Raw genomic sequence first — 54,951 nt, forward strand, 5'->3', positions numbered from 1 at the left:
GGCTGTGGCATGGGGTGCGGCGCTGGGTGTCCGCCAGTGTGCGGCAGCACAAAAGTCCGTGCGCCGCCACCACCGCGCAGTTGCCAGGCCAGGGCGACAGAGGTGTGCAGCAGGCAGGCGCTGAGCACGCCACAGAACAGCCAGTGCAGACGCTTCATGGTTGCGCCTCCAGGCTGTATTTGCTCGGGGCCCACTGCAACGGCACTTCCTGGGCACCTGCGGGCGGATCAAAATCAAAGCTGTGGGCGCTGATTGCCGGTTTGAGCTGCCAGGTAAAGTCGACGCTGTGACGCGGCTGCTCGGGTATGTCGCGACGGGTGATGGTCAGGCGGCACGGCAGGCGCTGTTCGCCGTCACGCAGCCACAGCTGCCAGTCGATAGCATCCTGACGCAAGGCGTAATGAACACAGCGCTGGCCGTCCAGCGTCTCACTGCCAATCAGCACGGCCGAACGCAAACCGGCCTGTCTGACGGTGTTGGCGTTCCAGCGAAACAGGTCGGCCAGCGGCAACTCGATGCCATAGCGACTATTGAGCAGGTCGATCAGTGCGTTGATGTTCGCCGGGGCGGGGGCGCTTGCGTAGTAGGGGCTGGGGCTCTGGTAGAGGGTGAAGCGCTTGCCGTTGTAATAGAGGGTGCGGTGTATGCCCTGATTGTCCACCGAGACCAGCAGCTTGTCCGGCTGTTGGGCCAGCAGTCGGGTGGTGTGCCGAAATTCGACGGTCTGGCCGTTATCCAGTACCTGGTCTGTCTGGCTGCGGGCCTCGACGCCAAACTGCCTGAGGCTGCGCAGGTAACTGCCCATCTGCTCCAGGGCCTGCACAGCCGCAGGCTCGATGGCGGACGGGTCGCCGGCGTGGGCGTGCAAGGCCAGGGCCAGTAACAGGCCTGGCACTACGCGACGTACCCGAGGCATGGTCACGACGCTTACCAGACGTACTGCATGCGCAGCGTCCAGGTGGCGATATCCGGTGAGCCTTTACGCTCGCTCACGGTGTCGGTATAGGCCAGCAGGCCGCCGAATTGGGGGGTGAGCATAAAGCCCATGCTGGCGCCTGCCAGGGTACTTTCCTGTTTGTTGTCCTGCCAGTCGCCGTCAATTTTTGTCTCGCCGCCCCGGCTATAGGTGGCGTCCAGCGAAGCCCAAAGGGCGCGGTTGAAGTTGTAGCTGTAATGGCCTTCGATGGCATACAGGGGTTTTTGTTCGAGCTTGCTGTTGCCCTGGTATTCATCGTTGGACCCGAACAACGACACCATGGTGTTGATCTCCAGCCAGGTGGGGCCTATGGGGGTGCCGAAACCCAGCTCGGGTTTGTACACCCAGCGATTGGCACCGATATTGATCACCCGGTTCTTGTCATAGTCGCCGGTGGGGGTGGTGACTGTCAGGGCTGCCGTGAGAAAGGTCTCGGGAGTCCATTTGGCGAACTCCTCCTTGCTCAGGGCGGGGCCGCCAAAGATGTTGTGTGCGAACACCAATTGGGTGTCACCCATGCCACCGTTGTGTTTGGTACCGGTGAAATAGCGGGCGTTGTCGAATGATGCGGATAGATCGGCGTAAGGCTGCAGGATCTCGAAGGCACTGTTGCGCCCGTCGATACCGAAGCTACGGGCATAACGCAGGATATACAGGTCGGCATTGAGGGACAGACCGTCGATGGGTAGCGAGGTGTCGATGGGGGTATTGGAGTCGACGCGGTTGTAATAGCCGAACAGCATGTTCAGGTCGGTGGGGGTGTTTTGCCAGTCACGGGCGTTGTCGGCCCAGCCTGCCAGCGGCGTCAGGATCAGGGTGAGGGCGGTAAAGCTGGCCTTGCGAGCGGTACTTGCTCCCATCGTAGTGCTCCTTCAATCGCTCTTTGGCGGTTTATCGTCCGATGCCCGGCGTGTTTATTTGTTTACTGAAGCTAGCAGCAACCGCGAAATTCGCTGGCTGGAGACGCAAATGCTGCTGATTCTGTGGGCTGGGTCTCTTTTAAATGACGAGCGGTTATAGGTGTTGCGCTCGGGGAGCAGGGTTGGTGTTGTTCAAATTTTTGCTTTTGCTGTAGCCACCCCCAGGAATGGATTTGTCCCCGGTGGTTTTAACTGCAATACCGGCGACATATTTTCTCTGTGGGACCAAGCCCATTCAGCGGACTACTGGTTATTTAGCCACCTATGGGCACTGGCTGCGTGATATCGTATTGACCTTTATCCAGAGGTTATCCAATGCGAATGCTGATTAGCGTCATGAGTCTGGCCATGCTGGCCGGTTGTGTGTCTCCTGCGATGGACACTGCCCGTAACCAAGCCCCGACCCGGGTGCTGGCTTCGGAAAAAGCCACGGCGCTGGTCGCCGAATGCATCAAGTTTTCCTGGCAGGATGAAAGCGTGTTCGGGGTCGATGCCAGTGCCTATATCAATAACGACAAGGCTGGCAAACAGACCGTCTACACCCGTGGCGCCGAGTCCTTTGCCGATCTGACGCCCCAGGGCACCGGCACGGCAGTGAGCTACTACGCCCAACAGCCGGGTGATGCTGCTGCCATGCGCCGCCTGGCGATGCTGGCGACATGCCTGTAACCGCGTAATGGACTTGAGGCAGGGCTTTGTCCTGACCCGGCACTGGCGTGATACGCCGTCGGGTATCGAGGTCGACTTCTGGTTGGCCACCGATGACGGGCCGCAGCAGGTGCGCCTGCCTTACCAAACCTGCACCGCGTTTATCCCCAAGATTCAGCTTGGCCAGGCCCAGGCTCTGCTGCAGAACGAGCGCGATATCGAATGGCGTGAGCTGGCGCTGTGTGATTTCCAGTCGCGCCCGGTGATCGGCCTCTACTGCCGCCAGCATGCCCAGTTGATGGACATCGCCCAGCGCCTGCGCCGCGCCGGGGTCGATGTGTACGAGGCCGATATACGCCCGCCGGAGCGGTTCCTGATGGAGCGTTTTATCACTGCGCCGGTGAGCTTTGGCGGCCGTGTACAGGGCGATGGCCCGCTGCTGGACGCCCGGATCAAGCCGCATCCCGACTATCGACCCCGTTTGAAACTGGTGTCCCTGGATATTGAAACCAGCGAGCAGGGCGATCTGTATTCCATTGCCCTCGAGGGCTGCGGTCAGCGTCAGGTGTATATGCTGGGCAAGGCCACCGCGGCCGATACCCCGGTGGATTTCGACCTGGAGTTCTGCTCCAGCCGCGGCGACCTGTTACTGCGTCTTAACCAGTGGATGGCCCGGCATGACCCCGACGCGATCATCGGCTGGAATGTGGTGCAGTTCGACATGCGGGTGTTGCACGAGCATGCCCGGCGCCTTGGTATCCCGTTGCTGCTGGGGCGTGGCAGCAGTGAAATGCAGTGGCGCGAACACGGCACGCGCAAAAACCATTTTTTCGCCAGTGCTGCGGGCCGCTTGATCATTGACGGCATCGAGTCGTTGCGCTCAGCGACTTGGTCGTTCCCGTCTTTCAGCCTGGAAAACGTCGCCCAGACCCTGCTTGGCGAAGGCAAGGACATCAGCACGCCGTATCAGCGCATGGACGAAATCAACCGCATGTTCGCCCACGACAAACCTGCGTTGGCGCGCTACAACCTCAAAGACTGCGAACTGGTCACGCGGATTTTCGCGAAAACCGAGCTGCTGACCTTTTTGCTGGAGCGCGCCTCGGTCACGGGGCTGGAGGCCGATCGCAGCGGTGGCTCGGTGGCGGCCTTTTATCACCTGTATATGCCGTTGATGCACCGTCAGGGCTTTGTCGCCCCCAATCTGGGGGACAAACCGCCCCAGGCCAGCCCCGGCGGCTTTGTCATGGAGTCCGAGCCGGGGTTGTATGAGTCGGTGCTGGTGCTCGATTACAAAAGCCTGTACCCGTCGATTATCCGCACTTTTTTGATTGACCCGCTGGGGCTGGTTGAAGGCTTGCGCGAGCCTGGCGATGAAACCTCGGTACCGGGCTTTCGCGGTGCGCGTTTCTCTCGCACCCGGCACTGCTTGCCGGCCATTATCGAGCGCGTGGCCAAGGGGCGCGAAGTGGCCAAGCGGGACAAAAACGCGCCCCTGTCACAGGCCCTGAAAATCATCATGAATGCGTTTTACGGGGTGCTGGGCTCCAGCGGTTGCCGGTTTTTTGATACGCGGCTGGCATCCTCGATCACCCTGCGCGGGCATGAAATCATGCTCAAGACCCGCGCACTGATCGAGGCCCGGGGCTATAGCGTGATCTATGGCGACACGGACTCCACCTTTGTCTGGCTGCGCAGTCAGCACAGTGAGGAGGACGCGGCGAGTATCGGCCGTGAGCTGGTGCAGTACGTCAACGACTGGTGGCAGGCCCATGTGCGTGACGAGTATGGGCTGACCAGCGCACTGGAGCTGCAATTCGAGACCCACTACAGCCGCTTTTTCATGCCCACCATTCGTGGCGCCGAAGAGGGCAGCAAAAAGCGCTATGCGGGGTTGGTGGTGCACGCCGACGGCCGTCGGGAGATGGTCTACAAGGGGCTTGAGACCGTGCGCAGCGACTGGTCACCGCTGGCCCGGCAGTTCCAGCAGGCGTTGTACCTGCGCATCTTCAATCGTCAGCCCTGGCAGGCCTACGTGCGTGACTTTGTGCGTGCCACCCTGGCGGGTGAGCATGATGAACTGCTGATCTACCGCAAGCGCCTGCGCCGCCCGCTCAGTGATTACGAGCGCAATGTGCCGCCCCATGTGCGGGCGGCGCGGCTGGCCGATGAATTTAACGACCGGCAGGGGCGGCCCCGGCAGTACCAGAATGGCGGGACGATCAGCTACGTGATCACCGTGGCCGGCCCCCAGCCGTTGGAGAACCGTACCGCAGAAGTGGATTACGAGCACTATCTGTCGCGTCAGCTGCAACCGGTGGCCGACGCGATTCTGGTGTTTGTCGATGACAATTTCAGCGCCCTGGTGGGCGGGCAACTGGGGTTGTTCTAAGCGTCGCTGGCAGGGCTGGCGGCGGCCTTGGAGCGGGCACGATCCTTGGCGGCCTTGGCTTCGGCGGCCAGGCATTCCAGGCAGAACTGCTCGGCATAGCTCATCAGGATTTCGGTGGTGTCGCCCTTGATCGTGCGGGACCCAGCGAGGATATAGCGCATGCGTTTTTCCGTGACCCCGAGGCGCAGGGCAATCCAGGCCGGGGTCTGGCCGATGCGGTCGACCAGTTTGTTGGCGTATTCGGTGGAGTGGTTGTAGCGTTCAGCGTTGGGAAACATAGGGGTTCCATGGGGCGGTAGGATGAAGCCGGAGGGCATGGTACTCCTTTTCACCCGCGCCTATGATTTTGCCTGCCCCGACGGTCACGACTTGACCGGCTTGATCAGACTCTCTGTCGGGATGCCAAACATCTCATGCAGCTTCCAGATCATGGGCAGGGTCAGGGAGCGCTTGCCGTTGAGCACTTCATACACCCGGTTCTGCCGGCCGATCGCAGGCACCAGGTCAGCCGCTGACAACCCGGACTGCTCCATCCTGAAGCGGATGGCATCCACCGGGTTGGGCAGGTCGACGGGAAAGTGCTTGGCTTCGTAGGCTTCGATCAGGGTGATCATGACCTCCAGGTAATCGCCCTCAGGTGTCCCGGGCTGCGGTTCATTGTCGAACAGCGGCGAAACCGACTTCAGTGCGTCTTTGTAGTCCTGCTCGGTGCGAATTGGACGAATATTCATGGCTTACTCCATTTCCACGGTGTTGGCATCGATGGCGTCGTACTGCTGGTGAGTGCCTGCGAATTTGATATAGATGGCGCTGAAGCGGCAGGCCACAGCTACCACGAGCCGATAGTCGTTACCTTTGATGTTGAACACGACCCGGTTGCTCTTGAGAATGCTGGCATGGCGAAACGGCGCCTTGATGTCGGCCGGCGTTTGCCAGTTTGCCTTTTTCGCTTCATCTATCCAGCAGAGGAAGGATTGCTCTGAGCCTGGGTGCTGTTGCCAAAAAATCTTGAGCTGACTGACTGCGATGATTCTCATAAAACGATCCTGGTCCCATGATGGGACTTTTGCAAGTTGGCTTTACGTCCTGTGCTGCTCAAATACCCTGCAACTCTCAGGAGCGCCAGTTTGAAAGCTTGAGCAAATATGAGCTGCGCCATTCAGGCCTCACTGCCCCCGGCATGGACTCTTCTGTAACAGCGAAAGACCCGGCCCAAGTCATGCCCGCCCGCTGTTTTATGAACTAGAGTTTCCCCCACTCACCAACAGACACGAGAGGGACTTTCATGACAGCGCTGGATGTTTTCTGGGTCGGGCTGAGGGGCGGGCTGGGCTCGCTGTTGCGCTGGTGGATCGGTTTGCGGGTAGGGCAGTTCTATAAGGGGCCGTTTCCGCTGGGTACATTTTTGATCAACGTCAGCGGCGCCTTTGTAATCGGTTACCTGAGCATCCTGTTTACCGTGGACTGGCGCGACCGCTACGGCGACTTCCTCAGCGCCGCGGTGCTCACCGGTATCCTGGGCGGTTACACCACATTCAGCAGCATGCAGCTGGATGCCTCGAAACTGGCCAAGGCCAGGGATCGTGCATGGGCCGCAGGTTATCTGATCATCTCGGTACTGGTCGGCCTGGCCGCCGCCGCTTTCGGCGCCTGGCTGGCGCGCTGACTCAGGAGTCACACCATGCTCAACATGATTATTCTGATTTTCGTCGGTGGTGCGTTCGGCGCCATGTGCCGCGAGTTCGTCATGCTCTCGGTGCCGCGCCTGGCCGATGGTTTTCCCATGGATATCTTTGTCGCCAATATCGTCGCCGCGTTCCTGCTGGGCGTGGCCACGTCGCTGTTCAAGAGCAACCGCATCAACCAGTACGTGCACGTGATGGTCGGCACCGGGATCATGGGCGGGTTATCCACGTTCTCCAGTTTCGTGTTTGGCGCAGTCGAGATGATGCAAGACCCGGGCAGTGTTTTTGTCTCCATCTGCTATCTGGTGATCAGCCTGGTAATCGGTTTTGCTGCCGTCGAACTGGGTCTGATTGCCGGGGCCAAGGTTACGCCGCTGCCTGCATCCGATACCCAGCAATAGGCCCTTGCAGCACCCATGAAAAAGCCCTCGTCAGAGGGCTTTTTTATCCTGCCAAGTCTCAGGCCAAAGACGTACGCTTGCCGAAGAACATCTCGGTGATCAGATCATTGTTGATTTGATCGCCCTGCAGGGTACGCACCAGCAACTCACTGCCCAGCAACGGCAACGACAGCACCATGGTCGGGTTGACGCATTTGACCTTGGGCATGTTCCGCGTTTCGTTGACCAGTGCGATGATCTGGGTTTCGTCGCCTGCCACTTCCTTGGCCGCGAGAATGGTGAACACGTTTTCGGCGTCGCTGTCGCACAGGGTGACGATGTACTTGGCGTCCGCTGCACCGGCCAGTTTCAGGGTCGACGCGGCCGACGGGTCACCTTCAATGATATCGGCCTTTTCCGGCAGGTCATGCTGGCTGCCGGCCGCGCATACCACCGTGACGTGTTCGCCGCGATCGGTCAGACCTTTGTAGACGTTTTGTGCCAGGGAACCAACGCCAACGAGGATGTAGTGATTTTTACGCGCCATATGGGTAATCCTGCCTTTAACAATACGTTGGATGTTGTTGCTGATCAGCGGGCCGGCAATGGACGCCACCGAAATCGCGAAGATGGTGATGCCCAGGATGATCACTGTCAGGGTGAAAAAACGCGCATCGGTGGTATGCGGGACGATGTCACCAAAGCCTACGGTGGACATCACCACGATGGCGAAGTAGAACGCCGATGGCAGGTCCGTCACCGGCGGTGCAAAGCCATCACCGATGTAGAGCGTGCCCAGCGTGCTGTAGACGATCAGTGAGGCGATGCTGACCACCGCAAAGAAGCTGCCCGAGGCCAGGCTGTAGTGGTCAAAACGGCGCCAATAGAAGGCCAGCACGGCAATGGTGACCAGCGAGAAGAAGGTCACGCCGTCAGGTTTTTTCAGAATGAAAAAATCCACGCAGACCGTGGCCACCAGCAGCAGCAGGGAAAAAAACCAGCTGATGCGTGACTTGATCAACAGCCCCAGTGACATCAGCAGGAGTACAAGCCCCACCACAAACCCGGGGATTTCCAGCAAGGCTAAAAAGCTTAATGCCTCCTTCCAGGTATCAAAGGAGCCGGATTTGGCATTGGCATGGGCAACGCCACGTTCCAGCACCGGCAGAAACAAAAGAAAGCCGTTGATCGCAACCAGCAAGGCGACCCCATAGGCAAAGGAGATCCGATTTTTTACGTCCTGTAATAAAGTCATGGCACCTACGACGCGTCAGTTAAGGGGTGAGGGGAGTGTAGGTCAGGTTTATCGGGCTGCCACCAGCAGCCCGTGTGCTTGAGCCTCTGATCAGGCGTTGGCAGGCAGTTGGTCATAGCCGCGGATGTAGTAATTGAGGGCCGAAATCAGCCAGCACAGGACAAACATCCCGATGATCCAGTAGCCAATCTCGCCGAAGTTTTCACTGATGGCATTGATCGGCGTCCATATCCCGCCGGTGAGTTGCAGTTTTTCGGCAATCAACCCCAGCGCTTCGACACCACCAATAAACAGGGCCACCACCACCGAGGCGGCAGTGATGGTGATGTTGTAGTAGAGCTTGCGCACCGGTTTGGAAAACGCCCAGCCGTAGGCACCGATCATCACGAAGTTGTCCAGTGAATCGATCAGGGCCATGCCCACCGCAAACAGCACCGGGAACACCATGATTGACCACAGGCTGATGCCGTGGGAGGCGCTGGTGGCGCTGATGCCCAGCAAGCCGATTTCGGTGGCAGTGTCAAAGCCCAGGCCAAACAGAAAGCCCACCGGGTACATGTGCCAGCTTTTGTTAACCAGGTTGAACACCCGACCAAAAATTCGCGCCATCAGGCCACCCTGGTGGGTGGTGATCAGGTCCAGTTCTTCGGGGGGCAGGGTGTGGCCGGCCTTGACCTGTGTGAACTTCTTGTACACCGAGATCAGGATGACCAGGTTGAGCACGCCGAACAGCAGCAGGAATACCGAGGACACCAGGGTGCCGATCAGGCCGCCGGTTTCATGGAACCACTCCATATCGTCCTTGAACGCCATTGCCGTGGCCGCAATCGCGAAAGACGCCAGCACCACAATGGTCGAATGCCCCAGGGAGAACCAGGTGCCTACGGCTATCGGGCGTTTGCCCTGTTGCATCAGCTTGCGGGTGACATTGTCGATGGCGGCAATATGGTCGGCGTCCACGGCGTGGCGCAGGCCGAAGCCGTACGCGAGCAATGCGGTGCCCATCAAGACCGGGTTGTTGCCGAACTCGATAAAGGCCCAGGCCCAAGCCAGCAGGTTGGCCACGATCAGGCCGGTCAGCAGATAAATGGCGCGCCGTGTAGTGTTCGACGGCTCGGCATTTGTCAGGGGGTAGGCAATCGCGGTCATGGAAAGACTCCGGCAAAGGGATCGAAATTATTGGCGGTGGGCCGGCATGACGTCTTTGTTGGGCACCAGAAACAGCCAGGAAGCCAGTACAAAGGGCATGGTCAATGTCGGGATGCCAACCGGGGCCAGTACTGTATTCAAGGCGCCTTGCACAAATACAGTGAAAACCACGCCAATCAGGGTGTAGATCAACACGCGCCAGCTGGGCTTGTTGAAGGTCGAGCCCAGGGCGATGGCAGTCAGCACGGCGCTGAAGGCATACAGGCCGTTATTGATGCTGGCGTGTTCGGCTTGCAGCACCACGGCCACCAGCACCGCCAGCAGCGAGCCCAGCAGGCCGAACACCGCGGCCCACAACGATGACACCGCCAACCCGGCGAGAAACAGCACGCTGCCGATCACCGTGCTGATCAAGAACACTTCGGAGATCCCGTAGAACGTGCTCTTGAACAGGTCGATGCCATCGAACAGGCTGGTGTTGTACGCGACCAGATCATGGGGCAGGTTGGGCACGGGCAGGGCGCTGGTGTTCAGGCCGCCAAAGGCATAGCTGGCCAGCAGCATGGTCCAGGTCACCAGCACGAAGGGCGCCGTGAGGGCGGCGACTTTCCAGGTCTTCAGAATATCGGCGATGCAGATGGTGACGATTACCGAGACCACGCTGCCGAGGATAATACACAGCCACAGGATGGGTGTGACGGCGAGGAAGGTAGGCAGGGCAGCGCCGACCAGGCAGCCGTTATAGCCGTAGAGGCCGGCCTTCCAGGAAGTGCGGTCCTTGAGGTGCATACCGGTAAGGGTTGCCACGACCGTGCCCAGCACACTGCCGAAGGTCATGGCCGGGTTGCCTTCGCCAAACGCGCCGACAAAAATGGCGGCAAAAAACAGTAGCCCGGTCAGCGGGTTATTCTGGAACATGACCTGAGCACAACCACGCAGGGTGACGTCGATAAACTCAAGGACGACGTTGCCATCCACGATTTTCGACCACTTGGATGCAGCTTCCATATTGACTCTCCCAATTGAGCATTTGGCCAGGATCAGCTTGCGTAGCAGCTGCCATAGGAACGAGGCTGCGTTCGGCGGCGCAGCCGTCGCAAAATCAGGCACTGCGGTGTGCCAGTCAAACCCTGCCCTCAGGAATTACGACGGCTGCGCCGCCGGACGCAGCCTCGTTCCTTCGGCAGCTGCTACACAGCTACTTCCACAAAAACGCGGGTTGCAGGGTCACGCCCAGGATTTCTTCGCGGGCCACCTTCCAGAACTCGCGGATTTGCGCCTTGACCTCGCCACTGTCGTTGCCCAGCACCTTGAATATCAGCCCGCAGTCGTTGGGCAGGCGGGTCACCCCGCTGGCCAGCCCGGCCTGCATGTCAAACAGCGCCGGGATGCGCTCGACAATCCGGTCGTGATGCTCCCTGGGCGTGAGCAATACCACGTTGCCGAACACATCGAAGGTCTGCATCACGCCAATGGCGTCCAGGCTCTCTTTTTTTGGCTCAAGAATGTACTTCTCGACAAACAGCTCGCGACCCTCGAGGTTCTCGGCGCGCACCCGGGAGGAGTACACGTCAAAGCCGAAACGCTCATCCACATGATGATACTTGCGCCCCGACATCAGGATTTCGCAGTAGATGGCCGTCGCCGTGGGGTGGATCCTGATTTGCGTGTCGGTGATAAACCGTGCATTGCGATGGGGGATCAGCGGGTCGGGCATAAACTCCAGGTAGCCGCCTTCTTCGATCGTGAAGTGCTGGATTTGCGAGGCGTAGTTGGCATTCATCGAATGCACTTTGGTCGCCGACTGGGTGGTGACGTGCCCGCAGGCACCCACCCCCACGTTGACATCAGTGGCCAGGCGGTCGCCCTGCAGCACGCAGCCCGAAGTTGAAATCATGGTCACACAGGGCAGCTCGGGCATTTCCTCGTCCCAATACAAGGCCCGTTGCACCAGCGATGGTACGCGGCGCTCCATGTCCGCCAGCACGCTGCGGTTACCGCGCTTTTCAAAACCCAGGCGCAGGTAGCCGCTTTTACCCACGGCACCGCTGTGCATTTGCGCCGGTTCGTCCTGGTACTGCGACAGCTCCGGCGCATCAATGCCGAGTGAGTGAGCGCGTAGCCGTGACGGGTTGTTCACGATCTGGCTCTGCGCTGTCATGCACTGACCCCGCTTTTGACCGCCGGTTTTTGTGCGAACAGGAACATGTGCTCGATCATGTCCACCAGTTCTTCAATGCCCTGACCGGTCTTGCAGTTGGTGAGGATATACGGGCGGTTGCCGCGTACCACTTTGGTGTCGCTTTCCATCACATCAAGGCTGGCGCCAACGTAGGGGGCGAGGTCGATCTTGTTGATGATCAGGATATCGGCCTGCACCAGCCCCGGGCCATTTTTGCGCGGGATTTTCTCGCCTTCGGCGACGTCGATCACGTAGATATAAAAGTCGGCCAGGGCCGGACTGAAGGTCAGGGTCAGGTTGTCGCCGCCGCTCTCGATCATGATCAGGTCGCTGTCGGGGAACTTCTCTTCCATTTCCTCGACCGCGGCAATGTTCATGCTCGGGTCTTCACGCACTGCGGTGTGCGGGCAGGCACCCGTTTCCACACCGAGGATCTTGTCTTCATCGAGGATACCCTTGAGGGTACGTTTGACCTGTTTGGCATCTTCGGTAGTGACGATATCGTTGGTGATGATCAAGGGCTTGTAGCCACGGTTGATCAGGATCGGAGTGATCACTTCGATGATCGCGGTTTTACCTGAACCGACCGGGCCGCCAATACCAATACGAGTAATCTTTTTCACGGTTATTTCCTTACCAGATAGGGGAGCGGAAGCTGCGTCGACACATGCCGACGCAGCCCGGGGTGTCAGTTCATGAATAGCCGTACATGTGCCTTGACGTGCACGGCGGCGAGCACATCGACTATCGGGACATAGGAGGACATCTGCTCGATATCGCCGACTTCGGCGATATCGCAGAACGCTTCAATGTCGTGGTTGAGTTCGAACAGGATGTGCTGGGTGTCCAGGTGCGTGACCCGCATCAGGCGCATGGTCGCGCTGAGGATGGTCATGGCCACGCCGTACTGGTGCATCACCACGACCTCACGGGCACCGATGCCCTGGGTCGACATCACCACGGCCTGGGTGACGGGGTAGGTGCCTGCCGCGTTGCCGGCCTTGATCTGTTCAAGCCACCAGCGCACCAGCGGTTTTTCGACGACATGGATCGACATTTCCGCCAGTTTTTTGCCCATGCGCGTGGCCATCAACCGGCTTTCTTCATTGAGCTTGCGGTTATTCACCGCCCAGTCGGCGCGTAAAATGCCGTCGCGGTCTTCTGCCACGGCAGCCCGGTGCGCAGCGACCACGCCCATGCCGTCACAGCTGGCCGCCTGCTTGAGGGCGGTGAGCACAAAACCCTTCAGGGTCGGGACATCGTGCACGATGCCTTTTTGAATGGCCGATTCCACGCCGTTGGAGAACGAAAAGGCACCGACCGGCAATACGGAATCGCCAAACTGCATGATGCGAATTAGATCTGATGCGTTCATCTATGCGCCTTCTTGCCGGGTTCAGTGCTTATGGCTGTGAAACGTATGGCCGTTGTCGTGACTGTGACTGTGTGCGTCATGGCTGTGCACGCCCTGGATCTTCAGGGCGGCAGCGTCCAGCTTGTCTTGCGGGCTGGCCACGTGAACATGGGTGTCGGTTTCTTCGGCACCGCCAAACAGCAGGCGCGCCTCGGATGTGGTCAGAAGCGGCAGGATTTCGGCGCCGCCAACAAAAGCGTACGGCAGGTGTTGAAAGCCGTGGGTGCGCATCACCGAGTCCATCATTTTGGTTTCGACGGTGAGCGGGATATAGACCTCGTTGTTTTTGGTCACGGCTTTCCAGTGCTGGTTGCCGAGGGCATGGCCCAGCTCGAAGCTGGTTTTGATCAGCACGTCCAGGGGCTGTTTTTTCAGCTCCTTGAGATCGATGACCATCACGTCGCGCAGGTTCAGTTGCACCACCACGGCGGTGTTGGAGCCTTCATCCCAGAGCAGCACATCGCCGTCCGAGAGCACCACGTTACGTTCCAGCGAAATGCCCAGGTCAAGACCGCCGAGGCTGGTGCGTCGGCAGCGACTTTTTTGCGCTTCACGCTGGTCGAGCACCAGCAGGTCAACCTTGGCGCCTTCGAGTTTGTGTTGCCAGTGCGGGTCTTTCTTGGCGTTGCCGAGTATGTGTTCAATCAAAATCACGTCGCAAACTCCTTCCCTGAATCATGTGCCGGGCGTGTGCCACCGGGTGCAGGTGCCCCCGGTAGCGGCCCGTTCAGGCATTAGCCAAAGAAATAACGCTGGTTCATGGTGGCCACATCGATGGGCTTGCACGTGGCGTGTACGCCGTCGACTTTTACCGCGAAAGTTTCCGGATCAACATCGATATGCGGGGTCTGGTCATTGCGCACCAGGTCCTTTTTGGACACGGTGCGGCAACCGCGCACCGCCATGACCTGACGCTCCAGCCCGGCCTTTTCTTTCACCCCGTCTTCCAGCGCCGCTTGCGACACGAAGGTCACGCAGGTGTCTTGCAGGGACTTGCCGAAGGCACCGAACATCGGACGGTAGAACACCGGCTGCGGGGTTGGCAGAGAGGCGTTCGGGTCACCCATGGCGGCCCAGTTGATCATGCCGCCCTTGATCACCATTTTCGGTTTGGCCCCGAAGAAGCGCGGATCCCACAGCACCAGGTCGGCCATCTTGCCGACTTCCACCGAGCCCAGCACATGGCTGATACCCTGGGCCAGTGCCGGGTTGATGGTGATTTTGGCCACGTAACGCAGCACCCGGAAGTTGTCGTTATCGGCGCTGTCTTCCGGCAGTTTGCCACGCGACACTTTCATCGCATGGGCGGTTTGCATCACCCGCAGCCAGTTTTCACCGACCCGGCCCATGGCCTGGGAGTCACTGGAAAACATGGAGATCACGCCCATGTCCTGCAGCACGTTTTCGGCGGCAATGGTTTCCGGGCGTACGCGGCTTTCAGCAAACGACACGTCAGCCGGCACGTTCGGGTTGAGGTTGTGGCAGACCATGATCATGTCGAACAGCTCGGCCTGGCTGTTGACGCCGTAGGGCAGGGTCGGGTTGGTCGAGCTTGGCAGTACGTTGCTCTGGCTGGCCACCTTGATGATGTCGGGGGCGTGACCACCACCGGCGCCTTCCGTGTGGAAGGTGTGAATGGTGCGACCTTCGAAAGCATCGATGGTGTCTTCGACGTAGCCACATTCGTTCAAGCTGTCAGTGTGCACCGACACCTGCACGTCCATCTCGTCGGCGGTACGCAGCGCATGGCGCAGTGCGTTTGAGGTTGCGCCCCAGTCTTCGTGAACCTTGAGCCCGGCGACACCGGCGATGATCTGTTCGGCCAGCGGCTCGCGGCCAAAAGAGTTGCCCTTGCCCAGCATGCCGACGTTGATCGGCAGCCCTTCGAGCGAACGTAGCATCTGGCGGATGTTCCAGGGGCCGGCAGTCACGGTGGTGCCGTTGGTGCCATCGGTAGGGCCGATACCGCCGCCGAAGAAGGTGGTAATGCCGTTGGACAGCCCGTGATAAGCCTGCTGCGGCGAGATCAAGTGAATGTGGGTGTCGATCCCGGCTGCAGTCAGGATCAGGTGCTCGCCGGAGATGGCGTCGGTGCTCACACCCACGACCAGGCCGGGGGTCACGCCGCTCATGATGCCCGGGTTGCCGCTTTTGCCGATCCCGACGATCTTGCCGTCACGGATACCCACGTCGGCTTTGATTACGCCCTGGATCGCGTCGATGATGGTGACGTTGGTGATAACCAGGTCCAGTACGCCGTTGTCGCGGGTCAGGGTATTGTCGGCGCCCATGCCGTCGCGCAGGGATTTGCCGCCGCCGTAAACGGATTCTTCACCGTAACCGCGCAGGTCCTTTTCAATCTCGACAAACAGGTTGGTGTCACCCAGGCGGATTTTGTCGCCCGTGGTTGGGCCGAACAGGCCTGCGTATTCTTTGCGTGAAATGGTTGGCATCGGTGGCTCCTTTTCTAATGCCGCGCGAGCGTCAATGGTTCAACGGCGCGAGTGCAAAGTATGAGAATGCGTGGTTACTTGTCGTTGACGGGCTTGGACGGCTTGGCCGGCTCGGAGAACTTGAAGCCGCGATCGACTGCGCGCTGGATGGCCTGCAGTTTTTCCGGGCGCTCATGGTTGCTGGTGAGCTTGTCCGGTACCCAGCCATCGACCAGGTTGTTGAAGCCGTAAAGCGTTTGCTTGCCACCGTAGGGGATCAACGGCACTTCGATTTCGTCGCCCGGCTCGAAGCGGATGGCTGTGGTGGCCGTGATGTTCAGGCGCTTGCCAAAGGCGGCGGCGCGGTCGAATTCCAGGGCACGGTTGACTTCAAAGAAGTGAAAGTGCGAGCCGATCTGGATCGGACGGTCACCGGTGTTGCGCACCTTTACCTTGGTGACGGGGCGGTCTTCGTTAAAGGTGATGGGCGTGCTGGCGTAAATCGTGCCGCCCAGAGGCACATCGGCTTCATTGCCCTTGCTGACGCCACCGGGGTTCTTGGCGTGGGGGATGCTGTGGTTCGGGTGAGTATCCTGGTGCGGGCCTGCTGTCTCTTTGGTGCTCATGACTGATTCCTCAAAACGTGAAAGTTTTGCGTTTACCGGGTTTAAAGCAGACGGTTACTTGATCGGGTCGTGGACCGTGACCAGACGACTGCCGTCGGTGAAAATCGCTTCAACCTGAACGTTGGGAATAAGGTCGCTGACGCCTTCCATCACGTCATCCTTGGTGAGTACTTTGCTGGCCTCGGTCATCACATCCTCAACCGACTTGCCATCGCGTGCGCCTTCCAGGGCGGTCACGGTGATAATTGAAACAGCCTCTGGATAGTTCAATTTCAAGCCGCGAGCCTTGCGCCGGAATGCGACGTCCGATAGGGTGTAAACCATCAGCTTTTCGACTTCTCTGGGGGTGAGCTGCATAAGCCCTCCTATCTACAGTGCGGTAAGAATTAACGTTCTGGAGTGCCGCTCAGGCGTGCGCGCATGCAAAACACTCCACACGATGGGTACGTGTGAAGGCGGGTTGACGTGTGAGTGGGGTTTTTTAATGCCTGTTGTCGTTTCATAAGCTCAACCGTTCAAATCCATTAATACGGGTGCGAGCAGAGCCTAGACCATAATTTCAGGCAGGCCAGGTGTTGCAGGCGTGCGGGTCAGAGGCTGTTGACACGAAATGAAATCCAAGGATTTGTTAAAAACTTCATATAAAACAATTTGTTATATGTTTTGAGTTTGTGGTTTAAGCGTCGTTAATCGCTGAAAATTCCATGTTTATGTACGAAGAATCTTCATCTTTAGTGCGATAAGTCATCTAAATGAGTCGGATGTAACTTTTTGCTGTGGGTGTTACGTTATTTTTCGTCGGGCAACTTGTCGTTTTTAAACAAATGCCGATGGCCGCAGTGGTACAGCGCGGCATGCAACTGGTCATTGAGTTCGGTCAATTGCCTGAGCATCTCCAGGCTTAGCCAGACATAGGCATAAAAGGGTGTCTCGGTGATCTTGCCGTCCAGGCTCTTGAGCACAAGCTCCTTGAGATCGTGGGCTTTCTGGCGCAGTTCGCCGCTGATCTGGTTGTTGGAAATGCCCATACACAGCTTGTTCTGCAGCGATTCGAGCGCTTGCGGGATCAACTGGTGCAGACCGTTCAAGGCGGGCTCGCTTTCGATCAGCAGGTGGCTTTCCCGTGATGACCAATACGCATCGATCATCAGGCTCATGGTGGCCAGCAGGTTGCGGTGCAGGGTTTGCAGGGACTCGAACACTTGTGGCTTGAGGTTGCTTTCGTTGCTGGCAGGGGTGATGTAGTTGCGCAACTTGATGACCGCGTCCAGTTCGTTCTTCAGTTGATCATCCAGATTGGGGCGTTCGGGGATTCGCGGGGAGAAGTATTGCGAGTACAGGGTATTGATCTTGCCCAGGCTCTCGCTGAACTTGATCCGCAGGTCGGTATAGGCCCGCTGTGGGTAAATGCTGGTGTAGAGCATGGCCAACAAAGAACCTGCCAGCACATAGCCGCTGCGGGTGAGTGCCGACTCCATGTCATTGGGCGGGGCGCAGCTGACCACCGCCAGGGTTGCTCCGATCAGCAGGGCCATATAGGGGTGTTTGCCCAGGGTCAGGTAGCCGGCAATAAACATCATCACCGCGCACCAGAGCAGCATCAGGCTAAAAGAGTGCATCTCCAGATACAGCGCCACCAGCCCGGACAGCGCGCCCAGTACTGTGCCGCCGGTACGCTGCAGGGCCCGGGAGAATACGTTGCCCCAGTAGGGCTGTGGTCCCATGACAATGAGCATGGTGATCAGGGCATAGGAGGCGCCGTCGAGCTTGAAGAAGCGGATGACAACAAAGGTAATCAGGAACGCCAGGCTGATGCGGGTGGCGTGGATCCAGCGGTAATTTTTGCAGACCAACTGTTCCAGATTCGAAATCTTTTTACCCAGCCGCATAAAGTCCCCAATTGCTGTAGTGGATTGGGCTGGCAGCGTAGTTCAGGTCTGGCGGGTCCACCACTGGGGATGGCTCTATCGTGGGGCAGGAAAAGCGGCAGGCGTAAAAAAGGCCATTACCATCATGGGGATCCGGTAATGGCCAAAAATCTCAACCAAAGAGAGCGTCAGGCGCAAACCTGACGAACGGCAATGTATCAATGCCACTCTTAGTTAGCTAGCTAAGAGTGAGCGAAACTGTTTTACCTGCTGCGCAACAATGGTGCATTGCTGGTTGGCTAGGCAGGGGGAGCGTTAGCCGATACCCTTTGCTCCATGCAAATACCTGACTTGAATCTACTGGTTACCTTGAATGTCTTGCTCGAAGAGGGCTCTGTGGTGGGTGCTGCCCGACGCATGAACCTGAGTGCCCCGGCCATGAGTCGCACCCTGACCCGGATTCGCGAGGTATTGAACGACCCCATTCTGGTGCGTTCAGGGCGTGGCCTGGTGCCCACGCCCCGTGCACTGGAGTTGCGTGAACAGGTGCGCGGTGTGGTGGAGCTGGCGCACGGGGTGTTCACCCAGAGCCAGAACAGTGATTTGCGTGAGCTGGAGCATACGTTCAGCATTCGCGCCAATGACGTGTTTTTTGGTGTGTATGGCGCAGCACTGCGCCAGCAAATGGCCCTGGAGATGCCCAAGGCTACGTTGCGGGTGGTACCTGAGGGTTTTACTGATGACGAGGCACTGAATGAAGGTCGCATTGACCTGACTATCTGCGCCACTAACCGCTTCAGCCCGGATATCAAGGTCCAGAGGCTGTTTACCTGTCCGTTTGTGGGGTTGGCACGGGAAGGGCATCCGATTTTCGATGAGCCCGTTACGGCCCGGCGCTTTGCCAGTTTTGACCACATCAGTGTGTCCCGCAGGGGCCATGCCCGCGGGCCGATTGATGCGCTGCTGGCCGAACTGGGGCTGGAGCGTCGGGTGTCGTTTACCACGCCGACGTTCTACTCGGCGATTTTTGCCCTGGCAGGGGAGGATCTGATCCTGCCGCTGATGCCCCAGGTGCTGCTCAAAAACCTGGAGCCACTGGGCCTCAAACTGCGCCCGTTCGAGCTGCCGATCACCCTGCAGCCGGTGGATATTGTCCAGGCCTGGCATCCGCGGCTGGATAACGACCATGCCCACCGCTGGCTGCGTCGTACCCTCAAGACCTTTTGCGACAACGCGGTGATTTGACCGCAACCTCTGTAGCCGCTGCCGAAGGAACGAGGCAGCTGCTACGGGGAGGGAGTCAACATTACAATGGTTGCGTCTGACGCACTCCACAGTTAGTTATTTATCAATTTTTATAGCTATGCCGGCTGATTAAACTTTCTGTCATCTATCAAGACGACGGAGTCAGCCATGTATTGGCGGTTTGACCATGGGCGCAGTCTGGCGCCTGGAGCTGCGCTGTGACGGCGCTGGTTGCGGGTGCTGTGGCTCCCACCCCGGCCCCGGCCAGCAGTGCGGCGTTTGGCCTGCGGATTTTTACCGGTCTGCTGGGCGTTTTGCTGGCCGTGCTGGTGTCGGGGTTCAACGAAAATGTCACCAAGGTGGCCATGCCCGATATCCGCGGGGCGATGGGTATCGGTTATGACGAAAGCACCTGGCTGCTGGCGGTGTATTCGGCCACGTCCATCAGTGCCATGGCCTTTGCGCCGTGGTGTGCAGCCACCTTTTCCCTGCGCCGTTTTACCCTGTGTGCCATCGGCGCCTTTTTACTGTTGGGCATTCTTTGCCCTCTGGCTCCGAATGTTGATGCGCTGATGCTGCTGCGCACCTTGCAAGGCTTTGCCGGTGGGGCCTTGCCGCCGATGTTGATGTCAGTGGCGTTGCGCTTCCTGCCGCCGGGCATTCGCCTGTATGGCCTGGGCAGTTATGCGCTGACGGCCACTTTCGGGCCCAGCTTCGGCACGCCGTTATCGGCCTGGTGGGTGGAGTACGCCGGGTGGCAATGGGCGTTCTGGCAAATCATCCCCCTGGGCCTGTTGTCGATGGCCTGCGTGGCCTGGGGCTTGCCGCAAGACCCGTTGCGTCTGGAGCGTTTCAAGCAGTTTGACTGGCGCGGCCTGCTCCTGGGTTTGCCGGGGTTGATCATGCTGGTACTGGCGCTGGAGCTGGGTCAGCGCCTGAACTGGTTCGAGTCGCCGATGATCCGTTTTTTTATCGTCGCCGGCACGGCCCTGATGGTGCTGTTCTTTATCAATGAGTGGTCCCATCCGCTGCCGTTTTTCAAGCTGCAACTGCTGAAAATCCGCAATCTTGCCCATGCATTGTTGACGCTGGGCGGGGTGTTGTTTGTGTTGCTGGCAGTGATCAATATTCCGTCCAGTTACCTCGCTCAGGTGCAGGGCTATCGCCCCCTCGAAACCGCGCCGGTGATGTTGCTGGTGGCCTTGCCGCAATTGATTGCGCTGCCACTGGTCGTTGCGTTGTGCAATCTGCGCTGGGTCGATTGTCGCTGGGTGCTGGCCATTGGTCTGGGGTTGCTGGCGCTGGCCTGCGGCATCGGTTCGCAAGTTACCTCGGTGTGGAACCGGGAAAATTTTTACAGCTTGCAGGCGATACAGATCATCGCCCAGCCCATGGCAGTGATTCCTCTGCTGATGCTCGCCACCGGCGGCCTGAACCCGGCGGATGGCCCGTTTGCATCGGCCTGGTTCAACACCGTCAAAGGGTTTTCGGCGGTGGCAGCAAGCAGTGTGCTGGGGGTGCTGACGCTCAATCGCGAGCACTATCACTCAACCATGTTGCTCGATCGGCTGGGCAACTCGCCGCTGGTCAATTCCGGCACAGACCTGGCGCGCCGGGTTCATCAGCAGGCCGTGGTGCTGACCAGTTCCGATCTTTATCTGTACATGGCCGTCCTGGCGCTTTTTCTGATTGTGTTAATTCCTTTTGGCCCCACGCGGATCTACGCGCCGGGCACAGCTGCTGGAGTTGTGAAATGAGTACAACAAACGGGCGCAAGCCCTGGGTTCTGGTCGGCGCAGTCGCGTTGGCAGTGATCGTGCTGTACGGGTTGTGGCGGTTGGTCTTTGCCACGGGCACCGTGCAGAACACCAATGATGCCTTTGTCAGCGCCGATTACACCTTGATTGCGCCAAAAGTGGCGGGGTTTATCGACGAGGTGCTGGTGCAGGATAACCAGCCGGTCAAGGCCGGTCAGTTGCTGGCGCGGATCGATCCGCAGGACTACCGCGCTGCCGTGCAGGCTGCGCAAGCCAGCGTGGCGACGGCACAGGCACAACGGGTCAATGCCCTGGCGATGCTGGAACGCCAGCGTTCGTTGATCGAGCAGGCCAAGGCCACGGTCGATGCGGATCTGGCGCAAGTCGAATTTGCCGAGCATGAGTTGCAGCGTTATCAGCATCTGGCCGGGCAGGGCGCAGGCACGCTGCAGAACTCCCAGCAGGCGAAAAACCGTTCGCTCACCGCGCGTGCCGAGTTGGCACAGCACAAGGCTGCACTGGAAGCTGCTCGCCAGCAAACCCGGGTGCTGGCCGCCCGGGCTACGGCCGCGCAAGCCTCGGTGCAGTATGCCGAGGCCTTACTGGCACGGGCCGATCTGGACTTGTCGCATACACAACTGCTGGCACCGTTTGACGGTGTGGTGGGGCGTCGCAGTGTGCGCCTTGGCGCTTACGTCAAACCCGGCGACACCGTGCTGGCGGTGGTGCCGCTGGCCGACGCCTATGTGGTGGCCAACTTTCTCGAGCACCAGCTCACCCACATGCAGGCAGGGCAGCGTGTGACGATCAAGGTCGACAGTTTTCCGGGGCAGACCCTGCAAGGCACCGTGGACAGCATCGCCCCGGCCACGGGGGTGACGTTCTCGGCGATTGCTCCGGATAACGCCACGGGCAACTTCACCAAAGTGGCGCAACGTATTGCGGTGAAAGTCACTCTGGATCACGGGCAGTTACTGGCCAGCCAATTGCGCCTGGGGATGTCGGTGGATGCCTCCATCGACACGGCAATGGCTCACGATCAGCAGGTCAGCACTCGATGAACAAAACTGCAGTGGCCCTGGCTGTGGCCTGTTACAGCGTACTGAGCCTGAGTGGTTGCGTGGTCGGCCCGGACTTCAAGGCTCCCGTGCCCAAGTTGCCTGCGAACTGGGCGTCGGTACCCACTGAGGCGGGGCACAACCATGCGCTGCAAACAGCGGTGGACCTGCACTGGTGGGACCGTTTCGGCGACAGGCAATTGTCGGCGCTGGTGCGCGAGGCGCAGCAGCGCAACTTTGATGTGCAACTGGCTGCAAGCCGCTTGCAACAAAGCCTGGCTATCCGCCGTCAGATCAACGCCGACACCTTGCCCGAGGTCGGTGCAACGGCGGCTTACAGTCGGAGCCGTAACAGCCAGAAAGGTTTGAGTGACCCTTCCGGGCACAGTGGCAAGCAGGCTTTCAACCTGTGGAATGGTGGCCTTGGGTTCAGTTGGGAGGCTGACCTCTGGGGCCGGGTCAAGCGTTCGGTGGAAGCGGCTGATGCCTCGGTACAAGTGGCGGTGCAGGACCGTAACGCGGTGCAACTGTTGGTGATCGTGCAGACCGCGCAGCACTATATTCAGTTGCGCGGCACTCAGCAGGCATTGGCCGTGGTGGAGCAAAACCTGCAAATCGCCCGCCGCAGCCTGGAACTGACCCGGTTGCAGCTGCGGGAGGGCGTGGCTACGGATTTGCAGGTGTCTGAAGCTGGCGCCCAAGTGGCCGAGATCGAAGCACGTCAGGCCCCCTTGCAGCAACGCAGTGCACAGTTGATCAATGCTCTCGGCTTGCTGCTGGCCCGCGAGCCAAGAGCCTTGCAGGCGCAATTGAGCGCAGCGGCAGGGGTGCCGGCCTATGGCGCCGATGTGCCGATCGGTCTGCCCAGCGAATTGGCGCAACGGCGGCCCGATATTCGTCGTGCCGAGGCCCGATTGCATGCAGCCACTGCAGCGATCGGCATGGCCGAGGCGGACTTCTATCCGCGGATTACCCTGTCCGGCAGTATCGGTTTTCAAGCCACGCAGCTGTCGGATCTGGGCAGTTGGGGCTCGCGCAATTTTGCATTCGGCCCGGGCTTGAGCGTACCGGTGTTCGAGGGCGGGCGTTTGCAGGGGGCCTTGCAGTTGCAGGAAGGGCGCCAGCAGGAGGCGGGCATTGCCTACCAGCAAACCGTATTGCGCGCCTGGCATGAGGTGGACGATACGCTGGTGGCGTATCAGGCCAGCCAGCGCCGGCGCGACAGCCTGCAGCAGGCGGTGATGCATAGCCAGCGGGCGCTGGACAGCGTGCACCAGCAATATGCCCAGGGTACGGTGGACTTTCTCAACGTACTCACGGTGCAAAACGCGTTGCTGGCCAACGAAGCGGCGCTGGTGGACAGCACTGCGCAGGTCTCGTTGTCCCTGGTGGATGTGTTTGCGGCGCTGGGTGGGGGGGGGCAGGGCTAGCTGCTTGCAGATTCTGGTGGGAGCGGGCGCATTGACGAAGTTATCCCGGCAAACCGCAGTGCCGGCATCGCAGGCAAGCCAGCTCCCTCAGGTAATGAGTGATTGCCCACAGGTTTTGCTATGCTCGCGCCTTCGACCGCAAACGCCAATATAGGCGTGCCCCGTTCATATTGAGCCTATTTATGTCTGCCGATACCCAAGCCACAACGGTGCGTTTTTCCCGTTCCGACTACAGAACCCTGGGCCTTGCTGCCCTGGGCGGGGCGCTGGAGATCTACGATTTTATCATTTTCGTGTTCTTTGCCCTGACCCTCAGCCAGCTGTTTTTCCCCCCGGACATGCCCGAATGGCTGCGTCTGCTGCAAAGCTTCGGGATTTTTGTGACCGGCTATCTGGCGCGTCCGCTGGGCGGGATTCTGATGGCGCATTTTGCCGATCACCTGGGGCGCAAACGGGTATTCAGCCTGAGCATCCTGATGATGGCGCTGCCCTGCCTGCTGATCGGCATCATGCCCACTTACGTCGAAATCGGTTACTTCGCCCCGCTGATCCTGCTGGCCCTGCGCATCCTGCAGGGCGCAGCGGTCGGTGGCGAAGTACCCAGTGCCTGGGTGTTTGTGGCCGAACATGCGCCGGCCGGTCGCCGCGGCTTTGCCCTTGGTTTTTTGCAGGCCGGGCTGACTTTTGGTTACTTGATCGGGGCCTTGACCGCCACACTGCTGGCACAGCTGTTTACCCCGGCAGAAATCCTCGATTACGCCTGGCGCTTTCCGTTCCTGCTCGGTGGCGTGTTCGGGGTGATTGGCGTGTGGTTGCGCCGTTGGCTCAGTGAAACGCCGGTGTTTCTGGCCCTGCGTGAACGCAAAGAGGGTCGGGCCGAGTTCCCCTTGCGCACAGTATTGCGCGAGCACCGAGCTTCATTGCTGCCGGCAGCGCTGCTGACCTGCGTGCTCACCAGTGCCGTTGTGGTGTTTGTGGTTATCACGCCGACCGTGATGCAGCAGCGCTTCGGCATGGCTGCCAGCCATACCTTTGCGTTGAGCAGCCTGGGTATCGTATTTTTGAATATAGGCTGTGTGCTGGCCGGGTTGATCGTTGACCGTATCGGCGTATGGCGCAGCATCGCACTGTACAGTCTGCTGCTGCCGCTGGGCATTGGCGTGTTGTATGCCAGCCTGGTCGGGGAGTGGGTTTTGCCCGGCCTGGCCTATGCGTTCGCCGGCTTGACCTGCGGGATTGTCGGGGTGGTGCCGTCGGTGATGGTCGGACTGTTCCCGGCCCCGATCCGGGTTTCGGGGATTTCCTTTACCTATAATATCGCCTATGCGCTTTGGGCAAGTACCACGCCGTTGCTGCTGATCGCGCTGATGCCGTGGAGTCCCTGGGTGTGCCTGGGGTTTTGTGCGCTGATGGGGCTGGTGGGCCTGTCAACTGCATGGCGTTACGGTTTCAGCGGTGTTACAGCGGTTGAGAGGCGTTTGCTGGCCAAGGCCGAAATGTAGTGCGAAGACCTTCTGTCATCCGGGTGATTGCTGGCTCTAATAGGAAGCATTACTATTCGCGCCCCACCTGTGCAGTCCTGTGCGATGACTCAGAAAGTGCCCCGTAGAACGGGCTTCTTTGAACACTACGAAGAGTTGATCGGCACCTGGACCCGGCGCCTGCGCAATCGGCAGCAGGCGCAAGACCTGGCCCATGACACCTTTGTCCGCGTGCTTGAATCCAACCCGGATGCGGTTGAGCAGCCACGCGCCTATTTGCATCAGACTGCACGCAATATTGCGGTAGACGGTTTTCGCCGCCAGGAGTTACGCGACGCCAAGGAGCTGGCTGCCGTTCCCCCAAGTTCGTCGCAAACCGGCGATCCGGAGCAGTATATGCGCGCTATCCAGTTGGCTGAGTCGGTCGAAAGGGCTTTGCAGGAACTGCCGCTCAATTGTCGCAAGGTTTTCGTCTGGCAGAAAATCGAAGGCCTGACCCAGGCCGAGATTGCCGAACGCCTGGGGCTGTCCAGGAACATGGTGGAAAAGTATATGATCCGCACCCTGCGCCATCTGCGTGAACGGGTGGAGGCGCCGTGATGACATCGGTAAAGGATTGCAGGATGGATACACGAGACTGTACCTGTGGCAGCGCCAACGTGCGTGATGCGGCGGCCACCTGGTTTACCCGGGTGCAAGCACAAACCCTGGGTGCGTGCGAGCAGGCCGAGTTTGAAGCCTGGCGTACGCAGCATGCCAGCCATGAGGCGGAGTATCAGTGGCTGGCCAGCCTGTGGTCAGCCGCCGATCTCTTGCCCCGGGCCCGCATGCGGGCGCTGTGTGAAGTGCCGGTGGCGAAGCCGACACGCCTTTCGTTACTGGCTTGCGGGCTGGCCGCAGGTATTGTGGCCGTGGCGGCGGGGGCGGGTGTATGGATGCAACTGCAGTCGTCGGCGGGTTATCACGCCGAATTTGCCACGGTGTTGGGAGAGCAGCGCACCCTTGATTTGCCTGATGGCTCGAGCATTGAACTCAATGGTCGCAGCCGTGTGCGCGTCAGCTTTGCGCGTGAGCAGCGCAATGTTGAACTGGAGCAGGGCGAAGCCATGTTCAGTGTGGCCCATGATCCGGAGCGGCCATTTGTGGTGCAGGCCGGGGCCGGCAGGGTAACGGTGACCGGTACCCGTTTTGATGTGCTGCGCGAAGCCGAGCAGACGCGGGTTGCGGTGGAATCAGGGCATGTGCGGGTCCAGGGAGGCCATCCGGATGCACAGGTCAACCTGACTGCCGGGTTGGGTACCGTGGTCGATGCCCGGGGCCATGTGGCGGCCGCGCAGGCAGTCAATACCGGGACGCTGACGGCCTGGCGCAAGGGGCAACTGGTATTTGAAGATGCCAGTCTGGGCGAGGTGGCCGCCGAGGTCTCGCGCTATCGCGACAAGCCGCTGCACGTCAGCACCCCAGCGCTGGCGCAAATGCGGCTTTCCAGCGTATTCAAAACCGATGACACCGATGCCCTGCTCAAGGCGTTGCCGCAGATCCTCCCGGTGGCTATCAAAACCCGCGCAGATGGCAGCCAGGAGATCATTGCCAGAAAATAATTGCGCTGGGGATTCAGGTTTTTTTCGAGTTCTTCGTCTTCTTGATCAACTGCAACTGGTTTGTATTAACAGTTGCACTCAAGTGCGATCCATAGGGCAAGACTCGACGTGAAAAACAACAATCTTCGTGGGCGACTATCCTCGCTTGAAACACCCCTGAGCATTCCATCTTCTGTCGCCCGGACGCGCCTGCTACCGCTGGCTTTGGCCCTGGCGGTGAGCGCGGCAATGCCCTGTGCTTTTGCTGGCGAATCTGCGCCGGCTGTGATCCATATTCAATCTCAGCCCCTGGGCTCGGCCCTGAGCCAACTGGCGCAGCAAACGGCATTGCAAGTGTTTTTCAGCCCGCAGCTGGTGGCTGGCAAGCAGGCTCCGGCGGTGAATGGCAACCTGTCGCCAGAACAGGCGCTGGCCCGACTGCTGCAGGACAGTGGCTTGAGCTACGAGCTTGACGGTGATGCTGTAACCCTGCGTGCGGCGCCCACGGTCAGTGCTGCTGCGCCAGCGTCCGGGCCGCTGGAACTGGGGCCGGTGGATGTAAAGGTGGTCGGCAACTGGCTGAGCGATGCCAATGACGCGGTGGTGCAGAACCACCCGGGGGCGCGGACAGTGGTGCGTCGCGAAGCGATGGTCGAGCAGGGCACGATGAACGTCAGTGATGCCCTCAAGCGTATCCCGGGTGTTCAGGTGCAGGAGTCCAACGGCACGGGCGGCAGTGATATCTCGCTGAACGTGGGGGTGCGGGGTTTGACGTCGCGTCTGTCACCGCGCTCCACCGTCCTGATTGACGGTATTCCGGCAGCGTTTGCACCCTACGGCCAGCCACAATTGTCGATGGCACCGATTTCATCGGGCAACCTGGACAGCATCGACGTGGTGCGGGGTGCCGGCTCGGTGCGCTACGGGCCGCAAAACGTGGGCGGGGTGATCAACTTTGTGACCCGGGCCATCCCCGAGACCTTCCAGGGCGAGGTCGGCACAACCCTGGAAACCTCCGAGCGTGGTGGCTGGAAACATATTGAATCGGCATTTCTCGGCGGCACGGCGGACAACGGTATCGGTGCTGCATTGCTGTATTCCGGAGTCAAGGGTGATGGCTATCGCGCGCGCAACAACGACAACGATATCGATGACGTCTTGCTCAAGACCCACTGGGCACCCACCGACCAGGATGATTTCACCCTCAATTTCCACTACTACGACGCCACCGCGGACATGCCCGGTGGCCTGACCCAAAAGCAGTTTGACGCTGACCCGTACCAGTCGCTGCGTGACTACGACAACTTTACCGGGCGACGCAAGGATGTGTCCTTCAAGTACCTGCGTCAGATCGACGACCAGACCCAGTTTGAAGTCCTGACCTATTACACCGACAGCTTCCGTGGCAGCAACATTGCAGCCCGCAATCTGCAAACCCTGGCTTCGTATCCGCGCAGTTACCACACCTTCGGTATCGAGCCGCGGGTGTCCCATGTGTTCACCCTGGGGCCGGTCACGCAGGAAGTGGGGCTGGGCTATCGCTACCTCAAAGAGGCGATGCATGAAGAGGCCAGCCAGGTGTACCTGGTCAATAACGTGCCTGTGCCGGGGCCCGGGGCAGACGGTCATGTGTATCAGGATCGCACAGGTGGCACCGAGGCCAACGCGTTCTATATCGATGACAAGATCGATGTGGGCAACTGGACGGTCACCCCGGGTATCCGCTTTGAGCGGATCAGCACCAACTGGCACGACCGCCCGGTACTGGGCAATAACGGCAAACCAGTGCAGGAAAAAAACCGCAGCATCGACAGCAGCGAAGCACTGCCGGCCCTGAGCGTGATGTATCACCTGTCGGACGCGTGGAAACTGTTTGCCAACTACGAGACCTCGTTCGGCAGCCTGCAGTACTTCCAGCTGGGCCAGGGCGGTGTCGGCGATGCGACCGCAGCGGGTTTGCGTCCTGAAAAGGCCAAGACCTATGAGCTGGGTACGCGTTACGACAATGGTGTGTGGGGCGGTGAAGTGACGCTGTTCTACATCGACTTTGCCGACGAGCTGCAATATGTGAGCAACGATGTGGGCTGGACCAATCTGGGCGCGACCAGGCACCAGGGTATCGAGACCTCGGTTCACTACGATATGTCGGCACTGGACGCACGCCTTGACGGCCTGTCGGTCAATGCGGGCTTTACCTACACCAAGGCGACGTCCGAGGGTGACATCCCGAACTTCAAAGGGCGTGATCTGCCGCTGTATTCGCGCCAGGTAGTCAACCTCGGGGCGCGTTACGTGGTCAACCGCTGGACCTACAACCTGGACATGTTTGCCCAGTCCCAGCAGCACGCGCCGGGCACTGGCGGGGTGTACATCACTGATCCGACCCCGGATGGCCAGTACGGCGATATTCCTGGGTATGCGACCTGGAGCACCCGAGTCGGTTACGACTTCGGCCCTGAAGCGTCAAACCTGAAAGTGGGAGCGGGGATCAAGAACCTGTTCAACCAGGAGTACTACACCCGCTCCAGCGACAACAACGCGGGGATTTACCTTGGCGAGCCGCGTACGTTCTTTGTGCAGGCGAGTGTTGGTTTTTAAGCCAAAATGACCCTCTCCCGGAGGGAGAGGGGACTAAAAGCAGAAGCAAATTTGTGCAACACCACCCATCGGCCCCCTCTACCGCCGGGAGAGGGCTGGGGTGAGGGGCTCGCTCTAAACCCGCAAAATCCGCCCGCTGATGGCTACGGCTATCAGCATGGCGGTGATCAGCAAAAAGGCCGCGCCCAGGCTGCTGGCATGGGCAATAAAGCCGATGGCCGCAGGCCCTGCCAGAATCCCCGCATACCCCAGGGTGGTAATGGCTGGCACGGCGATATGTTCCGGCATTACGGTCTGTTTGCCCACGGCGGTGTACAGCACCGGCACGATATTCGAACACCCTGCGCCCACCAGCGCATAACCGAGCAATGCTGACTCCCAGTTCGGTGCCAGGGTTGCCAGGGCCATGCCCGCGGCGGCAAACAACCCACCCAGGACAATCACCAGCCGCGCACCCAGACGCTTGACGATGGTATCGCCCATCAGTCGGCCCGCGGTCATGGTCAAGGCAAACGCGGCATAACCCAGCCCGGCATAGGCATCGCCAATGCCTTTCTCGGAGGTCAGGAATACGGCGCTCCAGTCGAGCATTGCGCCTTCGGCCAGGAACACGGTAAAGCACAGCAAGCCGATAAAGAGCACCACGCCGTGGGGCACGGCAAACGCCGGACCGTTGCTTTCGCTGCCATAAGGCAGCAGGTGCGGAGCAGCCTTGAGCAGGGCTGCGAGGATCAATGCAATCACCACCACAATCGCCCACAGCGGCGTCAGGCCCAGCGCCAGCAGGGCGCTGACCCCGGCCGCACCGGCAATTCCGCCGACACTGAACAGCCCATGAAAACCCGACATCATGGTGCGCCCGCTGGCACGCTCGACGATCACGGCCTGCAAGTTGACGGTGGAGTCGACGGCGCCGAGCCCAGCGCCAAACAAGAACAGTGTGGCGATCAGTAGCGGTATGGCACTGACCGTCGCCAGCAGTGGCAGCGCGAGGCAGATCAACAGCGTGCCGCCCACCAGCACCCGGCGGCAGCCATAACGGCTGGCGAGGATGCCGGCAATGGGCATCGCCAGGATTGAGCCCGCGCCCAGGCACAGCAATAACAAGCCCAAAGTGGCCTCGTCCAGTCCCGCACGGGCTTTGGCGTAGGGCACCAGTGGCGCCCAGGCGGCGAGGCCAAAACCGGCGATGAAAAAGGCAATGCGGGTCGACATTTGTTCGAGGCGCCCCGGCACAAGGGGCATTTGGGTGGTGATGGCAGTCATGGTCATCCTTGGAAAACGGCTTTGGTGCGCTGCGGCGTAACATCCTTGCATATTTGCGGCCTGTGTCGCGAGGGCGCTGGCGTACGGCTTGGCGAGAGTGGTTGAATAGCGCGCTTGCTTATCCCACTGCCACTGGTGCGTATTTTATGGACAAGAATTCTGACTCCGCAGTGCTGTTGCTCAACCCCGTCGGGCTGTATGACCCTGCGCCCAACGGTTACTCCCATGTTGCCCGTGTGGCCGCGAATGTGCGGCTGGTGTACACCGCCGGCCAGGGCGGCGAGAACGCCGACAGTGAGCTGTCGACGGACTTCGCCGAGCAGGTGCGCCAGGCCTTTGCCAACCTGCAGATCGCCCTGGCAGCGGCCGATGCACAGATCAAGGACGTGGCCAAGATCACCGTATTGATCGTGGATCACAGCCTGGAGCGCTTGCAGATTTTGGGCGCCGAAGTGAAGCGGGTATGGGGGGAGCTGCCGGCCCCGGCCTGCACCTTGATCCCGGTGCCGCGCCTGGCGCTGGATGAGATGTTGTTTGAGGTCGAGGCGGTAGCGGCGGTAGCCGTCTGAGAGATTGCCCTGTGGGAGCGGGCTTGCTCGCGATAGAAACGGCGCGGTTTACCTGATACACCGCATCGATCCAATCGCGAGCAAGCCCGCTCCCACAGGGACAATGTGGGGCGTTAAACCTGCAATAACCGCTCGCGCAGTTTGCCGATTTCGTCGCGCATTTGCGCTGCCGCCTCGAACTCGAGATCGCGGGCCAGGGCGTACATTTTTTCTTCCAGTTGGCGAATGCGCTTGCTGATCTCGCTGGGCGAGCGCAGCTCGTTCTCGTACTTGGCGTTTTCTTCCGCGGCCTTGGCCATGCCTTTGCGCTTTTTGCTGCGCGAACCCGGCACCACCGCACCCTCCATGATATCCGCGACATCCTTGAACACGCCTTTGGGCGTAATGCCGTTGGCGAGGTTGAAAGCGATCTGTTTCTCGCGCCGGCGTTCGGTCTCGCCAATGGCGCGTTCCATCGAGCCGGTGATGCGATCAGCGTACAGAATCGCCCGGCCATTGAGGTTACGCGCCGCCCGGCCAATGGTCTGGATCAACGAGCGTTCGGAGCGCAGGAAGCCCTCCTTGTCGGCGTCCAGGATCGCCACCAGCGACACCTCGGGCATGTCCAGCCCTTCACGCAGCAGGTTGATCCCCACCAGCACGTCAAATACGCCCAGGCGCAGATCGCGGATGATTTCGACGCGCTCCACGGTGTCGATATCCGAGTGCAGATAGCGTACCCGCACGCCATGGTCGGCCAGGTAATCGGTGAGGTCTTCGGACATGCGTTTGGTCAGGGTGGTGACCAGTACACGCTCTTCCAGCGCCACGCGCTTGGCAATCTCGGAGAGCAAATCGTCGACCTGGGTGAGGGCCGGACGCACTTCGATCTGCGGATCGACCAGGCCGGTGGGGCGCACCACCTGCTCGACCACGCGGCCCGAATGTTCGGCTTCGTAGTTGCCAGGGGTGGCGGAAACAAAAATGGTCTGCGGGCTGATGCGTTCCCATTCGTCAAAACGCATCGGCCGGTTGTCCAGTGCCGAGGGCAGGCGGAAGCCATATTCCACCAGGGTCTCTTTACGTGAACGGTCGCCTTTGTACATGGCGCCCACTTGCGGCACGCTGACGTGAGACTCGTCGATCACCAGCAGCGCGTCGGCCGGCAGGTAGTCGAACAGGGTCGGTGGCGGGGCCCCGGACTCGCGGCCCGAAAGGTAGCGCGAGTAGTTTTCGATGCCGTTGCAGTAACCCAGCTCCATGATCATTTCCAGATCGAAGCGGGTGCGCTGTTCCAGGCGCTGGGCCTCGACCAGCTTGTTGTTGGACCGCAGGTATTCGAGCCGCTCCTTGAGTTCTTCCTTGATCCCTTCCACGGCGTCGAGCAGGGTTTCGCGCGGTGTCACATAGTGGCTCTTGGGGTAGAAGGTAAAGCGCGGCATCTTGCGGATGACTTCGCCGGTCAGCGGGTCAAAGGCACTGATGCTTTCGACTTCATCATCGAACAGTTCGATGCGCACCGCCTCCAGATCCGATTCGGCAGGATAGATGTCGATCACATCGCCGCGCACGCGGAAGGTGGCGCGGGCAAAGTCCATATCGTTGCGGGTGTATTGCAGATCGGCCAGGCGGCGCAGCAACTCGCGCTGGTCGAGCTTGTCGCCACGGTCGACGTGCAACACCATCTTCAGATAGGTCTCGGGGCTGCCCAGGCCATAAATGCACGACACCGTGGTAACGATGATCGCGTCCTTGCGCTCCAGCAGGGCCTTGGTTGCGGACAGGCGCATCTGCTCGATATGGTCGTTGATCGAGGCATCCTTCTCGATAAAGGTATCGGAGGAGGGCACGTACGCTTCGGGCTGGTAGTAGTCATAGTACGAGACGAAGTACTCCACCGCGTTGTTCGGGAAGAATGACTTGAACTCGCCGTACAGCTGGGCAGCCAGGGTTTTATTGGGCGCCAGCACCAGGGTGGGGCGGTTCACATGGGCGATCACGTTGGCAATGCTGAACGTCTTGCCCGAACCGGTTACCCCGAGCAGGGTCTGGTGCGACAGGCCGGCTTCGATGCCTTCAATCATCTGGCGAATGGCTTCGGGTTGATCGCCTGCGGGCTTGAAGCGGGTAACAAGCTGAAAATCGGGCATGAAGGACCTCAGGGTTTGCTTCTATAAAAGCAGTAGCCTTTATAAGTGCATGCGACTCAGGCCGCAGGAAAAAACAGGATACGGCTAAATATGGAGGTCATGTTCGACTGTTTCAAGGTACAGCTCTGATACGGGCATATCGGCAAAGATTGCAATTAGACCAGTGGCCTGAAAATAAACTCAAATACTTGGGTAAAACCGGCAATAGGCTGTTGCCCGAATCCTGATCGGGCTTATACTTGCTCCCCGTTTGTGCACCGCTCTAGTGCAATCGGCTGGAGCGTTGTCACCCCCTCCATTCCCCATTCAGAGCCGCCGTAATAATGAGCCTGTTCTCCGCTGTCGAAATGGCACCACGCGATCCTATCCTGGGCCTCAACGAAGCATTCAACGCCGATACCCGTACCAGCAAAGTGAACCTGGGGGTTGGTGTTTACTGCAACGAAGAGGGACGAATTCCGCTCTTGCGTGCCGTTGTCGAAGCCGAAACGATCCGGGTTGCCCAGCACGCGTCGCGCGGTTATTTGCCGATCGATGGTATTGCCGCCTACGACCAGGCCGTGCAAAAGCTGTTGTTCGGTGCCGAGTCGCCGTTGCTGGCAGCTGGCCGGGTGATCACCACTCAAGCCGTTGGCGGTACCGGCGCGCTGAAAATCGGTGCTGACTTCCTTAAGCAACTGCAGCCAGGCGCAGTAGTCGCGATCAGCGATCCAAGCTGGGAAAACCACCGTGCACTGTTTGAAGCCGCCGGTTTTCCGGTGCAGAACTACCGTTATTACGACGCCGCCAGCCATGACGTCAACCGTTCCGGCATGCTCGAAGATCTGAATGCCTTGCCGGCCGGCTCCATTGTTGTGCTGCACGCTTGCTGCCACAACCCGACCGGTGTCGACCTGACCCCGGCCGACTGGCAGAACGTGCTGGACGTGGTCAAGGCCAAAGGCCTGATCCCGTTCCTGGACATGGCCTACCAGGGCTTTGGCGACGGCATCGACGAAGACGCAGCAGCAGTACGCCTGTTCGCCGGCTCGGGCCTGAGCTTCTTTGTTTCCAGCTCGTTCTCCAAGTCGTTTTCTCTGTACGGCGAGCGTGTCGGTGCACTGTCGATCATCACCGAATCGAAGGAAGAGAGCGCCCGTGTGCTGTCCCAGGTCAAACGCGTGATCCGTACCAACTACTCCAACCCGCCGACTCACGGTGCAACCATTGCTGCAGCCGTGCTTAACAGCCCTGAGCTGCGTGCGATGTGGGAAGACGAGCTGGCAGAAATGCGCCTGCGCATTCGTGGCATGCGTCTGCAAATGGTTGAGCTGCTGTCGAAAAAGGCTCCTGGGCATGACTTCAGCTTTGTTGCACGTCAGCGTGGCATGTTCTCGTACTCCGGTCTGACCGTTGAACAAGTAACGCGTCTGCGTACCGAATTCGGTATTTATGCCCTTGATACCGGCCGAATCTGCGTGGCTTCTTTGAACCAGCGCAACATTGAGGCGGTAACCGACGCCATTGTTCAGGTCATCTGAATAATGCAGGTAGAAGTCAGCAAAAGTGTTGACTTCTCTTTTTATATCAGTAAGATAGACGCCATTCCGCGATAGCTCAGTTGGTAGAGCAAATGACTGTTAATCATTGGGTCCCTGGTTCGAGTCCAGGTCGTGGAGCCAGATAGTAAAAAAGCCGCTAGCGATAGCGGCTTTTTTTTGCCTGAAATTTGGCAAGGTACAGATTCTCCCCCCTGGACCTGGACCTCAGCAAAACAATGGCTTATGGCCATTTTCCTACAACCTGAAACGTTTTTTTTAAGATGTTCGTCACGAATATCGCTATTCGATAATAAAAATCGTTTACCTATATCTGAGAATGATTATTATTGGCACCAGTGCTGCCTCGCTAAAAGGACCTGTGTCAGTGATAAAAACTTCTCCGGTTTTTTCCCGGCTACAAGACGGGAAAGTTGTTTATGGCATGCTCAACTCCCTGCCTTCACCCATGCTTTGCGAGATGCTCGCGTTTGCCGGCTACGACTTTGTAATTCTTGATCTGGAGCACTTGCTGCGCTCCGAAGAAGACATCATGCATTGTGTTCGGGCATGTGAGGCCGCAGGTATTTCGCCCTGGCTGCGCATGGCGCAAGTGGACGAGAAACTGATCGGCAGGGCGCTGGACGCCGGTATCGAAACCATCGTGCTGTCACGCACCGAAAGCGCCGTACAGGTTCAGCGCGCCATTGAGGCGGCCTTTTTTCCGCCCCTGGGCAAGCGCGGCATGACCGGTGGGCGCATCACCGGCTTCGGTCGCCTGCCACTGCCCGAATACATCGATCTGGCCAACCGCCAGACCCCCATCATTCCCATGATCGAAAGCCGCGCCGGTGTTGACGCGCTGGGCGACATCCTGCAACTGGACGGGGTCGGCATGATCATGGAAGGCGCCCTGGACCTGGCCCTCGATCTCGGCCTGGGGCCTGATCCTCTCAATCCTCGGGTCTGGCAAACCCTGCAAGGCATGGCCGACGCCTGTCTTGGCGCCGGCGTCGCTTTTTGCGCCAACCCCCGCACCGTCGAACAGAACGCGCTATGGCGCGCCCGCGGCGTGCGCAGTTTTCTGGCCGGTGAAGACCGTGGCTTGCTGCATAACGCACTCAAAGCCCGCCTGCATTCTCTCCAACAGCAATAATGAGTCGACGTAGTCCAATGAAAACAATATCCCTACACTTTTCACTGAGCCTCATGACACTGGGTATTTGCCAGGCTGCCATGGCCGCCGATCAACAACCCCCCGGCCATAGCGTTGAGCTGGCGCCCATGACGATTGAGGGCGATGTACTGGGTGCCGCCAGCGATCAGGAAGTGCGTACCTATGCCGGGAGTCGCAGCGTCATCGATTCGAGCGACCTGAAAAAAGCCAGCACCCGTGGCCTGGATGATGCGCTGCAACGGGTTCCGGGCATCAAGATTTTCGACGAGACCGGTACCGGTGCGCTGCCCCAGATTTCGGTGCGCGGCCTGTACGAGAGCCGCAGCGGACGCATCCAGGCCTTGTCGGACGGCATCCCGCTCGCGCTGGCACCCTATGGCCAGACCGGCCTGTCGCTGTTCCCAATGACCATGGCCACGGTCGACCGGGTTGATATCGTGCGCGGGGGCGCAGCGGTGCAATACGGTCCGAACAACGTCGGCGGGGTGATCAACTTCATCAGCAAGCCGATTCCCCGCGAATGGGAAACCACCCTGCAGGAGAAAACCACGTTCAATGCTGGCGGGCGCCAGTTGTGGGATACCTATCTGGGCACCGGCGGCTACCTGACCGACAACTTCGGGCTGCAACTGGACATCAATACCCTGAGCGGCGAATACGGGCGCGAGCACTCCGATACGGATGTGCAGAACTATCGCCTGCGCGGCCAGTGGAACATCGATGATGACCGGGATCTGAGTTTCGGCGTTCAGCATTACAAGGCCGACATGGACCTGGCCGGTGCCCTCAGCGTCAAGGACTACAAGGACGACCCGCGCCAGTCAACGCGCCCGCTGGACCGCTTCGAGGGTGACACGGATCGTGTGTGGGGCACTTACACCCAGCGTCTTGGCGCCATGGGGCCGTTCGATTCGGTGGAGTTCAGCTGGACCAACTTTGCCCACAACAGCTACCGCAATTTCGTCGTAGGCCTGCCGTTCACTCCGGACGGTACGGCCGTGACCAAGCAGGACGGCCCGCGTGACTTCAAGGTTTGGGGTTCGGAGCCGCGCATCAGCGCCACCATCGATGGCGACACCGTCGGCCAGACCTGGCTACTCGGTGCCCGCTATGTCAGCGAAGACATCAGTTACAAGGTCAACCGGCAGAGTCTGGCTACGGGTGTGACTGCACCGTTTCGCGACTGGAAATTCGATGACAGCGCCCGTGCCTTCTACATCAGCAACGCCATCAGCCTGCTTGATCATCGCCTGACCATCACCCCCGGCGCGCGCTATGAAAACGCGCGCATGAACTACAGCGATGGCATCACCGGGTTCGAGCGCGAGAACAAGTCTGAAGAATGGCTGCCGGGCCTGACCGTGGGTTACCAGGCCAACGACGCCTGGTATGTCTATGCCAACGCGCAGAAGTCCCTGCGTCCACCTCAGGTTACGCAGATCGTCAAGGAAGGCGCGGTCGGTGCCGAGCTGGCCTGGAACTACGAGACCGGTGTGCGTTACACCCCGTGGGAGGGCATGCGTGTCGACTTCAACCTGTACCGCATCGACTTTGATGACCAGATTGTCTACAACGCTACCACCGACCGTTTCGACAACCTTGGCAGCACACGTCATCAGGGTTTCGAGACCGATATTTTCTGGACCCCGCAGGCCATGCGTGATCTGGACCTGCATGCCGGTTATGCCTACCTCGATGCCAAACAACGCAACGGCACTTACAAAGACAACGAAGTGCCGTACTCCTCGCGAAACCAGTTTATGGTGGATGCCCGCTACCGTTTTGCCGAGCACTGGACCTACAACCTCGACGGTCTTTACATCAGCAAGGCCTACACCGACGCTGCCAATACCCGCGAAGAAAACGCCTCTGCCAGCGTGGGTGAACTGCCTTCTTACTGGGTGTGGAACACGGCTATCGAACGTGAGTTCCCGCTGGCCGACAAGAGCATCCTGACCGCCTCGGCGGGCATCAGTAACCTGTTCAACCGCGAATACTATTTCCGAGGTATCGACACCAGCCCTTGGGGTCGTCAACCCGCGCCAGAGCGTTCGCTCACCTTAGGCGTCAATTACCGCTTCTAAACCGCGCACACGCGCTTTTGTAAATCAGTTGCCCATCCTGCGGGACGGGCAACTGTTGCCCCCAGGAAAGTGCCATGCAACGTCCATTCGTCATCCTTGCTCACGTCACACACCCAGCCATTCTCGAGGGCTTTATGCCAGCCGCGCAGCAGCGCGGGCTGCCAATTGTGCTGATCACCGATCATGCTCAGGAACATCGTCGCCTGCTTGCCGGCTCGTCTCTTTCGCCGGACCGGCTGCAGGTGATCGAATGTGATGTATTCAACCCGCTGGCGGTCATCGAAACCCTCAATGGCCAGGGTTTGCGCCCGGTTGCCGTATTTTCCAACAGCGATCACCTGCAAACCGCGACAGCAGTCGTGGCGGAGGCGTTCGAGTGCCCCGGCAAGAACTGGCGGTTGTGCCATGCCGCCAAGAACAAGGCCGCCATGCGTGAGCGCATGCAGCGTCTGGGTCTGCCCGGGCCGTGGTTCCAGGTGCTTGCCTCGGGCTGCGCGTTGCCTGCTGATGCGCCATGGCCAGTGGTGGCCAAGCCCCGTGAAGGGGTGGCCAGCCTGGACGTGCGCTTGTGTCACAACGCCGCTGAACTGAGTGCTTACTGTGAACGGTTCTGGGAGCAGCAACCGGACCGTGCACTGCTGCTGGAGGCTTACCTGGAAGGGCCACTGTTCACCCTTGAGACCCTCGGTGACGGTCGTAGCCTGCAAGCCATTGGCGGCTTTGACGTAAGCCTTTCTGCGCCGCCCCATTTTGTCGAACTCGCTGCCCGCTGGAATGGCCCGCTAAGCAGCGCACAGCGTACCGCGGCGCTGGCGCAAGTGGCGGCATTCGGGGTCAATTTTGGCGTTTGTCACAGCGAATTCATCCTCACCGCACAAGGCCCGGTGCTGGTCGAGATCAACTATCGCAGTATCGGTGACGGCCGCGAGTTTTTGCTGGACCGGCTGCTGCCACAGGGCTGGTTTGACCGAATCGTTGCCCTGCATCTGGGGCAGGCGCTGGTCGACGCACAACCGGCTCGGGCCCAGGCAACCGTGCACTATCTGGTGGCCGAGCGTTCGGGGCGGCTGGATCAGGCCAGTGCCAGTTTCAATGTCGAATCCGCAGACCACTGGTGCGATTACCGGGCGCTGCAACATCCCGGCGACACGGTGACCATCAGCCACTCCAACAAGGACTACGTCGGCGTATTGCGCCTGATTGCCCCGGATGACGTGAGCCTGGATGCGCAATTGCATTCGACCCTCAACGACCTGAAATGGGTGGTGGCATGAACCTGCAACCAGAAGCTGCCGATCAGGCCTACATCACCCGCCGCATCATCGATTGCTGCCTGCGTGAAGATATCCGCGGAGTTGTCAGTCAGGGCCGGATCTGTCCGCTGCCCGAGGCGTTGCATCAGCTGCTTGCGCATCAATCCAGCGGCATCTGGCTGCGGATCACCGATCTGGCGGCTGACGAGTTGTGGCTGCCAGTGGTCAAGGCGTATCCGTTGCAGGATTGGAGTGTTACCGGCGATGCCTGGATCCGGGTATCGCGACAGCACCCGCCTGAGGTCCAGCGTGGCTACTCGCTCTGGCTTGGCCACCTGAGCCAGGGTCTGGACGCTGAAAGCCTGGGGTTGTTCGAGGCGTATCTGAAAGAGGCCGATTGCGCCACGCAACACCGGACCCTGTGCAAGCAGGCCGGTCAACGCAATGCCGCCGCGCTCGGCGATGTGATCGGGCTCCAGCACTGGTCGCAGCGCCTGTTGAAGATTGATCAGCTGGCCAGCTATCTGGACCACCCGTACTACCCGACTGCACGGGCCAAAAGCGGCTTCAATGACGCAGCCCTTGAACGCTATGCGCCGGAGTTTGCACCGCGTTTCAAACTCAACTGGCTGGCGATCCCCAAGCAGGCCATGACCCTCACCAGTGTGCAGCCGCCGCACTGGCCGGGTTTCGAGGAGGTAGGCTTGCCAGGCACTTTGCACAACAGCCACTCACTGCTGCCGGTGCATCCGTTGACCTGGGCTGTGCTTGAACAGTATGGCTTGCCTGAGGGCGCACTCAAGGCGCCACACACGGCCATGCAGGTTGAGCCGACGCTGTCCGTGCGTACGGTGGTGTGCATTGATCAGCCCCATTGGCATATCAAATTACCGTTGCTGGTCACTACCCTGGGCGCGCGCAATCTGCGTCTGATCAAACCGACCACCCTGTACGACGGCCACTGGTTTGAAACCACCTTGCAGGCGCTCGCCAGGCGAGATCCGGAGTTGGGATCACGCTATTTGCACGTAGATGAACAACACGGCGGTCATGTCGCCCAAAGCCGTCATCTGGCCTATATCGTGCGCCGCTATCCGGCGGGGCTGGAGCACACCACACTGGTGCCGGTGGCTGCACTGGCCAGCCCTCTTGCGGGTGGGCGCCTGTTCCTCGAACAGCTGGTCGAGGGTTTTTATGCCGGCTCCCTGCAACACTGGCTCGACGACTACCTTGACCTGTTACTGCAGGTTCATCTACGGCTGTGGCTGCGATACGGCATCGCGCTTGAGGCCAACCAGCAGAACGCCGTGCTGATATTCGAACACGGCCGGCCAATGCGCCTGTTGATGAAGGACAACGACGCCGCGCGCCTTTGGCCGCAACGTTTCGCTGCAGCTTGTGCGGATCTGGCCGGGCTGCCAGCCGCCTTGCAGGATGAGCGCATTCGTGTCAACAGCAGTCAGCCTTTGGCCGAGATGTTCTGCACCATCACCCTGCAACTGAATATCGTCGCTATTTTGCAGGCCATTGCGGCAGCGGGGCTGGCGCCTCAAGCCAGCCTGTACGACACACTGCGCCGGCGCTTGAGCGGTTGTCTGCAGCAACTCGAAGCCGAAGGCATCAACTGTGACGACGCACGCCGCTGGTTGCTCGACAGCCCAAGGTTGCCGGTCAAGTACCTGCTCAGCGCCGGCAGCCTGTTCAGCAAGGCGCATTCCGGTGCCAGTGATATCAACAAGTTCTATGGCTACAGCGCGGCGAATTTCCTGCTGGAGGAGGTGCCATGCAGCGCCGTTTAATCGCCAGCGTCTTGTTGGGGCATTACCTGTCGGCCTTTACGGCGCTGGGGATTCCGCTCTATCTACCGCACATCCTGGGCGACCTCGCGCCCGGCACGCCGGGATGGGCCATCGGCGTGCTGTTTGTCCTGCCAACCCTGTGCACCGCCCTGGCCGCGCCAGTATGGGGGCGCTGGGCCGATCGCAACGGTTGTCGTCTGTCGTTGCTGCGCGCCCATGCCGGGTTGTTCGCGGGTTTTCTGCTGGCAGGCTTGAGCCCCAATCTGACCGTGTTCGTGCTGGCATTGGTTATCCAGGGCACCTTCGGCGGAGCAATGGCGGCCTCCAACGCCTACCTGTCGACCCAGCTCAAGGGCTCCGGGCTGTCCCGCGCCCTGAACTGGACCCAGTATTCGGCACGGCTGGCAATGATCAGCGGCCCGATCCTGCTGGGGCTGCTGACCTCCCGGGGCTTGGGCATCAACCTTTACAGCTGGCTGGCGTGGTTGCCGCTGCTGGCATTTGTTCTGGTGTTGGCGCTGCCCAACGACAAGCCCGGGCATGCCCTGGACAGCAAACAAAAACCGCCGCCAGGCCAACTGCCAGCCGACATGGCGCGCCTGCTGGCGGTGCAGTTCCTGTTCAGCTTCGCCATGGTGGTCACCTTTCCCTACTTCATGCCATACGGTGAACAATTGGGGATAGGTAACGACACCTTGATCGGTGTGCTCTACAGCCTGCCGCATTTGGTTTATCTGCTGGCCTTGCCCTGGGTCCACAAGCATCAGGGCAACGTCCTGTTGCCGGGGCTGGCGCTGCTGGCGATCAGCAATGCGCTGCAATTCTGGAGCGTGCAGGCAGAGCCGTTGTTCGCCCTGCGTCTGCTCAGTGGCGCGGGCATGCTGCTCAGCTTTGTCGGGCTGCACCGCTGCCTTAGTCAGCGCAGCCGGCAAGGCAGTGCAGGGCGCCTGTTCGGCTGGTTTGACTCCAGCGGCAAATGGGCCGGTACCGCTGCCGGTGTTACGGCTGCTCTGGTCACTCAGACCTGCGGCATTGCATCCCCTTTTCTGGTTGCCTGCCTGGCTGCCATGGCCGCCATGGTCATGGCGCGCCCTCTAATGATCACTTCCCGGGAGATTCCGGCATGACGTTCGTTCCCAATACCTTGTCCCTGAATGACCATGCCCTTGATGGTGAAGCCCAGCGCCATGCCATCGAGTGCCTGCTCAATTGCTATTTGCCCGAATATGCATTGCCGCGCAACGAAGCCGATCTGAATTACCAGGCACAGGATGTGCCGATGAGCCTGCGTCAGGCCGGCGCTCGTTGCATCAGCATCAGCCTGCCGGGCGGCCGTTTGGTGGTGCGCATCGACAGTGCCAGCCTGCTGGGCCGCTGTCATTACATCGGCGCGCCTTATTTCAAGGGCAACCAGCAGGGCTGGCGGCCACTGGAGGCCCGGGAACTGGCCAGCCTTCTGTGTACACCACTGAGTGGTGCCGGGCGTGTCGGCGAGATGCTGCAACAGTTCGCCAACAGCCTGCAGATCACCCGGGCCTTCCTGCGTCATTCCCGTCCGGCCAACGAAGCTGCCGACAGCCTGCTGGCATCCGAGCAGCATCAGCTCTGGGGGCATGCCCTGCACCCGACACCGAAAAGCCGCGAGGGTATATCCCATAACGATTTGCTGGCCTGTTCGCCTGAGGTCGGGGCGTGTTTTCAGTTGCACTGGTTCAAGATCGACCCGGCGCTGCTTCGCCATCAGGGTGAGGACCCGCGCAGTACCCTGCAGCAACTGTCGGGGCGCGACGACGCCTATCCGTGTCACCCCTGGGAAGTCGCCCGCATACTGGCCGATCCGCTGGTGCAGCGGGCGCAACAGCAGGGTCTGATCGAATACCTTGGCCCTCTGGGTCAGGCCATGTTCCCGACCTCGTCGGTGCGTACGCTCTACCACCCGCAACTGGCTTATTTCATGAAGTTCTCGATGCATGTGCGGCTGACCAATTGCGTACGCAAGAATGCCTGGTATGAGCTGGACAGTGCCGTGGCCCTGACTCATCTGCTCCGGCCGGTCATGAGCGAGCTGGCAATCCGGCAACCGGACTTTTTGCTGATGCCCGAGCCCGCAGCCTCCAGCCTTGATCTCGGTGCTTTGGGTACGCTGGAGCAGGCCCGCGAAGTCACCGAATGCTTCGGTATCGTTTACCGGGAAAACCTGTCCATGGCCGATCGCGGGGCGTATCAGCCGCAGGTGGCAATGGCGCTGTTTACCTGGGACTTGCAAGGTCGCAGTGTCTGTCGTCACCAGGTTCGACGTTATGCCGACATCACCGGCCTGGGCATTGAGCAGGCCACGCTCAACTGGCTGGATGCCTATGCCGCGAAAATGCTCGGCGGCGTGCTGTACTGCCTGTTCCGTCAGGGGGTGGCGCTGGAGCCGCATTTACAAAACACGGTTGTCGGCTTTGCTCAGGACGGCTTGCCGAACCGGGTGTGGATCCGCGATCTGGAGGGCACCAAGCTGGTTCCTGAAATCTGGCCGGCAGAGCGCTTGAGCGCGCTCGACGAGCGTACCCTCAACTCGGTGTACTACAGCGCGCAAAAGGCCTGGCAGCGGGTGGCTTACTGTGCGCTGGTGAATAATCTGGGCGAGGCGATTTTTCATCTGGCCAATGGTAGCGAGGCTCTGGAACAACAGTTGTGGACGCGCACCGGCGAGCTGTTGCACGAACAGTGCGCGCTTCTCGGTCATCCGCAGCAGCTGCGCGAGTTGTGCGCCGGTGCGCCATTCCCCGGCAAGGAAAACTTTATGACCCGTCTGATGATGCGCGCCGATCGCGAAGCAGGTTACACCCAGCTGCCCAGCCCATTGGCGTTTATTGCAAAGAGTAAGTGCGCATGACTCTTCCTGTCGCTGTCACCCGCTGTATCGAACAGCTCAAGGCTGAGCACGAGGGGCCATTGTGTGCCTATGTCTACGACTTGCCTGCCCTTGAACAGCATATAAAGGCAATGCGCGCCGTGCTGCCCGATAATTGCGAATTGTTCTATGCCGCCAAGGCCAACCCGGAGGCGCGGGTGTTGAAAACCCTTGCACCGTGGGTAGACGGTTTCGAAGCGGCCTCGGGCGGGGAGCTGACCTGGCTGCATGAGCAGTGCCCCGACGAGCCACTGATCTTTGGCGGCCCGGGCAAGCTTGATCGTGAACTGGATATCGCCATGCAGTACAGCATCTCGGCGTTTCATGTAGAGAGCGTGACCGAGCTTCGCAGTCTGGCGCGCATCGCTCGCCAGCGTGGCGTGAGGGCTGCGCTGATGTTGCGCTTGAACCTCAAGCTGACGCAGGCACCGCAGAGCAGGCTGGTCATGGGCGGCAAGCCCACGCCGTTCGGGCTGGACGAGCAGGGGCTGGCAAGTGCACTGCAATTGTTGCGCGAAGAGCCGTCTCTGGAGCTCAAGGGGCTGCACTTTCATATGCTGTCACACCAGCTGGATGTCGATGCGCACCTTGCGTTGATACGCAGCTACTTCCTGACTTTCCGCCAGTTGTGTGTCGACCACGACCTGCAACTGCCCGTGCTGAATGTCGGAGGCGGCATGGGCATCAACTACCAGAACCCGGCGCAGTCGTTCGACTGGCCAAGGTTTTGTCAGGGGCTCAAGGGGCTGGTTGATGAGTTCGGCATGGGCGCGACCCGAATCCGCTTCGAAATTGGTCGCTTTATCAGCGCAGCCTGCGGCTATTACGTCATGCAGGTGCTGGATATCAAAAGCAGCCACGGCGAATTTTTTGCCATTGGTCGAGGCGGCACTCATCATTTCCGCACGCCTGCAGCGCAAGACCATAACCATCCGTTCACGGTTATGCGGGGCACAAATCCCCCGCAGATAAGCGGTCAGGACGTCACCCTGGTAGGCCAGTTGTGCACGCCCAAGGATGTGCTGGCCAGGCAGCAACCTGTTGCGCAACTGGCGATTGGTGACCTGCTGGTGTTTAGCCTGGCGGGTGCCTATGCCTGGAATATCTCGCACCAGAACTTCCTGATGCACGAACCGCCTCTGAAGGTGTTTATCGACGGGTGATGCCATGGAGTTGCCAGCCAGGGTGCCGGCAACTCCATCCTTGGCAATCAGCCATCCACGCTGATTCCTGGTATGCATCGAAATCTATAAAAAGCACGTTTATCAGGAAACCCACAGGGCCACGCAATACGGCTTTGCCCGGGTTTTCATGCGCAAGCTGCTTCAAGCCCAAGCCGGATACTGAACAGCCCATAATGATGCAGGCTGTTCAGTTGAAGTCATCACCAAGGTCGGCCAGGGCTTTACTCCCCCAGTAAAGCCCTGTTGAGAAAGTCATATCCCAATTTGATCGATGGCACGCTGATGCAAATGAAGATGATGCCGAACTGCCAGTGAACAATCTTGCCCTGGGCCTCCAGCGCAGTAATTGACGAGCGCAGTTCGAGGCCTTGTTCCTTGACGGATGACCTGAGCTCTACACCTTGCTCCCTTATCAGAACGCGCAGTTCAGCGCCCAATTCTGAAATGGAGGCTTTCAGGTGCCGTTCGGTTTGCCCGAGGTCTGATTTGGAGGCGAGATCTTTCACTTCATTCTCCCAGGCTTCGACAACGGCTTTAGTTTTACCTGAAGGCATACTGATGGATGTCAGCGCGTCGTAAAGGGTAATGGATGATTTCATATTGTCTCCTGCGATTGGCAAGTGACGTCGGGCCGCCATCTGACGCCTGACTCCTGTCACTGTGAGGGCGATTCACTCCTTGCCTGAGATTCTACTTTTATCCCGAATCAATACAGTCAGACCTTTCTTAGCGTTGCGTCAGTCGCGGTGGTATTTCTGGTGACCGATTATGATTACGAGGAGAGCAGCATCGTGCTGGCGCAAAAAAGCCTGCAGTCAGCAGGCTCTTTGCATGAGTCAGGTTGCAGCACGCAGCATCAGCGTGGCGTCGGTTGCACCACCGGCTGTGGCGTCATCTGCGGAGCGTTGTGAGCAGGCAGCATTTCCCAGGCATCACGGGGCTCGTCCAGATCTCGGTTGAGGGTTTCCGGGGTCTTGAAGGTGGTGTACAGGGTGATCAGCGTCAGCAGCGACAGGTAGCAGGCAATCGGCAACCAGGCGCCGATACCGGCGCTGGCATCGCCATCGTGACTGGCCACGACCAGAGCGATCAGCCCGGCGCCAATCAAGGGCGCAATACCGCCAGCAATCACCGCCGAGGCTTCCCGGGCAATGGATACGCCCATATAGCGGTGGCGCGAGCCGAACAGTTCAGGCATCAGCGCCGCCTGGGTGCCGAACATGCCCCAGGTGCCGATGCCCAGCGCGATAGAGATAGCAATAATGCTCGCGATCACATTGCCCTGGCTCAGTATCCACCATACCGGGAACGCCAGTGCCAGTTGCAGCAACGCAAAGGCCCGGTACACCACTACACGGCCAAAACGGTCGCTGAGTTTACCGGCAATCGGCACGGTCAGAGCACCCAGGCTGGCGGCGCAGATCAAGGTGAGCACGCCCACCGGCCCTTGCAGGCCGACCACACCAACGATGTAACTCACCGCCAGGGCCTGATAAATCGAAGACCCGCCGTTTTCTCCCAGGCGTAGGCCAATGCCCAGCAGCAGCGTCGGTTTTGAGTGTTTCATCGCACTTTTTAGCGGGTTGTCGCAGACGCGCTTGAGGGCCTTGAGGCGGATAAAGGTCGGCGACTCCTTGAGCGACAGGCGCATGTAAAGGCCCAGGGCGACGATCACCACGCTGCTGAAGAACGGTATGCGCCACAATCCGCTTTCGAGCACGTTGTCACTGCTGCTGATAACCATGAAGTACACCAGAGCGGCAAGGATGGTGCCCAGTTGAATGCCAAGGAACGGCAGGGCAGCGTAAAAACCGCGTCGGCCCGGGGGTGCATACTCGGTCATCATCACTGCCGCGCCGGCCTGTTCGGCACCTGCACCGAGGCCCTGGAGCAAACGCAGCACCACCAGCAGCACCGGGGCCAGGTAGCCGACTTGATCAAACGTGGGCAGGGCACCGATCAGGGTGCTGGAAATACCCATCAGCAACACCGTGGAGGTGAGCACGAACTTGCGTCCCACGCGGTCGCCGATCATGCCGAACAGCACACCACCCAATGGCCTTATCGCGAAGCCCAGGAAGTAGGTGCCGAAGCTGGCAATCAGGCTCATGGTGCGGGTTTGTTCAGGAAAGAACAGCGGCCCGAAAATCAGCGCCGCTGCCAGGGTGTAGAGGGCAAAGTCGTAGTATTCCAGCGCACTGCCCAGGGAGCAGGCCCAGGCAGCGCGGTGCAGGTCTTTTTTGTGTTCCGGGCTTTCGGGGACCAATTCAATATCAGATGAAGCATGATCGTGAGTCATGTTGGTACCTTCTGGTAGGCGCCTTGACGGCATCTTGTTATCGATAGGCAGCAGGGGGGGCTTACAATTTGAGTCGATGTATCTCCTCGAGCATGGCCTGCTCCATGATGTCGATGGGGGCCTCCATGCCGGTGTACAACTCGATTTGCCGGCAGGCCTGCTGCACCAGCATGCGTGTGCCGGACACGGTGCGGCAGCCCAGCGCGGCGGCTTGCAGAAGCAAGGCGGTACGCACGGGCATAAAGGCTACATCCATGACGATCAGATGGCTGGCCAGCAGCCCGTCCAGCGGATTGTTGTCGGGCTGCTTGAAGCCCACGCTGGTGGCATTGATCACGATGTCGAAATCACGGGCAGCAAAGGCCCCGACACTGCCACCCCAGCGTGCACCCAGATCTGCGGCCAGCGCCTGGCCACGCTCACTGCTGCGGTTGAACACCGTGACCCGGGCTGCCGCTTGCAGGCAGCCAAAGACCACGGCCCGCGCTGCGCCTCCGGCGCCAATTACGGCAATGCGCTGGTTGTTGAGTTCGCAGACTTCCTGCAGGGCGCGTACTGCACCGAGGTAGTCGGTGTTGTAGCCGGTGAGAACGCCGTCGATGTTATTGATGGTGTTGACCGCGCCAATGACCAGTGCGGACTCATCGATCGCGTCCAGATGCTCCATCACGACGGTTTTGTAGGGCATGGACACGTTCATGCCGCGCACACCCAATGCGCGGATGGCCGCGACGCCCGCCACCGGGTCCTCGATGCCGAAGCATACGAAGGTGTAGTCCAGGCCCAGGGCCGCGTAGGCCGCATTGTGGATTTTCGCAGAGAGAGAAAAGGGCGAGCCCATGATCGAACCGCACAGGGTTGGCAGGGACTGGGGCATGCGTGCCTCCTAGTATTGGATTTATGAGTGGGGCAATAAGCCCACTTTCAACCCCTGCAGCGCAGTGTGCCAATCGTATATGTTGATGCCGTGATCACGGATGCTGATCATCAGCTGAGAGTTGATGATTGACGATGTCTGCAGCACATTGTGCTTCTCCCGGTGTTATGGTGCTGAATCCTTCCTGCCAACGGATTTGTTGTGATGACTACACCGCGTGCTGTTGTCGGCCCGATCAAGGCCGTGATTTTCGATATGGACGGGTTATTGCTGGATACTGAGGGTATTTACACCGAAGTCACGCAGATCATCGCCGAACGCTACGGTCGCACCTATGACTGGAGCATCAAGCAGCACATCATCGGCCGTGGCGCCCTGGACCTGGCAGAATTTCTGGTCAAGGCGCTGGAATTGCCGATCACCGCGCAGGAATTTCTGGTTGTCCGCGAGCCGTTGCTAAAAGAACGCTTCCCCAAAGCCACGGGCATGCCGGGTGCCGAGGCGCTGGTGCGCCATCTCAAGGCCCACAAGGTGCCAATTGCCGTGGGCACCAGTTCATCGCAACATTCCTTTGCCCACAAAACCACCTTGCATGGTGAGTGGTTTGAGCTGTTCGACACCATTGTCACCGCTGACGACCCTGAAGTGGGGGCAGCCAAGCCTGCACCGGATATCTTCCTGACGGCGGCACGGCGCCTGGGTGTTGCGCCCGAGCACTGCCTGGTATTCGAAGATTCGCCTTTCGGGGTAACGGCTGCCAAAGCCGCCAACATGACTGCGATTGCCGTACCTGATGTAGCCATGGCCGACAGCAAGTACACGCATGCCGACCTGATCATCCGCCAGCTGGCCGACTTTGATCTGGCGGCTTATGGTTTGCCGCCGATGCGATAAGTGCTAGCCAGATCCCTTACACGCGATTATTGCACCGGCAGTTTTTCCAGTGCCGCACGCAATTCGTCGGCGCTGGAAAACTCTTGCTGTGACATTAGTTTGCCACTCTCCAGTTGCAGCCACAGTACCTTGTCTTCGGCACCGGGGTACTGGGCGGCAACAGCCCCGTCGCGGTCAAGCACAACACGGTAGCTGTAGTCACGCATGGCCGGGATGGCGATAAATTTGCCGATCAGCGAGGGCATGCGCTGCACATCGGCGAGAAACACCACATTGCGTGCTTCCAGGTAGCCCTTGGCCTGGTTTTCCAGCGCAGCCTTGACCAGCTTGGAGCCGTCCATGTTGCGCGCTACCAGCAGCACCTGGGTTTTTTCGTCCAGGGTGTAGGGTTGGTCATGCTGGTCGTTCAGGGTCCATGGCGTCAGGCGCTCACCGATATTCGCGGCCTGGGCCAGCATGGAAAACGCGCTCAACAACAGCACAAGTGCAATTCTCACCGTTTGATACCCCTTCAGTTAATGGTTCTGGCCTGACAGGTTTCAGGCATGGCCGGTATGGTATCCCACAGCACAAGGTAAAAGGTCTGAGACGCATTTAGCTACAAATTGCTCTATGGTTAAGCGCTACCAGCCCAAGGAAACGCCAAGATGACGCGTCTGACAGCGAAAGACTTTGCCCCTGAATTGCTTGAGCTTTATGACTACTACGCCCACGGCAAGATCAACCGTCGCGAGTTTCTTGACCGTGCTGCTGTATTCGCCCTGGGCACCACTGCGTTATCGGTGCTGACGGCGTTGAGCCCAGACTACGCACTCGCCGAGCAGGTCTCCTTTACCGACCCGGATATCATTGCCGAGTACATCATGTACCCATCGCCCAGGGGCAACGGCCAGGTGCGCGGTTATCTGGTGCGGCCAGCCAAGGCAGCAGGCAAGCTGCCGGCCGTGGTGGTGGTGCATGAGAACCGCGGGCTGAATCCTTACATCGAAGATGTTGCCCGGCGCCTGGGCAAGGCGGGATATATCGCTCTGGCACCCGATGGCCTGACGTCAGTGGGCGGATATCCCGGCAATGACGAGCAAGGCCTGGCGTTGCAGCAAAAAGTCGACCCTGCCAGGCTGATGAATGACTTCTTCGCGGCGGTGGAGTGGTTGATGCAGCATGATGCCAGTACCGGCAAAGTTGGGATTACCGGGTTCTGCTATGGCGGCGGGGTGGCCAATGCGGCGGCAGTGGCCTACCCGGAGCTGGGAGCTGCAGTGTCGTTTTACGGGCGCCAGCCCGGTGCAGACGAGGTCGCCCGTATCCAGGCACCGTTGATGCTGCACTACGCCGGGCTGGATACACGGATCAATGACGGCTGGCCAGCTTTTGAGCAGGCGTTGAACAGCAACGGTAAAGTCCATGAAGCGCATATCTACCCGGGAGTGAATCACGGCTTTCATAACGACTCGACGCCTCGCTACGATGAAGCCGCGGCTACTCTGGCCTGGAACAGGACCCTGGGCTGGTTCGGCAAGTATCTGGCGTAGCGGGCTTAGCCGTTCTTCTTGCGCAGGCTCTTGAGGCGAGCGCTGGCGCGCTGCACGGCGGCCATTTTTTCCGGGCGCTTCATGCCCCGCCACTTGCGGATATCTTCCCGGGTTCGACCGCAGCTCACGCAGAGCTCACCACTTAAATGGCAAACTGCAATGCACGGGTTTTCAATGTCTTTTGCCACGGTTCAACTGCGTCCGGTCTGTTTTTGCGCCAGGCGCTTGGGCCAGTTGCCGCCACAACTGCGCTGGCACTCTTCTTCTGAATCGAAGAATACATGGGCCGAGCCGTTACGCACCTTTACGCCGGCATCCGCCAGCGCCTGGGCCGTCAGTTCACCCATATAGCGCGCCTCGCCATCGGCCAGGGCGAAGTCTTTGCTGGCTTGCGTATCGAACACCCAGACCACCTTCAGGCTGGCCGGGAAGGCCTCGTAGTCAACAACATGGGTCAACCAGGCAAACCCCGGGATCTGTGATTTGGCCGTTTCGCAGGCCTCGGTCAGGGAGGTGATCAGGCGACGTTCGATCTGTGCCTGGGTGCGTTTGCTTAAAGACATGGGTGAATCCTGTTGATAGGCGGGGCAAAGGCACGATTATACCTGAGCGCGGGGCTTGGCTACTGCTGCTTCGCCCAGAGTGCCACCTGAGGTAGAATGTCGCGGTAAGTCGGCTGGCCGCCCTGGAGCGTCATGCCCACGCAGGTTCCCCGGAAGGAGCCGCGAGCAGGCCGGACATCAAGGGAGTCACATCCGCTGTACCCAAAATGTTACCCAAGTAGCTGAAGCCAAGACCAACAAGAGATCAGCGCCCAAGGTACATGAAGTGAGGTCTGTAACGTGCACAGGCCTTATATGTCTGCCCGTTCGGGGCTTGAAGCTGGCTCGATTGCAGGTGACCGTCTGTAGTGGGTCAGGCAAATTCAGGCACCGAGTGCCGGGCAGATGGCGTTTTATCTTAGGTACTACAACATGTTAAAAAAAATGAACAAGGGGCTACTGGGCCTGGCGCTGACCATGGGGATTACCTCCGTGCATGCGGCAGAACCTAAACACGTGGATGTACTGCTGATCGGCGGCGGCATCATGAGCGCTACTCTGGGTGTATGGCTCAACGAGCTGGAACCCGGCATGTCCATGGAGATGATTGAACGTCTCGATGGCGTTGCCCTGGAAAGCTCCAACGGCTGGAACAACGCAGGTACCGGTCACTCCGCCCTGGCTGAGCTGAACTACACGCCGGAAGACAAGAACGGCAACGTTGAAATCCCGAAGGCCATTGAAATCAATGAGGCTTTCCAGGTATCGCGTCAGTTCTGGTCGTGGCAGGTCAAGAACGGCGTACTGAAAGATCCGCGCTCGTTTATCAACTCCACGCCGCACATGAGTTTTGTGTGGGGCGATGACAACATCAAGTTCTTGAAAAAGCGCTATGAAGCCCTGCAGGCCAGCCCTCTGTTCGCGGGCATGCAGTACTCCGAAGACCCGGTGCAGATCAAGAAGTGGGTTCCGCTGATGATGGAAGGGCGCGATCCCAACCAGAAAGTCGCGGCCACCTGGTCTCCGATCGGTACTGACGTGAACTTCGGCGAAATCACACGCCAGTTCGCGGCTTACCTGCAAACCAAGCCTAACTTCTCGCTGAAACTGTCGAGCGAAGTTGAAGACATCAAGCGCAATGAAGATGGTTCGTGGCGCGTGGTGTACAAAAACCTGAAAGATGGCAGCAAAACCGAAACTGACGCCAAGTTCGTCTTTATCGGCGCTGGCGGCGGTGCCCTGCACCTGCTGCAGAAGTCCGGCATTCCTGAAGCCAAGGAATACGCAGGCTTCCCGGTTGGCGGCTCGTTCCTGGTAACCGATAACCCGACTGTTGCCGAGCAGCATCTGGCCAAGGCCTACGGCAAGGCTTCGGTTGGTGCGCCACCGATGTCGGTTCCGCACCTGGACACCCGCGTGCTGGATGGCAAGCGCGTTATCCTGTTTGGCCCGTTCGCGACTTTCTCGACCAAGTTCCTGAAAGAAGGTTCGTACTTCGACCTGCTGACCAGCACCACCCCGCACAACATCTGGCCAATGACCAAAGTGGGTATCGAACAGTACCCACTGGTTGAATACCTGGCCGGCCAGCTGATGCTGTCGGACGAAGACCGCTTCAATGCGTTGAAAGAGTACTTCCCGAACGCCAAGTCCGAAGACTGGCGCCTGTGGCAGGCCGGTCAGCGCGTGCAGATCATCAAGCGTGACGAAGAGAAGGGCGGCGTGCTGAAACTCGGTACCGAGATTGTCAGCGCCAAAGATGGCAGCATCGCCGGTCTGCTGGGCGCATCCCCGGGTGCCTCCACGGCTGCACCGATCATGCTCACCGTGCTTGAAACCGTGTTCAAGGACAAGGTTGCAACACCGGAGTGGCAAGCGAAGCTGCACCAGATCGTGCCGAGCTATGGCACCAAGCTGAACGGCGATCCTGATCGCGTTGCCCAAGAGTGGGCCTACACGGCTGAAGTCCTGCAATTGACTCCACCACCGGCGATCCCGGCGGCAACTCACACTGCAACGCCTGCTACGGAGCCGGCAAAGCCTGCTCCAAGCAACCCAGCGGCTGACATGGCGCTGTAAAAAAACGGCCCCACCCGACGCTGCTCGGGTGGGGCTGCTTTATCTCGCGTTACCGCCTCGCTCAACCCCTTCGCAATACCTCACTGCGTCCCGAACAGGGCCGTCCAGTAAATCCCTGCATCACTTTTTGGGTCTACCGCGTAGGCTGCGCCCAGCTCGCGAAACCCCGGATTCATCACGTTGGCGCAATGACCAGGGCTGGCCAGCCAGCCGTCGACCAGCTTGCGCGTGGTGTCCTGCCCGGCGGCGATATTTTCACCGATCTGCTGCGCGATATAGCCCGCCAGTTCAGCGCGATCCCCCGGGGTGCTGCCATCGCGGCCCTTGTGATCGAAGTAGTTATTGTTGGCCATGTCCCGTGAATGACTCTCGGCAGCGCTAGCCAGGGTGGTGTTCCAGGTCAGGGGCGCGGCAGGGCCGAAGGCCTGGGTGCCGCATTGGCGGGGTTGGTTACGGGCGCTGTTGAGCATCTCGAGGACCTTCTGGCCTTCGGCCTGCCAGTCTCCCAGGCGTGCCGCCAGCAGCGGACGGGCCAGAACGATGCGCCAGTCACGCTGGTCGTGGCTGACGCCGATATCGACAAATTGCGGGTCCAGCACCACGCGGCAAAAGCTTTCCTGGACGGCTTTCATGGCGGCCTGGGCGTCACGGGGGCCGGACAGGTTGATCGCCTGTACGTTGACCATCGGGTATGCCGCCTGTGCCAGGGCTTGCTGCAAATCGCCAAAACTGCTGGCCGGCAGCACCAGGCGGGTGTCGGCCGACAGTGGCGGCAACTCTTGCGAGGCCTGCCCTGCGCACAATTGAATCTGGCTGCGGTAAGCATTGATCGAGTCGATCAGTTGCGATTCTTCGCTGGCCACGGCGCCAGCGCTGAACACCAGACTCAGTGTCAAGGCGCCGAGACGGGGCAGGGTGAAGTGAGCGCGCATACGGGTTCCCTCTTAACGGAGTGCAACCATGATGCGTTATTTCGCCCCTTTAGTCTTTTGCCAGGGCCACAAAGGCTTTGGCCCGGGCAGTCAGTTGATCGATCTGGCGATCACGTTTCTTCTCGGCGTCGAGCATGGCCTTTTTGCCGTTGCGTTGCAGCAGGTAGGTATGGATCTGGCGCACTTCGGTGGACTGGTAGATCGCGGCGACGTCGAGCACGGCCATCAGGCCGTCGCTGCTATGGTCACGGGTGTTCATCAGCACTTGCGGGCCGCGGGTACCGATGACTTGCAGCCCCATTGCCTCGAATTCCGCAACCTTGGTCACACTGCAAGTCAGCTCGGTGTGAGGGTAGCGGCGCACGACTTCCTCGAGCATCGAACGGGTCACCCCCAGATGGCGGTGGCTGGCCAGCTCGGCCATATAGGCAATGCCGCAGGCCTGGGGGTCGTCCTTGAAAGGCAGGTACAAGGCGAAGCCCGTTACTTTTTCCGGGTCCTGGGCATCGGTGGCGACAATCAGCTCGACCGCAATGCCTTTGGTGCCGTCGAGTGCCTGCAGGTACAGATGCACTTCAAAGCCGATGGCGTACTGATAAATGCTGTACAGCAGATTGCTCGGGGCGATTTCCATCGCACTGATATCGCTCAGGTGATCGACCACGAGCTGCAGGATCTGGCTGTTGATCGGTTCGCTGACTGGGGAATCGTAATGGCTGAGGGTGGTCATGGGGATGGTTTCTATAGTGTGCCGCAGCACAATTCGTAGCAGCAACTGTCTTGCCCAGTCATTTACGTTCGCCATGCTGTGCCGTCGCGCAGCATGGCGTTAAGCCGGAT

At 59.7% G+C, this 54,951-nt stretch carries 49 protein-coding genes, 1 tRNA gene and 1 pseudogene; 25 read left to right on the top strand and 26 right to left on the bottom strand.

Annotation, left to right across the window (positions count from 1 at the left end; all coding sequences use genetic code 11):
• Positions 1-154 precede the first annotated feature (154 nt).
• Together GHO03_RS10910 and GHO03_RS10915 are read right to left on the bottom strand one after the other, a co-directional pair.
• The gene (locus GHO03_RS10910; RefSeq protein ID WP_153381084.1) at positions 155-916 is read right to left on the bottom strand and encodes a DUF2092 domain-containing protein; all 762 of its coding nucleotides are present in this window, start codon (positions 914-916) and stop codon (positions 155-157) included.
• An 11-nt stretch (positions 917-927) separates the two neighbouring features.
• Entirely contained in the window at positions 928-1,836 is a 909-nt protein-coding gene (locus tag GHO03_RS10915) for a transporter (RefSeq protein WP_153399812.1), read from the bottom strand.
• 375 nt (positions 1,837-2,211) lie between these two features.
• Between GHO03_RS10915 and GHO03_RS10920 the strand changes: the two genes are divergently transcribed.
• Together GHO03_RS10920 and GHO03_RS10925 are read left to right on the top strand one after the other, a co-directional pair.
• Positions 2,212-2,565, top strand: coding sequence for a hypothetical protein (locus GHO03_RS10920; protein ID WP_178084364.1), 354 nt, complete (start codon positions 2,212-2,214; stop codon positions 2,563-2,565).
• 7 nt (positions 2,566-2,572) lie between these two features.
• Positions 2,573-4,936, top strand: a complete 2,364-nt coding sequence (locus GHO03_RS10925; protein ID WP_153381074.1) for a DNA polymerase II — start codon at positions 2,573-2,575, stop codon at positions 4,934-4,936.
• Here GHO03_RS10925 and GHO03_RS10930 read toward each other — a convergent pair.
• The 3 genes from GHO03_RS10930 to GHO03_RS10940 form a co-directional block, all read right to left on the bottom strand.
• Entirely contained in the window at positions 4,933-5,214 is a 282-nt protein-coding gene (locus tag GHO03_RS10930) for a hypothetical protein (protein ID WP_016781210.1), read from the bottom strand. The genes GHO03_RS10925 and GHO03_RS10930 overlap by 4 nt on opposite strands.
• An 84-nt stretch (positions 5,215-5,298) precedes the next feature.
• Positions 5,299-5,667, bottom strand: coding sequence for a type II toxin-antitoxin system HigA family antitoxin (locus tag GHO03_RS10935; protein ID WP_130871582.1), 369 nt, complete (start codon positions 5,665-5,667; stop codon positions 5,299-5,301).
• A 3-nt stretch (positions 5,668-5,670) separates the two neighbouring features.
• A complete protein-coding gene (locus GHO03_RS10940; RefSeq protein ID WP_153381076.1) occupies positions 5,671-5,973 on the bottom strand; it encodes a type II toxin-antitoxin system HigB family toxin in 303 nt (100 codons plus the stop codon).
• A 248-nt stretch (positions 5,974-6,221) separates the two neighbouring features.
• On the opposite strand from GHO03_RS10940, the gene GHO03_RS10945 reads away from it, so the two are divergent.
• Positions 6,222-6,602, top strand: a complete 381-nt coding sequence (locus tag GHO03_RS10945) for a CrcB family protein (RefSeq protein WP_153399814.1) — start codon at positions 6,222-6,224, stop codon at positions 6,600-6,602.
• Positions 6,603-6,617: 15 nt separating this feature from the next.
• Positions 6,618-7,022 (top strand): fluoride efflux transporter CrcB, encoded by a 405-nt coding sequence (gene crcB / locus GHO03_RS10950; protein ID WP_153381078.1) that lies wholly within the window; start codon positions 6,618-6,620, stop codon positions 7,020-7,022.
• Between the two features lie 58 nt (positions 7,023-7,080).
• Here the strand turns inward: crcB and kch are convergent, their stop codons facing one another.
• The 11 genes and pseudogenes from kch to GHO03_RS11005 form a co-directional block, all read right to left on the bottom strand.
• A complete protein-coding gene (kch, locus tag GHO03_RS10955; protein ID WP_153399816.1) occupies positions 7,081-8,256 on the bottom strand; it encodes a voltage-gated potassium channel protein in 1,176 nt (391 codons plus the stop codon).
• A gap of 90 nt (positions 8,257-8,346) precedes the next feature.
• Positions 8,347-9,405 carry a HoxN/HupN/NixA family nickel/cobalt transporter gene (locus GHO03_RS10960; protein ID WP_153381080.1) on the bottom strand — a complete coding sequence of 353 codons (1,059 nt, stop codon included), beginning with the start codon at positions 9,403-9,405 and terminating at the stop codon, positions 8,347-8,349.
• Positions 9,406-9,432: 27 nt separating this feature from the next.
• Positions 9,433-10,413 carry an urea transporter gene (gene yut / locus GHO03_RS10965; RefSeq protein ID WP_153399818.1) on the bottom strand — a complete coding sequence of 327 codons (981 nt, stop codon included), beginning with the start codon at positions 10,411-10,413 and terminating at the stop codon, positions 9,433-9,435.
• A gap of 190 nt (positions 10,414-10,603) precedes the next feature.
• Positions 10,604-11,566, bottom strand: a complete 963-nt coding sequence (locus GHO03_RS10970; RefSeq protein ID WP_095000480.1) for an urease accessory protein UreD — start codon at positions 11,564-11,566, stop codon at positions 10,604-10,606.
• On the bottom strand, positions 11,563-12,210 hold the full coding sequence (gene ureG, locus GHO03_RS10975) for an urease accessory protein UreG (RefSeq protein ID WP_016781201.1): 648 nt from the start codon (positions 12,208-12,210) through the stop codon (positions 11,563-11,565). The genes GHO03_RS10970 and ureG overlap by 4 nt, the downstream gene beginning before the upstream one ends.
• 65 nt (positions 12,211-12,275) lie before the next feature.
• Complete coding sequence (locus tag GHO03_RS10980) at positions 12,276-12,962, bottom strand: urease accessory protein UreF (RefSeq protein ID WP_153399820.1); 687 nt, start codon at positions 12,960-12,962, stop codon at positions 12,276-12,278.
• Positions 12,963-12,983: 21 nt separating this feature from the next.
• Positions 12,984-13,655, bottom strand: coding sequence for a hypothetical protein (gene ureE / locus GHO03_RS10985; protein WP_095018078.1), 672 nt, complete (start codon positions 13,653-13,655; stop codon positions 12,984-12,986).
• Between the two features lie 80 nt (positions 13,656-13,735).
• Complete coding sequence (locus GHO03_RS10990) at positions 13,736-15,454, bottom strand: urease subunit alpha (RefSeq protein WP_095000477.1); 1,719 nt, start codon at positions 15,452-15,454, stop codon at positions 13,736-13,738.
• Positions 15,455-15,657: 203 nt separating this feature from the next.
• Positions 15,658-15,954: pseudogene (locus GHO03_RS25830) on the bottom strand (urease subunit beta); the annotation flags it as partial.
• 159 nt (positions 15,955-16,113) lie between these two features.
• Positions 16,114-16,416: an urease subunit gamma gene (locus GHO03_RS11000; RefSeq protein WP_016781195.1), complete on the bottom strand. Its 303-nt coding sequence runs from the start codon at positions 16,414-16,416 to the stop codon at positions 16,114-16,116.
• Between the two features lie 431 nt (positions 16,417-16,847).
• Entirely contained in the window at positions 16,848-17,948 is a 1,101-nt protein-coding gene (locus tag GHO03_RS11005) for an FUSC family protein (protein ID WP_095000476.1), read from the bottom strand.
• Positions 17,949-18,263: 315 nt separating this feature from the next.
• On the opposite strand from GHO03_RS11005, the gene GHO03_RS11010 reads away from it, so the two are divergent.
• From GHO03_RS11010 to GHO03_RS11045, 8 genes are all read left to right on the top strand, one after another.
• Positions 18,264-19,172: a LysR family transcriptional regulator gene (locus GHO03_RS11010; RefSeq protein ID WP_153399822.1), complete on the top strand. Its 909-nt coding sequence runs from the start codon at positions 18,264-18,266 to the stop codon at positions 19,170-19,172.
• 218 nt (positions 19,173-19,390) lie between these two features.
• On the top strand, positions 19,391-20,929 hold the full coding sequence (locus GHO03_RS11015) for an MFS transporter (RefSeq protein ID WP_372241729.1): 1,539 nt from the start codon (positions 19,391-19,393) through the stop codon (positions 20,927-20,929).
• Entirely contained in the window at positions 20,926-21,990 is a 1,065-nt protein-coding gene (locus GHO03_RS11020) for an HlyD family secretion protein (RefSeq protein WP_153379289.1), read from the top strand. The genes GHO03_RS11015 and GHO03_RS11020 overlap by 4 nt, the downstream gene beginning before the upstream one ends.
• Positions 21,987-23,417, top strand: a complete 1,431-nt coding sequence (locus tag GHO03_RS11025) for an efflux transporter outer membrane subunit (RefSeq protein WP_153399824.1) — start codon at positions 21,987-21,989, stop codon at positions 23,415-23,417. The genes GHO03_RS11020 and GHO03_RS11025 overlap by 4 nt, the downstream gene beginning before the upstream one ends.
• Positions 23,418-23,599: 182 nt before the next feature.
• Positions 23,600-24,919 (top strand): MFS transporter, encoded by a 1,320-nt coding sequence (locus GHO03_RS11030; protein WP_153399826.1) that lies wholly within the window; start codon positions 23,600-23,602, stop codon positions 24,917-24,919.
• An 84-nt stretch (positions 24,920-25,003) separates the two neighbouring features.
• The gene (locus GHO03_RS11035; RefSeq protein ID WP_095000470.1) at positions 25,004-25,498 is read left to right on the top strand and encodes a sigma-70 family RNA polymerase sigma factor; all 495 of its coding nucleotides are present in this window, start codon (positions 25,004-25,006) and stop codon (positions 25,496-25,498) included.
• Between the two features lie 23 nt (positions 25,499-25,521).
• Positions 25,522-26,499, top strand: a complete 978-nt coding sequence (locus GHO03_RS11040; protein ID WP_153379293.1) for a FecR family protein — start codon at positions 25,522-25,524, stop codon at positions 26,497-26,499.
• A gap of 228 nt (positions 26,500-26,727) precedes the next feature.
• Complete coding sequence (locus GHO03_RS11045; protein ID WP_232527615.1) at positions 26,728-29,076, top strand: TonB-dependent receptor; 2,349 nt, start codon at positions 26,728-26,730, stop codon at positions 29,074-29,076.
• Positions 29,077-29,190: 114 nt separating this feature from the next.
• Here GHO03_RS11045 and GHO03_RS11050 read toward each other — a convergent pair whose 3' ends face one another.
• Positions 29,191-30,342: an MFS transporter gene (locus GHO03_RS11050; RefSeq protein WP_095000468.1), complete on the bottom strand. Its 1,152-nt coding sequence runs from the start codon at positions 30,340-30,342 to the stop codon at positions 29,191-29,193.
• Positions 30,343-30,488: 146 nt separating this feature from the next.
• Between GHO03_RS11050 and GHO03_RS11055 the strand changes: the two genes are divergently transcribed.
• Positions 30,489-30,911: a RidA family protein gene (locus GHO03_RS11055; protein ID WP_095024768.1), complete on the top strand. Its 423-nt coding sequence runs from the start codon at positions 30,489-30,491 to the stop codon at positions 30,909-30,911.
• 113 nt (positions 30,912-31,024) lie between these two features.
• On the opposite strand, the gene uvrB is transcribed toward GHO03_RS11055, so the two are convergent.
• Positions 31,025-33,040, bottom strand: a complete 2,016-nt coding sequence (gene uvrB, locus GHO03_RS11060; protein ID WP_095020062.1) for an excinuclease ABC subunit UvrB — start codon at positions 33,038-33,040, stop codon at positions 31,025-31,027.
• A gap of 323 nt (positions 33,041-33,363) precedes the next feature.
• Between uvrB and GHO03_RS11065 the strand changes: the two genes are divergently transcribed.
• The 9 genes from GHO03_RS11065 (at position 33,364) to GHO03_RS11105 (ending at position 44,935) form a co-directional block, all read left to right on the top strand.
• Complete coding sequence (locus GHO03_RS11065; RefSeq protein WP_095023547.1) at positions 33,364-34,560, top strand: amino acid aminotransferase; 1,197 nt, start codon at positions 33,364-33,366, stop codon at positions 34,558-34,560.
• 65 nt (positions 34,561-34,625) lie between these two features.
• Positions 34,626-34,701, top strand: a tRNA-Asn gene (locus GHO03_RS11070).
• A 301-nt stretch (positions 34,702-35,002) separates the two neighbouring features.
• Positions 35,003-35,713 (top strand): HpcH/HpaI aldolase/citrate lyase family protein, encoded by a 711-nt coding sequence (locus GHO03_RS11075; RefSeq protein ID WP_153379295.1) that lies wholly within the window; start codon positions 35,003-35,005, stop codon positions 35,711-35,713.
• Positions 35,714-35,730: 17 nt separating this feature from the next.
• Complete coding sequence (locus GHO03_RS11080; protein WP_095024765.1) at positions 35,731-37,818, top strand: TonB-dependent siderophore receptor; 2,088 nt, start codon at positions 35,731-35,733, stop codon at positions 37,816-37,818.
• Positions 37,819-37,892: 74 nt separating this feature from the next.
• Entirely contained in the window at positions 37,893-39,092 is a 1,200-nt protein-coding gene (locus tag GHO03_RS11085) for an acetyl-CoA carboxylase biotin carboxylase subunit family protein (protein ID WP_153379297.1), read from the top strand.
• Positions 39,089-40,870, top strand: a complete 1,782-nt coding sequence (locus GHO03_RS11090) for an IucA/IucC family protein (RefSeq protein WP_153399828.1) — start codon at positions 39,089-39,091, stop codon at positions 40,868-40,870. Before GHO03_RS11085 ends, GHO03_RS11090 begins: the two co-directional genes overlap by 4 nt.
• Positions 40,855-41,997 (top strand): MFS transporter, encoded by a 1,143-nt coding sequence (locus GHO03_RS11095; RefSeq protein ID WP_153379299.1) that lies wholly within the window; start codon positions 40,855-40,857, stop codon positions 41,995-41,997. The genes GHO03_RS11090 and GHO03_RS11095 overlap by 16 nt, the downstream gene beginning before the upstream one ends.
• On the top strand, positions 41,994-43,754 hold the full coding sequence (locus GHO03_RS11100; protein ID WP_153399830.1) for an IucA/IucC family siderophore biosynthesis protein: 1,761 nt from the start codon (positions 41,994-41,996) through the stop codon (positions 43,752-43,754). The genes GHO03_RS11095 and GHO03_RS11100 overlap by 4 nt, the downstream gene beginning before the upstream one ends.
• Positions 43,751-44,935 (top strand): type III PLP-dependent enzyme, encoded by a 1,185-nt coding sequence (locus GHO03_RS11105; protein WP_153379303.1) that lies wholly within the window; start codon positions 43,751-43,753, stop codon positions 44,933-44,935. The genes GHO03_RS11100 and GHO03_RS11105 overlap by 4 nt, the downstream gene beginning before the upstream one ends.
• A gap of 242 nt (positions 44,936-45,177) precedes the next feature.
• Here the strand turns inward: GHO03_RS11105 and GHO03_RS11110 are convergent, their stop codons facing one another.
• The 3 genes from GHO03_RS11110 to aroE all read right to left on the bottom strand — a co-directional run bounded on the left by GHO03_RS11110 (position 45,178) and on the right by aroE (position 48,132).
• Complete coding sequence (locus GHO03_RS11110; protein WP_095000458.1) at positions 45,178-45,555, bottom strand: DUF1640 domain-containing protein; 378 nt, start codon at positions 45,553-45,555, stop codon at positions 45,178-45,180.
• 257 nt (positions 45,556-45,812) lie between these two features.
• Positions 45,813-47,255 carry an MFS transporter gene (locus GHO03_RS11115; protein ID WP_095000457.1) on the bottom strand — a complete coding sequence of 481 codons (1,443 nt, stop codon included), beginning with the start codon at positions 47,253-47,255 and terminating at the stop codon, positions 45,813-45,815.
• 61 nt (positions 47,256-47,316) lie between these two features.
• Entirely contained in the window at positions 47,317-48,132 is an 816-nt protein-coding gene (gene aroE, locus GHO03_RS11120) for a shikimate dehydrogenase (RefSeq protein ID WP_153399832.1), read from the bottom strand.
• Positions 48,133-48,336: 204 nt separating this feature from the next.
• Between aroE and GHO03_RS11125 the strand changes: the two genes are divergently transcribed.
• Positions 48,337-49,026 (top strand): HAD-IA family hydrolase, encoded by a 690-nt coding sequence (locus tag GHO03_RS11125; protein WP_133144519.1) that lies wholly within the window; start codon positions 48,337-48,339, stop codon positions 49,024-49,026.
• Between the two features lie 26 nt (positions 49,027-49,052).
• On the opposite strand, the gene GHO03_RS11130 is transcribed toward GHO03_RS11125, so the two are convergent.
• Positions 49,053-49,523 (bottom strand): FAD/FMN-containing dehydrogenase, encoded by a 471-nt coding sequence (locus GHO03_RS11130; RefSeq protein ID WP_095039076.1) that lies wholly within the window; start codon positions 49,521-49,523, stop codon positions 49,053-49,055.
• Between the two features lie 150 nt (positions 49,524-49,673).
• Between GHO03_RS11130 and yghX the strand changes: the two genes are divergently transcribed.
• On the top strand, positions 49,674-50,558 hold the full coding sequence (gene yghX / locus GHO03_RS11135) for a YghX family hydrolase (RefSeq protein ID WP_095039077.1): 885 nt from the start codon (positions 49,674-49,676) through the stop codon (positions 50,556-50,558).
• Positions 50,559-50,563: 5 nt separating this feature from the next.
• On the opposite strand, the gene GHO03_RS11140 is transcribed toward yghX, so the two are convergent.
• Together GHO03_RS11140 and GHO03_RS11145 are read right to left on the bottom strand one after the other, a co-directional pair.
• On the bottom strand, positions 50,564-50,746 hold the full coding sequence (locus GHO03_RS11140) for a DUF1289 domain-containing protein (protein ID WP_322213008.1): 183 nt from the start codon (positions 50,744-50,746) through the stop codon (positions 50,564-50,566).
• 3 nt (positions 50,747-50,749) lie between these two features.
• Positions 50,750-51,121, bottom strand: a complete 372-nt coding sequence (locus GHO03_RS11145; RefSeq protein WP_095000451.1) for a hypothetical protein — start codon at positions 51,119-51,121, stop codon at positions 50,750-50,752.
• Positions 51,122-51,532: 411 nt separating this feature from the next.
• On the opposite strand from GHO03_RS11145, the gene mqo reads away from it, so the two are divergent.
• Positions 51,533-53,179: a malate dehydrogenase (quinone) gene (gene mqo, locus GHO03_RS11150; RefSeq protein WP_095000450.1), complete on the top strand. Its 1,647-nt coding sequence runs from the start codon at positions 51,533-51,535 to the stop codon at positions 53,177-53,179.
• Between the two features lie 80 nt (positions 53,180-53,259).
• On the opposite strand, the gene GHO03_RS11155 is transcribed toward mqo, so the two are convergent.
• Together GHO03_RS11155 and GHO03_RS11160 are read right to left on the bottom strand one after the other, a co-directional pair.
• Complete coding sequence (locus tag GHO03_RS11155) at positions 53,260-54,111, bottom strand: CAP domain-containing protein (protein ID WP_095000449.1); 852 nt, start codon at positions 54,109-54,111, stop codon at positions 53,260-53,262.
• Positions 54,112-54,160: 49 nt separating this feature from the next.
• The gene (locus GHO03_RS11160) at positions 54,161-54,841 is read right to left on the bottom strand and encodes a GNAT family N-acetyltransferase (protein WP_095023557.1); all 681 of its coding nucleotides are present in this window, start codon (positions 54,839-54,841) and stop codon (positions 54,161-54,163) included.
• Positions 54,842-54,951 lie beyond the last annotated feature (110 nt).

The sequence above is a fragment of the Pseudomonas sp. FSL R10-1339 genome (assembly GCF_009600545.1).
In the GTDB taxonomy this organism is placed as follows: domain Bacteria; phylum Pseudomonadota; class Gammaproteobacteria; order Pseudomonadales; family Pseudomonadaceae; genus Aquipseudomonas; species Aquipseudomonas bubulae.

Coding starts and splice junctions, on each gene's coding strand:
- GHO03_RS10930 (WP_016781210.1), bottom strand. CDS start 5,214: ATGTTTCCCAACGCTGAACGCTACAACCACTCCACCGAATACGCCAAC.
- GHO03_RS11085 (WP_153379297.1), top strand. CDS start 37,893: ATGCAACGTCCATTCGTCATCCTTGCTCACGTCACACACCCAGCCATT.
- GHO03_RS11160 (WP_095023557.1), bottom strand. CDS start 54,841: ATGACCACCCTCAGCCATTACGATTCCCCAGTCAGCGAACCGATCAAC.
- GHO03_RS10910 (WP_153381084.1), bottom strand. CDS start 916: ATGCCTCGGGTACGTCGCGTAGTGCCAGGCCTGTTACTGGCCCTGGCC.
- GHO03_RS11065 (WP_095023547.1), top strand. CDS start 33,364: ATGAGCCTGTTCTCCGCTGTCGAAATGGCACCACGCGATCCTATCCTG.
- yghX (WP_095039077.1), top strand. CDS start 49,674: ATGACGCGTCTGACAGCGAAAGACTTTGCCCCTGAATTGCTTGAGCTT.
- GHO03_RS11125 (WP_133144519.1), top strand. CDS start 48,337: ATGACTACACCGCGTGCTGTTGTCGGCCCGATCAAGGCCGTGATTTTC.
- GHO03_RS10935 (WP_130871582.1), bottom strand. CDS start 5,667: ATGAATATTCGTCCAATTCGCACCGAGCAGGACTACAAAGACGCACTG.
- GHO03_RS11045 (WP_232527615.1), top strand. CDS start 26,728: ATGCCCTGTGCTTTTGCTGGCGAATCTGCGCCGGCTGTGATCCATATT.
- GHO03_RS11110 (WP_095000458.1), bottom strand. CDS start 45,555: ATGAAATCATCCATTACCCTTTACGACGCGCTGACATCCATCAGTATG.
- GHO03_RS11155 (WP_095000449.1), bottom strand. CDS start 54,111: ATGCGCGCTCACTTCACCCTGCCCCGTCTCGGCGCCTTGACACTGAGT.
- GHO03_RS11145 (WP_095000451.1), bottom strand. CDS start 51,121: ATGTCTTTAAGCAAACGCACCCAGGCACAGATCGAACGTCGCCTGATC.
- GHO03_RS11050 (WP_095000468.1), bottom strand. CDS start 30,342: ATGACTGCCATCACCACCCAAATGCCCCTTGTGCCGGGGCGCCTCGAA.
- GHO03_RS11090 (WP_153399828.1), top strand. CDS start 39,089: ATGAACCTGCAACCAGAAGCTGCCGATCAGGCCTACATCACCCGCCGC.
- GHO03_RS10990 (WP_095000477.1), bottom strand. CDS start 15,454: ATGCCAACCATTTCACGCAAAGAATACGCAGGCCTGTTCGGCCCAACC.
- GHO03_RS10920 (WP_178084364.1), top strand. CDS start 2,212: ATGCGAATGCTGATTAGCGTCATGAGTCTGGCCATGCTGGCCGGTTGT.
- GHO03_RS11020 (WP_153379289.1), top strand. CDS start 20,926: ATGAGTACAACAAACGGGCGCAAGCCCTGGGTTCTGGTCGGCGCAGTC.
- uvrB (WP_095020062.1), bottom strand. CDS start 33,040: ATGCCCGATTTTCAGCTTGTTACCCGCTTCAAGCCCGCAGGCGATCAA.
- GHO03_RS11010 (WP_153399822.1), top strand. CDS start 18,264: ATGCAAATACCTGACTTGAATCTACTGGTTACCTTGAATGTCTTGCTC.
- GHO03_RS11100 (WP_153399830.1), top strand. CDS start 41,994: ATGACGTTCGTTCCCAATACCTTGTCCCTGAATGACCATGCCCTTGAT.
- GHO03_RS11035 (WP_095000470.1), top strand. CDS start 25,004: ATGACTCAGAAAGTGCCCCGTAGAACGGGCTTCTTTGAACACTACGAA.
- GHO03_RS11095 (WP_153379299.1), top strand. CDS start 40,855: ATGCAGCGCCGTTTAATCGCCAGCGTCTTGTTGGGGCATTACCTGTCG.
- GHO03_RS10970 (WP_095000480.1), bottom strand. CDS start 11,566: ATGACAGCGCAGAGCCAGATCGTGAACAACCCGTCACGGCTACGCGCT.
- GHO03_RS10915 (WP_153399812.1), bottom strand. CDS start 1,836: ATGGGAGCAAGTACCGCTCGCAAGGCCAGCTTTACCGCCCTCACCCTG.
- GHO03_RS11075 (WP_153379295.1), top strand. CDS start 35,003: ATGCTCAACTCCCTGCCTTCACCCATGCTTTGCGAGATGCTCGCGTTT.
- GHO03_RS10980 (WP_153399820.1), bottom strand. CDS start 12,962: ATGAACGCATCAGATCTAATTCGCATCATGCAGTTTGGCGATTCCGTA.
- GHO03_RS11115 (WP_095000457.1), bottom strand. CDS start 47,255: ATGACTCACGATCATGCTTCATCTGATATTGAATTGGTCCCCGAAAGC.
- GHO03_RS11040 (WP_153379293.1), top strand. CDS start 25,522: ATGGATACACGAGACTGTACCTGTGGCAGCGCCAACGTGCGTGATGCG.
- GHO03_RS11025 (WP_153399824.1), top strand. CDS start 21,987: ATGAACAAAACTGCAGTGGCCCTGGCTGTGGCCTGTTACAGCGTACTG.
- GHO03_RS10945 (WP_153399814.1), top strand. CDS start 6,222: ATGACAGCGCTGGATGTTTTCTGGGTCGGGCTGAGGGGCGGGCTGGGC.
- GHO03_RS10960 (WP_153381080.1), bottom strand. CDS start 9,405: ATGACCGCGATTGCCTACCCCCTGACAAATGCCGAGCCGTCGAACACT.
- GHO03_RS11000 (WP_016781195.1), bottom strand. CDS start 16,416: ATGCAGCTCACCCCCAGAGAAGTCGAAAAGCTGATGGTTTACACCCTA.
- GHO03_RS11080 (WP_095024765.1), top strand. CDS start 35,731: ATGAAAACAATATCCCTACACTTTTCACTGAGCCTCATGACACTGGGT.
- yut (WP_153399818.1), bottom strand. CDS start 10,413: ATGGAAGCTGCATCCAAGTGGTCGAAAATCGTGGATGGCAACGTCGTC.
- mqo (WP_095000450.1), top strand. CDS start 51,533: ATGTTAAAAAAAATGAACAAGGGGCTACTGGGCCTGGCGCTGACCATG.
- kch (WP_153399816.1), bottom strand. CDS start 8,256: ATGACTTTATTACAGGACGTAAAAAATCGGATCTCCTTTGCCTATGGG.
- GHO03_RS10925 (WP_153381074.1), top strand. CDS start 2,573: ATGGACTTGAGGCAGGGCTTTGTCCTGACCCGGCACTGGCGTGATACG.
- crcB (WP_153381078.1), top strand. CDS start 6,618: ATGCTCAACATGATTATTCTGATTTTCGTCGGTGGTGCGTTCGGCGCC.
- GHO03_RS11055 (WP_095024768.1), top strand. CDS start 30,489: ATGGACAAGAATTCTGACTCCGCAGTGCTGTTGCTCAACCCCGTCGGG.
- GHO03_RS11030 (WP_153399826.1), top strand. CDS start 23,600: ATGTCTGCCGATACCCAAGCCACAACGGTGCGTTTTTCCCGTTCCGAC.
- GHO03_RS11005 (WP_095000476.1), bottom strand. CDS start 17,948: ATGCGGCTGGGTAAAAAGATTTCGAATCTGGAACAGTTGGTCTGCAAA.
- aroE (WP_153399832.1), bottom strand. CDS start 48,132: ATGCCCCAGTCCCTGCCAACCCTGTGCGGTTCGATCATGGGCTCGCCC.
- GHO03_RS11105 (WP_153379303.1), top strand. CDS start 43,751: ATGACTCTTCCTGTCGCTGTCACCCGCTGTATCGAACAGCTCAAGGCT.
- GHO03_RS10940 (WP_153381076.1), bottom strand. CDS start 5,973: ATGAGAATCATCGCAGTCAGTCAGCTCAAGATTTTTTGGCAACAGCAC.